The sequence below is a fragment of the Microbacterium yannicii PS01 genome, from assembly GCF_000304335.1.
GTDB lineage: Bacteria > Actinomycetota > Actinomycetes > Actinomycetales > Microbacteriaceae > Microbacterium > Microbacterium yannicii_A.
The window spans coordinates 56,408-113,239 of the sequence record NZ_CAJF01000002.1 but is presented as its reverse complement, the minus strand read 5'-3'; the positions used below and the strand labels follow the sequence as shown (position 1 = coordinate 113,239).

52 protein-coding genes and 4 tRNA genes (1 of these 56 running past the window's edge) are annotated in these 56,832 nt (G+C 69.1%); 35 read left to right on the top strand and 21 right to left on the bottom strand.

What is annotated here, in order from left to right; genetic code table 11:
- Window positions 1–9 precede the first annotated feature (9 nt).
- Window positions 10–2,337, top strand: a complete 2,328-nt coding sequence (gene ligA / locus WYM_RS01820; RefSeq protein ID WP_019179114.1) for an NAD-dependent DNA ligase LigA — start codon at window positions 10–12, stop codon at window positions 2,335–2,337.
- A gap of 10 nt (window positions 2,338–2,347) precedes the next feature.
- On the opposite strand, the gene WYM_RS01815 is transcribed toward ligA, so the two are convergent.
- Complete coding sequence (locus tag WYM_RS01815) at window positions 2,348–4,051, bottom strand: long-chain-fatty-acid--CoA ligase (RefSeq protein WP_019179113.1); 1,704 nt, start codon at window positions 4,049–4,051, stop codon at window positions 2,348–2,350.
- Window positions 4,052–4,118: 67 nt separating this feature from the next.
- Between WYM_RS01815 and gatC the strand changes: the two genes are divergently transcribed.
- From gatC to WYM_RS01785, 6 genes are all read left to right on the top strand, one after another.
- Window positions 4,119–4,418 (top strand): Asp-tRNA(Asn)/Glu-tRNA(Gln) amidotransferase subunit GatC, encoded by a 300-nt coding sequence (gene gatC, locus WYM_RS01810; protein WP_026059467.1) that lies wholly within the window; start codon window positions 4,119–4,121, stop codon window positions 4,416–4,418.
- Between the two features lie 9 nt (window positions 4,419–4,427).
- Window positions 4,428–5,948 (top strand): Asp-tRNA(Asn)/Glu-tRNA(Gln) amidotransferase subunit GatA, encoded by a 1,521-nt coding sequence (gene gatA, locus WYM_RS01805; protein WP_019179111.1) that lies wholly within the window; start codon window positions 4,428–4,430, stop codon window positions 5,946–5,948.
- Window positions 5,948–7,480, top strand: coding sequence for an Asp-tRNA(Asn)/Glu-tRNA(Gln) amidotransferase subunit GatB (gatB, locus tag WYM_RS01800; RefSeq protein WP_019179110.1), 1,533 nt, complete (start codon window positions 5,948–5,950; stop codon window positions 7,478–7,480). Before gatA ends, gatB begins: the two co-directional genes overlap by 1 nt.
- Window positions 7,481–7,557: 77 nt before the next feature.
- Entirely contained in the window at window positions 7,558–8,823 is a 1,266-nt protein-coding gene (dinB, locus tag WYM_RS01795; protein WP_019179109.1) for a DNA polymerase IV, read from the top strand.
- A 61-nt stretch (window positions 8,824–8,884) separates the two neighbouring features.
- Entirely contained in the window at window positions 8,885–9,205 is a 321-nt protein-coding gene (locus WYM_RS01790) for a hypothetical protein (RefSeq protein ID WP_019179108.1), read from the top strand.
- Window positions 9,206–9,248: 43 nt separating this feature from the next.
- Window positions 9,249–9,773 (top strand): hypothetical protein, encoded by a 525-nt coding sequence (locus tag WYM_RS01785; RefSeq protein ID WP_019179107.1) that lies wholly within the window; start codon window positions 9,249–9,251, stop codon window positions 9,771–9,773.
- Window positions 9,774–9,811: 38 nt separating this feature from the next.
- On the opposite strand, the gene WYM_RS01780 is transcribed toward WYM_RS01785, so the two are convergent.
- The 6 genes from WYM_RS01780 to WYM_RS01755 all read right to left on the bottom strand — a co-directional run bounded on the left by WYM_RS01780 (window position 9,812) and on the right by WYM_RS01755 (window position 11,876).
- Window positions 9,812–10,303, bottom strand: a complete 492-nt coding sequence (locus WYM_RS01780; RefSeq protein ID WP_026059465.1) for a DUF2017 family protein — start codon at window positions 10,301–10,303, stop codon at window positions 9,812–9,814.
- Entirely contained in the window at window positions 10,300–10,608 is a 309-nt protein-coding gene (gene clpS, locus WYM_RS01775; RefSeq protein ID WP_019179105.1) for an ATP-dependent Clp protease adapter ClpS, read from the bottom strand. The genes WYM_RS01780 and clpS overlap by 4 nt, the downstream gene beginning before the upstream one ends.
- On the bottom strand, window positions 10,599–10,946 hold the full coding sequence (locus tag WYM_RS18970; protein WP_019179104.1) for a metallopeptidase family protein: 348 nt from the start codon (window positions 10,944–10,946) through the stop codon (window positions 10,599–10,601). Before WYM_RS18970 ends, clpS begins: the two co-directional genes overlap by 10 nt.
- A gap of 58 nt (window positions 10,947–11,004) precedes the next feature.
- Window positions 11,005–11,080 (bottom strand) — tRNA-His (locus WYM_RS01765).
- A gap of 37 nt (window positions 11,081–11,117) precedes the next feature.
- Window positions 11,118–11,744, bottom strand: a complete 627-nt coding sequence (gene orn, locus WYM_RS01760) for an oligoribonuclease (RefSeq protein ID WP_019179103.1) — start codon at window positions 11,742–11,744, stop codon at window positions 11,118–11,120.
- Window positions 11,745–11,803: 59 nt separating this feature from the next.
- A tRNA-Arg gene (locus WYM_RS01755) sits at window positions 11,804–11,876 on the bottom strand.
- A 107-nt stretch (window positions 11,877–11,983) separates the two neighbouring features.
- Here WYM_RS01755 and WYM_RS01750 point away from each other — a divergent pair.
- Window positions 11,984–12,196 (top strand): hypothetical protein, encoded by a 213-nt coding sequence (locus WYM_RS01750; protein ID WP_019179102.1) that lies wholly within the window; start codon window positions 11,984–11,986, stop codon window positions 12,194–12,196.
- Between the two features lie 18 nt (window positions 12,197–12,214).
- Here WYM_RS01750 and WYM_RS01745 read toward each other — a convergent pair whose 3' ends face one another.
- Window positions 12,215–12,859, bottom strand: coding sequence for a YczE/YyaS/YitT family protein (locus WYM_RS01745; protein WP_019179101.1), 645 nt, complete (start codon window positions 12,857–12,859; stop codon window positions 12,215–12,217).
- A 61-nt stretch (window positions 12,860–12,920) separates the two neighbouring features.
- Here WYM_RS01745 and WYM_RS01740 point away from each other — a divergent pair, with 61 nt between their 5' ends.
- Window positions 12,921–14,345 carry a PLP-dependent aminotransferase family protein gene (locus WYM_RS01740; RefSeq protein ID WP_019179100.1) on the top strand — a complete coding sequence of 475 codons (1,425 nt, stop codon included), beginning with the start codon at window positions 12,921–12,923 and terminating at the stop codon, window positions 14,343–14,345.
- Between the two features lie 57 nt (window positions 14,346–14,402).
- On the opposite strand, the gene WYM_RS01735 is transcribed toward WYM_RS01740, so the two are convergent.
- Window positions 14,403–14,666, bottom strand: coding sequence for a hypothetical protein (locus tag WYM_RS01735; RefSeq protein ID WP_019179099.1), 264 nt, complete (start codon window positions 14,664–14,666; stop codon window positions 14,403–14,405).
- 223 nt (window positions 14,667–14,889) lie between these two features.
- Here WYM_RS01735 and WYM_RS01730 point away from each other — a divergent pair, with 223 nt between their 5' ends.
- From WYM_RS01730 to WYM_RS01715, 4 genes are all read left to right on the top strand, one after another.
- Window positions 14,890–15,477: a single-stranded DNA-binding protein gene (locus WYM_RS01730; RefSeq protein ID WP_019179098.1), complete on the top strand. Its 588-nt coding sequence runs from the start codon at window positions 14,890–14,892 to the stop codon at window positions 15,475–15,477.
- A gap of 41 nt (window positions 15,478–15,518) precedes the next feature.
- Window positions 15,519–16,049: a DUF6993 domain-containing protein gene (locus WYM_RS22125; RefSeq protein ID WP_019179097.1), complete on the top strand. Its 531-nt coding sequence runs from the start codon at window positions 15,519–15,521 to the stop codon at window positions 16,047–16,049.
- Between the two features lie 93 nt (window positions 16,050–16,142).
- On the top strand, window positions 16,143–17,822 hold the full coding sequence (gene ettA / locus WYM_RS01720; RefSeq protein ID WP_019179096.1) for an energy-dependent translational throttle protein EttA: 1,680 nt from the start codon (window positions 16,143–16,145) through the stop codon (window positions 17,820–17,822).
- Complete coding sequence (locus WYM_RS01715) at window positions 17,815–18,324, top strand: acyl-CoA thioesterase (RefSeq protein WP_019179095.1); 510 nt, start codon at window positions 17,815–17,817, stop codon at window positions 18,322–18,324. Before ettA ends, WYM_RS01715 begins: the two co-directional genes overlap by 8 nt.
- 9 nt (window positions 18,325–18,333) lie before the next feature.
- On the opposite strand, the gene WYM_RS01710 is transcribed toward WYM_RS01715, so the two are convergent.
- A complete protein-coding gene (locus WYM_RS01710; protein WP_040568970.1) occupies window positions 18,334–19,200 on the bottom strand; it encodes an acyl-CoA thioesterase in 867 nt (288 codons plus the stop codon).
- Between the two features lie 99 nt (window positions 19,201–19,299).
- Here WYM_RS01710 and WYM_RS01705 point away from each other — a divergent pair, with 99 nt between their 5' ends.
- On the top strand, window positions 19,300–19,977 hold the full coding sequence (locus tag WYM_RS01705; RefSeq protein ID WP_019179093.1) for a hypothetical protein: 678 nt from the start codon (window positions 19,300–19,302) through the stop codon (window positions 19,975–19,977).
- A gap of 9 nt (window positions 19,978–19,986) precedes the next feature.
- Here WYM_RS01705 and WYM_RS01700 read toward each other — a convergent pair whose 3' ends face one another.
- The 4 genes from WYM_RS01700 to pepN form a co-directional block, all read right to left on the bottom strand.
- On the bottom strand, window positions 19,987–21,651 hold the full coding sequence (locus WYM_RS01700; RefSeq protein WP_019179092.1) for an FAD-binding dehydrogenase: 1,665 nt from the start codon (window positions 21,649–21,651) through the stop codon (window positions 19,987–19,989).
- 29 nt (window positions 21,652–21,680) lie between these two features.
- Window positions 21,681–22,160, bottom strand: coding sequence for a globin (locus tag WYM_RS01695; RefSeq protein ID WP_019179091.1), 480 nt, complete (start codon window positions 22,158–22,160; stop codon window positions 21,681–21,683).
- Window positions 22,157–23,278, bottom strand: coding sequence for a mechanosensitive ion channel family protein (locus WYM_RS01690; RefSeq protein ID WP_019179090.1), 1,122 nt, complete (start codon window positions 23,276–23,278; stop codon window positions 22,157–22,159). Before WYM_RS01690 ends, WYM_RS01695 begins: the two co-directional genes overlap by 4 nt.
- 83 nt (window positions 23,279–23,361) lie before the next feature.
- Window positions 23,362–25,926: an aminopeptidase N gene (gene pepN / locus WYM_RS01685; RefSeq protein ID WP_026059463.1), complete on the bottom strand. Its 2,565-nt coding sequence runs from the start codon at window positions 25,924–25,926 to the stop codon at window positions 23,362–23,364.
- Window positions 25,927–26,097: 171 nt separating this feature from the next.
- On the opposite strand from pepN, the gene WYM_RS01680 reads away from it, so the two are divergent.
- From WYM_RS01680 to WYM_RS01650, 7 genes are all read left to right on the top strand, one after another.
- Complete coding sequence (locus WYM_RS01680; RefSeq protein ID WP_019179088.1) at window positions 26,098–27,327, top strand: ferrochelatase; 1,230 nt, start codon at window positions 26,098–26,100, stop codon at window positions 27,325–27,327.
- A gap of 30 nt (window positions 27,328–27,357) precedes the next feature.
- Entirely contained in the window at window positions 27,358–27,903 is a 546-nt protein-coding gene (locus tag WYM_RS01675; RefSeq protein ID WP_019179087.1) for a ribose-5-phosphate isomerase, read from the top strand.
- 6 nt (window positions 27,904–27,909) lie between these two features.
- Complete coding sequence (locus WYM_RS01670; RefSeq protein ID WP_019179086.1) at window positions 27,910–28,908, top strand: Fpg/Nei family DNA glycosylase; 999 nt, start codon at window positions 27,910–27,912, stop codon at window positions 28,906–28,908.
- Window positions 28,909–28,934: 26 nt separating this feature from the next.
- A complete protein-coding gene (locus tag WYM_RS01665) occupies window positions 28,935–29,576 on the top strand; it encodes an FMN-binding negative transcriptional regulator (RefSeq protein ID WP_019179085.1) in 642 nt (213 codons plus the stop codon).
- Entirely contained in the window at window positions 29,573–31,078 is a 1,506-nt protein-coding gene (locus WYM_RS01660) for an amidohydrolase (RefSeq protein ID WP_019179084.1), read from the top strand. The genes WYM_RS01665 and WYM_RS01660 overlap by 4 nt, the downstream gene beginning before the upstream one ends.
- A gap of 108 nt (window positions 31,079–31,186) precedes the next feature.
- Window positions 31,187–32,602 (top strand): sensor histidine kinase, encoded by a 1,416-nt coding sequence (locus WYM_RS01655; RefSeq protein WP_019179083.1) that lies wholly within the window; start codon window positions 31,187–31,189, stop codon window positions 32,600–32,602.
- Complete coding sequence (locus tag WYM_RS01650; protein ID WP_019179082.1) at window positions 32,599–33,294, top strand: response regulator; 696 nt, start codon at window positions 32,599–32,601, stop codon at window positions 33,292–33,294. The genes WYM_RS01655 and WYM_RS01650 overlap by 4 nt, the downstream gene beginning before the upstream one ends.
- A gap of 51 nt (window positions 33,295–33,345) precedes the next feature.
- Here the strand turns inward: WYM_RS01650 and WYM_RS01645 are convergent, their stop codons facing one another.
- Window positions 33,346–33,831, bottom strand: a complete 486-nt coding sequence (locus tag WYM_RS01645; protein ID WP_019179081.1) for a Dps family protein — start codon at window positions 33,829–33,831, stop codon at window positions 33,346–33,348.
- Between the two features lie 165 nt (window positions 33,832–33,996).
- Between WYM_RS01645 and WYM_RS01640 the strand changes: the two genes are divergently transcribed.
- From WYM_RS01640 to WYM_RS01630, 3 genes are read left to right on the top strand one after another with little or no spacing between them, the layout of a single operon-like run.
- Window positions 33,997–36,141: an acyltransferase family protein gene (locus WYM_RS01640; RefSeq protein ID WP_019179080.1), complete on the top strand. Its 2,145-nt coding sequence runs from the start codon at window positions 33,997–33,999 to the stop codon at window positions 36,139–36,141.
- Between the two features lie 25 nt (window positions 36,142–36,166).
- Window positions 36,167–36,709 carry a gamma carbonic anhydrase family protein gene (locus WYM_RS01635; protein ID WP_019179079.1) on the top strand — a complete coding sequence of 181 codons (543 nt, stop codon included), beginning with the start codon at window positions 36,167–36,169 and terminating at the stop codon, window positions 36,707–36,709.
- Window positions 36,710–36,720: 11 nt separating this feature from the next.
- Window positions 36,721–37,083 carry an A1S_2505 family phage non-structural protein gene (locus WYM_RS01630; protein ID WP_019179078.1) on the top strand — a complete coding sequence of 121 codons (363 nt, stop codon included), beginning with the start codon at window positions 36,721–36,723 and terminating at the stop codon, window positions 37,081–37,083.
- 6 nt (window positions 37,084–37,089) lie between these two features.
- Here the strand turns inward: WYM_RS01630 and WYM_RS01625 are convergent, their stop codons facing one another.
- Together WYM_RS01625 and WYM_RS01620 are read right to left on the bottom strand one after the other, a co-directional pair.
- On the bottom strand, window positions 37,090–37,992 hold the full coding sequence (locus WYM_RS01625) for an alpha/beta fold hydrolase (RefSeq protein ID WP_019179077.1): 903 nt from the start codon (window positions 37,990–37,992) through the stop codon (window positions 37,090–37,092).
- An 88-nt stretch (window positions 37,993–38,080) separates the two neighbouring features.
- A tRNA-Gly gene (locus tag WYM_RS01620) sits at window positions 38,081–38,154 on the bottom strand.
- A gap of 127 nt (window positions 38,155–38,281) precedes the next feature.
- On the opposite strand from WYM_RS01620, the gene WYM_RS01615 reads away from it, so the two are divergent.
- The 7 genes from WYM_RS01615 (at window position 38,282) to WYM_RS01585 (ending at window position 44,474) form a co-directional block, all read left to right on the top strand.
- A tRNA-Pro gene (locus WYM_RS01615) sits at window positions 38,282–38,355 on the top strand.
- A gap of 81 nt (window positions 38,356–38,436) precedes the next feature.
- On the top strand, window positions 38,437–39,912 hold the full coding sequence (tig, locus tag WYM_RS01610; protein WP_019179076.1) for a trigger factor: 1,476 nt from the start codon (window positions 38,437–38,439) through the stop codon (window positions 39,910–39,912).
- 70 nt (window positions 39,913–39,982) lie between these two features.
- Entirely contained in the window at window positions 39,983–40,471 is a 489-nt protein-coding gene (locus WYM_RS01605) for a tetratricopeptide repeat protein (protein WP_019179075.1), read from the top strand.
- Window positions 40,472–40,552: 81 nt separating this feature from the next.
- Complete coding sequence (locus WYM_RS01600; protein ID WP_019179074.1) at window positions 40,553–41,137, top strand: ATP-dependent Clp protease proteolytic subunit; 585 nt, start codon at window positions 40,553–40,555, stop codon at window positions 41,135–41,137.
- Between the two features lie 32 nt (window positions 41,138–41,169).
- A complete protein-coding gene (locus tag WYM_RS01595; protein ID WP_019179073.1) occupies window positions 41,170–41,841 on the top strand; it encodes an ATP-dependent Clp protease proteolytic subunit in 672 nt (223 codons plus the stop codon).
- 187 nt (window positions 41,842–42,028) lie between these two features.
- Window positions 42,029–43,297 (top strand): ATP-dependent Clp protease ATP-binding subunit ClpX, encoded by a 1,269-nt coding sequence (gene clpX / locus WYM_RS01590; protein ID WP_019179072.1) that lies wholly within the window; start codon window positions 42,029–42,031, stop codon window positions 43,295–43,297.
- A gap of 58 nt (window positions 43,298–43,355) precedes the next feature.
- A complete protein-coding gene (locus WYM_RS01585; RefSeq protein ID WP_026059460.1) occupies window positions 43,356–44,474 on the top strand; it encodes an epoxide hydrolase family protein in 1,119 nt (372 codons plus the stop codon).
- 21 nt (window positions 44,475–44,495) lie between these two features.
- Here WYM_RS01585 and WYM_RS01580 read toward each other — a convergent pair whose 3' ends face one another.
- Window positions 44,496–46,547, bottom strand: coding sequence for a M3 family metallopeptidase (locus WYM_RS01580; RefSeq protein ID WP_019179070.1), 2,052 nt, complete (start codon window positions 46,545–46,547; stop codon window positions 44,496–44,498).
- A 103-nt stretch (window positions 46,548–46,650) separates the two neighbouring features.
- On the opposite strand from WYM_RS01580, the gene WYM_RS01575 reads away from it, so the two are divergent.
- Genes WYM_RS01575 through WYM_RS01565 form a run of 3 tightly spaced genes read left to right on the top strand, consistent with a single transcriptional unit; the run spans window position 46,651 to window position 48,862 of the window.
- Window positions 46,651–47,277, top strand: coding sequence for an ArsR/SmtB family transcription factor (locus tag WYM_RS01575; RefSeq protein WP_019179069.1), 627 nt, complete (start codon window positions 46,651–46,653; stop codon window positions 47,275–47,277).
- Window positions 47,274–47,504, top strand: coding sequence for a hypothetical protein (locus tag WYM_RS01570; protein WP_019179068.1), 231 nt, complete (start codon window positions 47,274–47,276; stop codon window positions 47,502–47,504). The genes WYM_RS01575 and WYM_RS01570 overlap by 4 nt, the downstream gene beginning before the upstream one ends.
- Entirely contained in the window at window positions 47,501–48,862 is a 1,362-nt protein-coding gene (locus WYM_RS01565) for an MFS transporter (protein ID WP_019179067.1), read from the top strand. Before WYM_RS01570 ends, WYM_RS01565 begins: the two co-directional genes overlap by 4 nt.
- 17 nt (window positions 48,863–48,879) lie before the next feature.
- Here the strand turns inward: WYM_RS01565 and WYM_RS01560 are convergent, their stop codons facing one another.
- From WYM_RS01560 to WYM_RS01550, 3 genes are all read right to left on the bottom strand, one after another.
- Window positions 48,880–49,134 (bottom strand): hypothetical protein, encoded by a 255-nt coding sequence (locus tag WYM_RS01560; RefSeq protein WP_019179066.1) that lies wholly within the window; start codon window positions 49,132–49,134, stop codon window positions 48,880–48,882.
- A 1-nt stretch (window position 49,135) separates the two neighbouring features.
- Window positions 49,136–51,718 carry a valine--tRNA ligase gene (valS, locus tag WYM_RS01555; RefSeq protein WP_019179065.1) on the bottom strand — a complete coding sequence of 861 codons (2,583 nt, stop codon included), beginning with the start codon at window positions 51,716–51,718 and terminating at the stop codon, window positions 49,136–49,138.
- 135 nt (window positions 51,719–51,853) lie between these two features.
- Window positions 51,854–53,185, bottom strand: coding sequence for an MFS transporter (locus WYM_RS01550; protein ID WP_237739270.1), 1,332 nt, complete (start codon window positions 53,183–53,185; stop codon window positions 51,854–51,856).
- A gap of 293 nt (window positions 53,186–53,478) precedes the next feature.
- Here WYM_RS01550 and ileS point away from each other — a divergent pair, with 293 nt between their 5' ends.
- Window positions 53,479–56,832, top strand: the 5' portion of a protein-coding gene (gene ileS, locus WYM_RS01545; RefSeq protein ID WP_019179063.1) for an isoleucine--tRNA ligase. Its footprint extends 51 nt past the window's final position; 3,354 of the gene's 3,405 nt are visible here — the first part of the coding sequence; its start codon is at window positions 53,479–53,481; its stop codon lies beyond the right edge, outside the window.

The following is a 56,832-nucleotide window of genomic DNA, read 5'->3' as shown; positions in this document are numbered from 1 at the left end:
ACTGACGGGGTGACGGATGCCCCACTTCCCGATGACCCTGGTCTCGACGGCGCGCGCGCCGAGTCGCAGCAGCTGATCGAGCGCATCATCGCCGCGCGCGACGCGTACTACGGGCGCGACGCCGAGATCGTCGACGACGCGACCTATGACGCGTGGATGCACCGCTTGGAAGAGCTCGAACGACTGCATCCCGAGCTGCAGGGGCAGGACTCCCCGACCCAGACGGTGGGCGCGGCCGAGAGCTCGATGTTCGCGCCGGTCGAGCACGCCGAGCGCATGCTCAGCCTCGACAACGTCTTCAGCCCCGACGAGCTCCGGGACTGGTGCGTCAAGACTCGCGCGTCGGCAGGGCGGGAGGTGCGGTGGCTGACCGAGCTCAAGATCGACGGGCTGGCCATCAGCCTCCGCTACGAGCGCGGCGTGCTGACGTCCGCCGCCACGCGTGGTGACGGCCGGGTGGGCGAAGACGTCACCACGAACGCGGTCCGCGTCGCCGGCATCCCGCAGCGACTCGCGGGCACGGGCCACCCCGACCTCGTCGAGGTGCGCGGCGAGGTGTTCATCCCGATCGCCGCCTTCGAGCAGCTCAACGCCCTGCAGGCCGACATGCGCGACCGCGTCGTGGAGGATGCGCGCACACGGGCGCGCGGCTTCGACGAGGTGAAGGCACGCGTCAGCGCCGAGCGCCGCTTCCCGTCGTTCGCGAATCCACGCAATGCCGCGTCGGGCGGACTGCGTCAGCAGCTCGACAAGAAGGACGGGCTGGAGCGCGAGGCCGGTCAAGCGCGGCTGGACTCGCTCCGCCTGTTCGTGCATGGGATCGGCGCGTGGAGCCGGCCGCCGGTGTCGTCGCAGAGTGAGATCTATGCACTCCTGGCGGAGTGGGGCCTTCCGACGAGCCCGTACTTCCGCACGTTCGATGACATCGAGGGCGTTCTCGGCTTCGTCGAGTACTACGGCGAGCACCGCCACGCGGTCGAGCACGAGCTCGACGGCATCGTGGTGAAGGTCGACGAGCTCGAGCTGCACGACGAGCTCGGGGCGACCAGCCGCGCGCCGCGTTGGGCGATCGCGTACAAGTACCCGCCGGAGCAGGTCAACACCGAGCTCCTCGACATCGTGGTGTCGGTCGGCCGCACGGGACGCGCCACGCCGTTCGCAGTCATGGCTCCCGCACGTGTCGCCGGCTCGGTGGTGCGTCAGGCGACACTGCACAATCAAGACGTCGTGCGGGCCAAGGGCGTTCTCATCGGCGATACGGTCGTGCTGCGCAAGGCGGGAGATGTCATCCCCGAGATCCTCGGCCCCGTCGTCGAGCTGCGCGACGGCACGGAGCGGGAGTTCGTCATGCCGGACTCCTGCCCCGAGTGCGGATCCCCGCTCGCACCTGCCAAAGAGGGCGACATCGACCTGCGCTGCCCGAACACGCGGGCGTGCCCGGCACAGGTCCGAGGACGCGTCGAGCACATCGGCTCGCGGGGCGCTCTCGACATCGAGGCACTCGGCGAGGTCACCGCCGCCGCGTTGACCCAGCCCTCGGTACCCACCTCGCCCCCGCTCGAGACCGAAGCCGCGCTGTTCGACCTCACCCTCGAGCAGCTCGTGCCCATCGAGGTCGTCGTGCGCGATGCCGAGACCGGAGAGCCGCGCGTCGACGCGAAGAGCGGCGAGATCGTCCGTCGCGCTCCGTTCCGGCGCAATCCGAGTCCTTCCGAGAAGAAGACGGGCAGGACGGGGCCTCAGCCTTCGGCGCAGGCGCTCACCCTGCTCGACCAGCTCGAGCGTGCCAAGACCAAAGAGCTCTGGCGGTTCCTCGTCGCGCTGAACATCCGGCACGTCGGTCCCGTTGCGGCGCGTGCGCTGGCGCAGTGGTTCGGATCCGTCGACGCGATCCGCGCCGCCACACGCGACGAGCTCGCGGGCGTCGAGGGCGTGGGCGGGATCATCGCCGACTCGCTCACCGACTGGTTCGAGGTCGACTGGCATCGCGAGATCCTCGAGCGCTGGACTGCGGCAGGGGCTCAGCTCAGCACGCCCGGGCATCCCGGTCCCGGTGCCGCCCATGCGGCCGGCGGCGTGCTCGACGGCCTCACGATCGTCGCGACCGGCTCACTCGAGGGCTACACGCGCGAAGGGGCGCAGGAGGCGATCCTGAACGCCGGGGGCAAAGCCGCGTCGAGCGTGTCGAAGAAGACCGATTTCGTCGCAGCCGGACCTGGAGCGGGATCGAAGCTCGCCAAGGCAGAGGAGCTCGGCCTCCGAATCCTCGACGCGGCGCAGTTCCACATCCTCGTGACGCAGGGCCCGGCAGCACTGGACGGCGCCGAGGCTGGGTGACCTCCCGGGCTCACGCCCCGTTCGTCAGCGCCAGCAGGCGGTCACGAACCTGACGGCGCAGGACCTTGCCGATCAGCGACTTCGGCAGCTCGTCGACCACGAAGACGCGGCGCGGCACCTTGTACGGGGTCAGGATGCCGCGGGCGAACTCGCGGACAGCCTCGACGTCGACGTCCCCGGCGTCGGGAGTGCAGACGATCGCGGCGACGACCTCCTCGCCCGAATGATCACTGGGCAGCCCCACGACGGCGACGTCCTCGACGAGGGGGTGCTGCCGCAGCGCGCTCTCCACCTCGGTCGGCGCGACGTTGAAGCCCCCGGTGATGATGAGCTCCTTGATACGGTCCACGATCCTGACGAAGCCGGCTTCATCGATCGTGACGATGTCGCCGGTGCGGAACCAGCCGCCCGCGAACACCGCCTCGGTCTCTTCGGGCTTCCCGTAGTAGCCACTGAAGACCTGGGGACCGCGCACGACGAGCTCGCCGCGCTCTCCAGACGGCACATCCCTGCTCGGGTCGTCGGGGTCAACGACGCGGCACTCGGTGCCCGGCAGGGGCAGTCCGACCGTGCCGGGCACACGGTTGCCGGCGACCGGGTTGGCCATCAGAACGGGGGAGCACTCGCTCAGGCCGTAGCCCTCGACGAGATACCCGCCCGAGGCCTCCTCGAACGGCACGACGAGCTCGTGCGGCAGCGCCATCGCGCCCGAGATCGCCACCTGCGTACCTGCGAGCGACACGCCCCGCTCGCGCGCGGCCCTCAGGAGGCGATCCGCGATCGGCGGAACGAGGGGGAGGAAGGTCGCCGGATGCTTCTTCGTCACCTCCAGCACCATGTCCGGGTCGAAGCGGGGGAACAGCACCAGGCGTGCCCCCATCGACATCGCGAACGTCAGGCACAGCGTGAGCCCATAGGCATGGAACATCGGCAGCACCGCATAGACGACGCAGCCGTCGCCCCGCACGATCGACGGCACCCACGCGCGGGCCTGAGCCGCATTGGACAGCAGGTTCCGATGCGTGAGAGAGGCGCCCTTCGGGTTGCCGGTGGTGCCGCTGGTGTACTGGATCAGCGCGAGGTCATCCGTTGCGGGCTGGGGGTGCGACGCCGGCAGCGGCTCGGCGCTGACGATGTCCTCCCAGTCGACGGCTCCGTTCACCCGCTCGGTCAGAGCGCTGCGGGCTTCGCGCGCCTTGGAGATCGGCAGCCGCAGCGCCAGCCGGGTCTTCAGCGGCATGGCCCTCGTGATGTCGACCGAGACCATGCTCGCCACGGCCAGATCGGCGGGGAACTCCTGGATCGTGCGTACGACCTTGCTCCACACGATCGCATGCTTCGCGCCATGGTCCTCGAACTGCTTGCGCAGCTCTCTCGGCGTATAGAGAGGATTGTGCTCGATCACCACGGCGCCCAGTCGCAGAATGGCGTAGAAGGCCACGATGTGCTGCGGGCAGTTGGGCAGGACGATCGCCACCGGATCACCGGCGCGGACGCCCTGGGCGCGCAGGCCGGCGGCGGCTCGTTCGATCTGCTCCTGCAGGGCGCGGTACGACGTCGTGCGTCCGAAGAACTGGAGGGCGACAGCATCCGGATAGTCCCGGGCGGACGCCTCGACGATGTCGACCAGCGAACCGCTCACGGGGCCCAGATCCGCCGGAACTCCCTCCGCGTAGCTGGCGATCCAGGGGCGCGGCGGGTCGTAGGTCGTCACCTGCTCAGCCTATGCCCGGGGTCGCGCTGCCGCAGGGCGCGCGAGAGAGCGCCACTAGACTGTCCGGGTGTCTGAAATCACCCCCGATCTCGTGCGCCATCTCGGTGTGCTCGCCCGGATCCAGCTGAGCGACGAGGAGGTCGAGCGCCTCACCGGGCAGCTCGACGTGATCGTCGACAACATCGCGAAGGTGTCGGAGGTCGCGACCCCCGATGTACCCGCGACCAGCCATCCGATCGCCCTGCAGAACGTCTTCCGTCCCGACGCCGTCGGAGACCTGCTCACGCCCGCGCAGGTGCTTCAGAACGCACCGGATGCCGCGGACGGGCGCTTCCGCGTCACGGCGATCCTCGGCGAAGAGCAGTAAGGGGCTGTTGTGACCGATCTGACGAAGCTGAGCGCGGCTGCGCTCGCTGACAAGCTCGCTGCGGGAGAGGTGTCCAGCGTCGAAGCGACGCGTGCGCACCTCGAGCGCATCGCCGCGGTCGACGGCGAGATCCACGCGTTCCTCCACGTGAGCGAGCGTGCGCTCGACATCGCGGCAGGCATCGACTCCCGGCGCGCCGGCGGCGAGGAGCTCGGCCCTCTGGCGGGCGTGCCACTCGCGATCAAGGACGTCCTCGTGACGACCGACATGCCGTCGACCAGCGGCTCGAAGATCCTCGAGGGCTACATGTCGCCGTTCGACGCCACCGTGGTGGCGCGATCCCGGGTCGCCGGCCTCGTGCCTCTCGGCAAGACGAACATGGACGAGTTCGCGATGGGCTCGTCCACTGAGCACTCCGCGTACGGGCCGACCCGCAACCCCTGGGACCGCGACCGGATCCCGGGCGGCTCGGGCGGCGGCTCGGCCGCCGCGGTCGCCGCCTTCGAGGCCCCGCTCGCCCTCGGCTCCGATACCGGCGGGTCCATTCGACAGCCTGCGCACGTGACCGGGACCGTCGGCGTCAAGCCGACCTACGGCGGCGTCAGCCGTTACGGCGCGATCGCCCTGGCGTCGTCATTGGACCAGGTCGGCCCGGTCACGAGGACTGTGCTGGACTCGGGTCTGCTGCACGACATCATCGGCGGCCACGATCCCCACGACTCGACGTCCCTCGCCGAGGCCTGGCCCTCGTTCGCCGCCGCCGCTCGCGAGGGCGCCACCGGAGAGGTGCTGAAGGGGCTGAAGGTCGGCGTCATCAGAGAGCTGGCAGACAGCGGGTTCCAGACCGGTGTCTCGGAGTCCTTCCGCGCGGCCCTGGCGGCGATGGAGGCCCACGGCGCCGAGATCGTCGAGATCAGTGCACCCCACTTCGAGTACGGCGTCGCCGCGTACTACCTGATCCTTCCGGCCGAGGCATCCAGCAATCTGGCCAAGTTCGATTCCGTGCGCTTCGGCATGCGGGTGAACGTGCCCGGCGGCACCGTGGAGGACGTCATGGCGGCCACGCGCGACGCCGGTTTCGGCGACGAGGTGAAGCGACGGATCATCCTCGGCACCTACGCCCTTTCGGCCGGCTACTACGACGCGTACTACGGCTCGGCGCAGAAGGTGCGCACGCTCATCCAGCGCGACTTCGACGAGGCCTTCTCGCAGGTCGACGTCATCGCCACCCCGTCAGCGCCGACCACCGCTTTCCGGCTCGGCGAGAAGATCGACGACCCGCTGCAGATGTACCTCAACGACGTCACGACGATTCCCGCCAACCTGGCCGGCGTGCCGGGCATCTCCATCCCGTCGGGCCTGGCGGCCGAGGACGGCCTGCCCGTCGGCATCCAGTTCCTCGCCCCCGCTCGCGAGGACGTGAGGCTCTATCGCGTCGGCGCGGCGCTGGAGGCATTGCTGGTGGACTCGTGGGGAGGGCCCCTGCTCGACCGGGCTCCGGTCCTCGAGCCGAACGGAGGCGCCCGCTGATGGCCAAGGACAAGCTGATGGACTTCGACAAGGCGCTCGAACTCTTCGAGCCGGTGCTCGGATTCGAGGTGCACGTCGAGCTGAACACCGAGACGAAGATGTTCTCCGCTGCGGCGAACCCCGCCAACTCTGCCAACCACACGGCGGCGCCCAACACGCTCGTCGCGCCCGTGGACATGGGCCTTCCCGGCTCACTCCCGGTCGTGAACGAGACCGCAGTGCGCTCGTCGATCAGCCTGGGGCTGGCCCTCGGTTGCTCGATCGCCCCGTCGAGCCGGTTCGCGCGGAAGAACTACTTCTACCCGGATCTGGGCAAGAACTATCAGATCTCGCAGTACGACGAGCCGATCGCCTTCGAAGGACACGTCGAGGTCGAGCTCGCGGACGGCACGCTGGTTCCGGTTCCGATCGAGCGGGCGCACATGGAGGAGGACGCCGGCAAGCTGACGCATGTCGGCGGATCGACCGGCCGCATCCAGGGCGCGGAGTACTCGCTCGTGGACTACAACCGCGCCGGCGTCCCGCTCGTCGAGATCGTGACCAAGCCGATCTACGGCACGGATCACCGGGCGCCGGAGGTGGCCAAGGCCTACGTCCAGACGATCCGAGACATCGTGATCGGGCTCGGCATATCGGACGCCCGAATGGAGCGCGGCAACCTGCGCTGCGATGCGAACGTGTCGCTGCGGCCGCGCGTCGCACCCGGCGAGCCTGCGGAGCCCCTCGGCACGCGCACGGAGACCAAGAACGTCAACTCCATGCGCTCGGTGGAACGGGCCGTGCGCTACGAGATCCAGCGCCAGGCGGCGATCCTCGCTGCGGGCGGCTCGATCACCCAGGAGACGCGGCACTGGCACGAAGACACCGGCACGACCTCTCCGGGCCGTCCGAAGTCCGACGCCGACGACTACCGCTACTTCCCCGAGCCCGACCTGCTGCCCGTGGTCCCCGCGCCCGAGCTCATCGAGCAGCTTCGTGCGGCGCTGCCCGAGCCACCGGCGGCTCGTCGTCGCCGGCTGAAGGCTGAGTGGGGCTTCTCCGATCTTGAGTTCCAGGACGTCGCCAACGGCGGTCTGCTGGTCGAGGTGGAAGCCACGGTCGCGGCCGGCGCGGCGCCCGCCGCTGCGCGCAAATGGTGGACGGGCGAGCTGACGCGCATCGCGAATGCACAAGGACGAGAGGCCGCGGAGCTCGCGACTCCCGCCGATGTCGCGGCGCTGCAGGCCCTGGTCGATGCCGGGACCCTGACGGACAAGCTCGCACGACTGGTGCTCGAAGGTGTGGTCGCCGGCGAAGGATCGCCGCAGCAGGTCGTGGACGCGCGCGGACTGGCCGTGGTGTCGGACGACAGCGCACTCATCGCCGCGATCGACGAGGCGCTGGCTTCTCAGCCCGATGTCATGGCGAAGATCCGCGACGGCAAGGTCCAAGCCGCCGGGGCGGTCATCGGCGCCGTCATGAAGGCGATGAAGGGTCAGGCGGACGCCGCTCGTGTCCGTGAACTGATCCTCGAGCGCGCCGCTCAGCAGTAGAACCGCCGCGACGAGGGGCGGGGTCGCTCAGCGACCCGCCTCGCGCCGGCGTCGGAGGATCGGGGCAGAATCAGATCATGGGGCGTGGCGACGGGACAGGTCGGATCGTCTCACCCGAGAATGCCGACGACACGGGCACCGGCATCCTGCATGTCGACATGGACGCCTTCTACGCGTCCGTCGAGCAGCTGGACGACCCCTCGCTGCGCGGCAGGGCGATCATCATCGGCGCGCCCGACAGCCGCTCCGTCGTCTCCAGTGCGTCGTATGAGGCACGGAGGTTCGGCGTGCGGTCCGCCATGCCGGTCGGTCAGGCGCTGCGCCTCTGCCCGACCGCCGTGGTCGTGCCGCCCCACTTCGATCGGTATCTCGAGATGTCCGCCATGGTGATGCGGATCTTCCGCGACATCACGCCGCTGGTCGAGCCGCTCTCCATCGACGAGGCCTTCCTCGACGTGCGCGGCGCCCGCCGGCTGTGGGGGAGCCCGCTCGAGATCGCACGGATGCTTCGCCGCCGGGTTCTCGACGAGACGGGGCTGACCTGCAGCGTCGGCGTGGCGGCCACGAAGCACGTGGCGAAGATGGCATCGACCATCAGCAAGCCCGACGGACTCCTGGTCGTGGCGGAGCGGGATACGGCGGAATTCCTCGCCGCTCGCTCCGTGCGAGCCCTGTGGGGCGTCGGGCCCAAGGCGTCCGAGGCCCTCGAAGGGCGCGGCATCCGGACCGTCGCCGACGTGCGCGACACACCGCGCGACGTGCTGGACCGCGCTCTGGGACCGGCGATGGGCGACCGCGTCTGGCACCTCGCGCGGGGCATCGATCCGCGTCCCGTCGACACGAGCCGTGTCGAGAAGAGCGTGGGGCACGAAGAGACCTTCCACGACGACATCGCCGACACCCGGATCCTGCGCTCCGAGCTCCGCCGTCTCGCGGATCGGGTCGGTGCCAGGCTGCGCTCATCCGGCTGGGAGGCGACGACGATCGCGATCAAGGTTCGCTTCGCCGACTTCACCACGATCTCGCGATCGCAGACCCTGCCCGAGCCGACGGCGGTGAGCCAGCGGATCGGCGATGCGGCTCACGAGCTGTTCTCCTCCGTGGAGCGCCGACTCCCGGTCCGGCTCATCGGGGTGCGCGCCGAGCGGCTTCGACCCGCGGGCGACGGCGCCCCCACCCTCTGGGACGACGATGAGGGGTGGCGGCGCATCGAGGATGCCCTCGACGGGGCCGCGGCGAAGTTCGGACGGGGCTCGGTCACGCGGGCGACGCTCCTCGGCGGGCCGAGGGCGGGCGGCACCATCCCTTCCAGCCCGCCACCGCCGAAGCTCGACGAGGGCTGAGGCGCCTGCCGAGATCCTCGCGGCACTGGGCAGCCGGGCTCGGTGACGATAGCGTGGGACCATGCCCAACATCGCACTCGAACTCGGCAAGCAGTCGGCAACCTTCGGCGTCACGAGCGCGTACGGCGAACAGCAGGACATGGACGGCGTCCGTCTCATCCCCGTCGCGATCAGCTGGGCGGGCTTCGGCGGGGGTTCTGACGAGGCCGGCAACGGCGGCGGCGGGGGCGGCGGCTACGCGATTCCCGTGGGAGCTTATGTGCGCCGGGGCGATGACCTTCGCTTCGAGCCGAACATCGTGGCGCTGCTCGCGGTGGCGATCCCGTTCGTGTTCTTCGCCGGTCGCGCTCTCAGCCGTGTCATCCGCGCTCTCAAGAAGTAGCCTCGACCCTGTCGCGGTCGCGCTCGAGACCGCCGCCGCACGCGTGATCTCCGCCGTGACCCAGGTCGCGGCATCCAATCCGGTCGTCCTCATCGACGGCCGCAGCGGTGCCGGCAAGAGCTCCCTGGCGCGCATGCTCGTCGCTCGCTGGCCGCTCACCGGGCGCGTGCAGCTCATCGCGCTCGACTCCCTCTACCCGGGCTGGGATGGACTCGAAGCGGGAGTCGAGACCGCGCGCGAGCAGATCCTGGTCCCGCACGCACGCGGGCTCATCGGTGTCTGGCAGCGATGGGACTGGCAGCTCGACCAGCCCGCCGAGGCCCACGCGGTGGACCCCTCGCTTCCGCTCATCGTCGAGGGCGCCGGTCTGCTCACGCCCAGCACCGCACGTCTCGGCGACATCCGCCTGTGGCTCGAGTCGCCGGTCGTCTCGCGCAGGCACCGTGCCCTGACCCGAGACGGCGACACCTATCGTCCGCACTGGGAACGATGGGCGCGGCAGGAGCAGCGTCACGTCGAGGAGGACGACCCGATGGGGCTCGCGACGCACGTCTTTCGCGTCCCTTAGCCCGTTGAAGGACGACCCTGCGCTGCGGATGCCGCGTCTCAGTCGTCACCGTCGACGGCGGCGACCAGACCGTCCAGCCGATAGCCGAGCCACTCGTAGATGCCGAAGCGCGGGTCCTCCGCGTCGGCGCTCTCGGACTCGGTGACACCGAGCCTGGCGGCCAGAACGAGCCGGATCGCCGCCAACGTCCGCAGCCACGCCTGCGTCTGCACAGGATCGAGCCGCACGGCCACCGTCTCGAGAAGAGCGGGGTCGTCGGGATCGTCGGAGATGCGAGCCGCCTCCGCGAGGGACTCGAGGACGACAGCGGCATCACTGCTCCGTCGATCCAGGAGGTCGGCCTGGGTGAGGTCGCGGAACTCCTGTGCCGCGTCTCGGTCGTCGTAGGCGGGCGGCACCAGTCGCGCGATAGCGGGGTCGGCCAGCGTGGGAGCGGAATCACCCACGAGCTCGGCGAACTGCTGCACGAGTCCGACCAGGTGCGCAGCCTCGAGGCGCGCGAGCTCGAGGTGCACGACGCGGCCGGTCATCGCGGCGCCTGACGCACGGTCGCCCACAGCCCGTAATCGTGCATCGCCTGAGCGTGCATCTCCATCTGCTCGCGCGCGCCGACGGCCACGACCGCCTGACCTTCGTTGTGAACAGCGAGCATCAGCCGCTCGGCCTGAGCACGGGGAAGGCCGAAGTATTCGCGGAAGACGTGGGTGACGTAGCTCATGAGATTCACGGGATCGTCCCACACGACGGTCTGCCAGGGGCGATCCTCGCCGGGACTCTCACGGAACTGGACGGTCTCTTCGATGTCAGGATGCGCGAGTGCGACCATCATGCCCACCCCAGCTCGTGCAGACGCTCGTCGTCGATGCCGTAGAAGTGCGCGATCTCGTGCACGAGTGTGGTGTGCACCTCGTCCCGCAGGGCCCTCTCGTTCTCACAGGCCTTCAGATGCGGCTCGCGGTAGACGATGATCCTGTCGGGCAGCTCGCCGACACCATAGCGGTCCCGCTCGGTCAGAGCCCATCCGTCGTAGAGGCCGAACAGCTCGAGGCTGCCGTCCTCGGGTCGGTCTTCGACGACGAACACGATGTTGTCCAGCCCGTCGACCATGTCGTCGGGGAGGGCGTCGAGCTCGTCGATCACGAGCTGCTCGAAATCCGCAGCATCCATCTCCATCATGATGCCTCGGCCTACCCGGCTCCGGGCGAGATCGAGGCTTCGCGGAGCTCACATCTGGGGTGAGTAACGGGGCTCGAACCCGCGACATCGGCCACCACAAGGCCGCGCTCTACCAACTGAGCTATACCCACCATGTCTCCCGCCTGCGCGGGCAACCAGAAGATTCTCTCACATTTCTGGAGCGAACGACGACACGACGGCCGCCGCGGCCGCGCGTGCGCCGTCGCTGGTAGGACCGGGCTCGGGAACGAAGACCGCCTGCCGGTAATAGGCCAGTTCACGGATCGATTCCAGGATGTCGGCGAGAGCCCGGTGGCCGCCGTCCTTGGCCGGCGCGTGGATGTAGGCGCGCGGGTACCACCGCCGCGCGAGCTCCTTGATGCTCGAGACGTCCACGTTCCTGTAATGCAGCCACCGGTCGACCCGGGGCATGTACTTGGCGAGGAACATGCGGTCGGTCCCGATGGTGTTTCCTGCGAGGGGCGCCTTGCCTTCGAGAGGAACGAACCGCTGGATGTACTCGAGCACCTGGAACTCGGCATCGGCCACGGTGATGCCGTCGGGGATCTCGTCGAGAAGACCCGAAGAGCGGTGCATGTTCGTCACGAACTCGTTCATGTTCGCCATCGCCGACGCGTCGGGCTTGATGACCACATGGAAGCCCGGGTCGAGCTGCCGCAGCTCGAAGTCGGTCACGACGACCGCGATCTCGACGAGCTCGTCGGCGTCGAGATCGAGCCCCGTCATCTCGCAGTCGATCCACACCAGCCGATCGTTCTCGGATGTCCCCACCATGTGCTCCATCCTTCTGATAGGCCGGAAATCTAGACTCGACGGCGTCGCCGAGCACTGCGCCCCCCCGGGAGGATTCGAACCCCCGACCTTGCGGGTAGAAACCGCTCGCTCTGTCCCCTGAGCTACGGAGGGAAGGGTGAGAGACCAGGTTACCGGGTCGCGCCGACGCCGATGGATCTGGCGCACTGTGGGCTTGCGGCGTAGCGTCGGCGAGGGGAGGGCATCGAAAGGAGTCCACGATGAGCAGCACACAGACGCACCACTCGCTGTGGGTCGCCTACGGCGCTTCGGGTGTCGCGGGCAGCATCCGGAAGAACGACGACGGCTACACCGTGACGATGGCCGGTGCAGACACGGTCACAGGCACCTACCCGTCCATGGAGGTGGCGAAGAGCGCCCTCCACGCCCACATGCCGCCCGGGAGCGACTGGCCGCAGTTCCGCGAGCACTGATCCGCCCGCAGCTCGCGCTCACACGGGGCGTCGTTCGTTCACGCCCTGGGCGGCGGGCGATGACGCCGGCCCGGTCGAGCCGGTCGGCGAACGCCGGGTGTCGAGCAGGGGCAGCGCGATGTGCACGAGCGGCCCGATCAGCAGCGCGAAGAGCACGGTGCCGATACCCACGGTGCCGCCCAGCAGCCAGCCGATGAGCAGCACGGTGAGCTCGACGAGAGCGCGCGAGAGCCAGATCGGCCATCCGAGGCGCGCGTGCATGCCCGTCATCAGTCCATCGCGCGGACCAGGTCCGAACCGCGCCCCGATGTAGAGCCCCGACGCGATCGCGACGAGGACGATCCCAGCCAGGAGAACGGCGAGCTGGACGACGATTCCCGACATCGGGGGGATCAGCCACAGCGCCGCTTGCATGCTGGTGCCCACCAGCAGGATGTTCGCGATCGTGCCGACGCCGGGCTTCTGCCGCAGCGGGATCCACAGGAGTAGGACGAAGAACCCGAGGATGTTGGTGACCCAGCCCACGCCGATGCCGGTGTGGATGGAGAGTCCCTGAGCGAAGACGGTCCACGGATCGACTCCGAGTCCGGCCTCGATGGTGAGCGCGCAGCCGACTCCGTAGATGACGAGACCGACGAGCAGCTGGAGGATGCGGCGGGACATGAGACCATCCAATCGCACGATTGGATGGTGCGACGCAGTCCAATATGGATACTCTGGCCGCATGGACTCCCGTATCTCTGCCCGCGCGCTGGCTGCCGCGCTCGGCGGCTGGCGCAGCAGGGAGCCGGTTTACGAGGCACTGGCCGACGGTGTGCGTCTGCTCTGCCTCGACAATCGGCTGGCGCCGCGCACGACGCTTCCCGCGGAACGCGAACTGGCCGCGGCCCTCGCAGTGAGCCGAAGCACCGTCGCCGCGGCGTACCGCAGCCTGCGCGAGACCGGTCACATCGCGAGCCTCCGGGGGTCGGGCAGCGTGACGCTGGCGCTCGTGCGCAGGGATCCCGGTCGCGCCACCGCGGCCGAGGGCATGATCGACCTCCAGCAGGCCAGCCCACCGGCATGGCCCGGCCTGGCGGGAGTGATCGCGGAGGTCGCGGCATCCGCTCCATCCTTGGTGTCACGCGTCGGATACGACGTCCTCGGGCGGATCGAGCTTCGCGAAGCCATCGCCGATCGCTACACCCGGCGGGGAATCCTCACGCAGCCCGGCGAGGTGCTGGTGACGACGGGCGCGCAGAGTGCGATCCACCTCATCGCGTCGGTGCTTCTCGGACGAGGCGATCGGGTGCTGGTCGAGACGCCGACCTACCCCCACGCCGTCGACGCGCTGCGTCGGGTGGGCGCGCGGCCGATCGGGGTGCCCGTCACCACCGACTCCGGCTGGGACCTCGACCGCGCGGAGCAGGCCTTCGCCCGCGCGCTACCGGTCGCGGCATATCTGATGCCCGACTTCCACAATCCGACCGGGCGGACGATGTCGGATGCCGAGCGTGAGGCGATCCTGCGTGCGGGAGAGCGAGCGGGTTCGGTGCTGGTGCTCGATGAGACGACGGCCGACCTCGATATCGATCGGGGCGCCGTGGCGCCGGGGTTCGCCGGCTCGGAGCCGGGCACCGTGGTGCGGATCGGATCGCTCGGAAAGACCGTCTGGGGAGGTCTGCGCGTGGGCTGGGTCCGCGCGGAGGGCGACCTGATCCGGCGCCTCGTCGCCGCACGACCCGCCCAGGACCTGGGGACGCCCGAGATCGAGCAGGCCGTTGCCACGCGCGTCCTCGAGGACTTCGACGAGGTCGTGGCGCAGAGGTCGGTGCTGCTGCGATCCGGGCGCGACGCGCTGGTGGAGGCGCTCGCTGACCGCCTTCCACGCTGGCGCGTGCCTTCGACGCACGGCGGTGTGTCTCTGTGGATCGAATTGGATGCCGCGCTGAGCTCCGCGCTGGTGATGGACGTGCGGTCGCATGGCGTACTGCTTTCGGCGGGACCCCGATTCTCGATCGAAGGCGGACACGACCGCCATCTGCGGATGCCCTTCACGGCTTCACCGGACGAGCTGGTACGTGCGACGCACGCGCTCGCGAGGTCGTGGGAGGCCGTCACGGCCGCAGCGCCGACATCCATCGTCGATCAGGTCGGCGCGGTCGTCTGACGCCTGAGCGACCCGAGGTGTGACCGGTTCGGCGCCGACGGGACGTGGCCGGACTCGTCACCTCGCGAAGCGGAGGCAGTCGATCGCGTCGGCCGCGTTCCAGAATTCGCCCAGTTCGAGAAACGCTCGCGATGCGGCATGGAACCGTCGGGCGCGGAAGCGCACGCCATCGGGCTGCGCGATCGCCTGCAGATGCCCGATCACACGCCCGCTCCGGTCGATCACCCGCCACAGGGATGCCGCGGCGCGGGCGAGCCGCACGGGCACGCCCGCCGGCACGCTCGGGGCGTGCACCGCGTCGAGTTCAGTGATGTCGGACATGTTCCCTCCTTCCTTCGAAGATATGTGCGACCTCCGACATCGACAGCGCTTCTGACCTGCGGTTCCTCCCCAGCGCGACCGACTCGCGGGCTGTCCCCAGAAGCGCCGAGCCCTTTTCGGACGGCATACCCGTCGCGTGAGGCTGGGGTGTCGCCGGCGCTCACCGGGCACGGGGCGCCGGCGACACCGGGGAGGGTCCCCGGACACCACGAGAGGAAGCGACATGAGCGACTCGATCACGATCACCGGCAACATCGCCACAGCCCCCGAACTCAAGCGCACGCCGAACGGCGTGACGATCACGACATTCCGCGTGGCCAGTGCGCTGAGGCGCTACGACCGGGCTACCGGCACGTGGGTGGATGCGGGCACCAACTGGTACACGGTCTCGGCGTTCCGGGGGCTGGCCGAGCATGCCTACGACTCGCTGCACAGAGGGGACCGGGTGCTGCTGACCGGCCGGCTACGCCTGCGCGAATGGGAGAGCGGTGCCAAACGCGGTCTCTCGGTCGAGATCGACGCGGAGGCGATCGGCCACGACCTGCTGTGGGGTACGAGCAGGTTCGTCAAGAGCTCGCAGTCCTCCACCGCGGATCGCGAGAAGGACTGGGGCGGGCCTGGCGAATCCGACGCCTGGGCTGCGCCGGGCATCGGGATCGACCCCGCGAGCCCGCCGGCACTCAGTGCCCTGCCGTCACTCGATCGCCACGGCACCCGAGTCGTGAGCGGGGATGAGGCGAACGACCCGGACGCCGGTGCTGAAGCCGAGCCTGAGCCGCAGGACCGAGTCGGCGCCGAGGTGCCCTTCTGACCCTCCGCGGGTGTCGGGGCCGACGCACGTAGACTCTCCCCGTGCCCCGACACTCCGCCTTCTTCCCGCGTGGGCGCACCACGCCGGCCTCTCGGCGGCTGAGCACGCTCGTCATCGCCTGCGGCGTCGTCCTCCTGGCCGGCTGCAGCGTGCCCGATGCGGCGCCGTCGGGCGGAACGGCCACGGTGTCCCCGCAGCCCACCGCCGAGCCGTCACCCGCCGTCACCGCCCCTTCCGGACCGGTGCTCGTGCCGGACGGCAGCGCGGCCGACAACCTCGAGCTGTTCTCGACGGTCACCGCATCCGTGTGGAACTCGGACGCGCGCGAATCGGGCCGCGCCTACGTGGACGCCCTCGTCGCCGCCGGGTTCGACAAGGCGTCGATGCAGGTCACCGAGGATCTCTCGACCGTGGGCAACCGCGCGGAGAGCATCCAGTTCTCGGTCCTGTGGGGTCAGGAGTGCCTGATCGGGCAGGTGGGCCCGGCCACGGGGGAGCCCGTCGCCGTGGTGGTGCCGGTTCTGGGCGAGGGCATGTGCCTCGTCGGGCAGACGCGGCCCATCGACTGGTGACGTCGCGCACTGCTCACGACGCCGACGGGCAGCGACCACCGGCAGGTAGGCTGGGACGCTGACGTCCGGAAGTCCAAGGAGAGCAGAACCCGCATGGCTGAGTACATCTACTCGATGGTCCGCGCCCGCAAGGCGGTCGGCGACAAGCTGATCCTCGACGACGTCACCATGGCGTTCCTGCCCGGTGCCAAGATCGGCATGGTCGGCCCGAACGGCGCCGGCAAGTCCACGATCCTGAAGATCATGGCGGGACTGGACACGCCCTCGAACGGCGAGGCCAAGCTCAGCCCGGGCTTCAGCGTCGGCATCCTCATGCAGGAGCCGGAGCTCGACGAGAGCAAGACGGTGCTCGAGAACATCCAGGACGGCATCGCGATCAAGGCGAAGGTCGACCGCTTCAACGAGATCTCGGGGCTCATGTCGGACCCCGACGCCGACTTCGACGCCCTGCTCGCCGAGATGGGCACGCTCCAGGAGGAGATCGACGCGGCGGACGCGTGGGACCTGGACTCGCAGCTGGAGCAGGCGATGGACGCCCTGCGCACTCCGCCGGGGGATGCGGAGATCGGCCCGCTCTCCGGTGGCGAGAAGCGTCGGGTGGCGCTGACCAAGCTCTTGCTCCAGAAGCCCGACCTCCTGCTGCTGGACGAGCCCACGAACCACCTCGACGCCGAGAGCGTCCTGTGGCTCGAGCAGCACCTGCAGAAGTACCCCGGCGCAGTCATCGCCATCACGCACGACCGGTACTTCCTCGACAACGTCGCGGAATGGATCGCGGAGGTCGACCGCGGCCGCCTGATCGGCTACGAGGGCAACTACTCCACCTACCTCGAGAAGAAGGGCGAGCGCCTCGCCATCCAGGGCAAGAAGGATGCGAAGCTCGCCAAGCGCCTCGCAGAAGAGCTCGACTGGGTGCGCTCGAACGCCAAGGGGCGTCAGGCGAAGTCGAAGGCTCGTCTTGCTCGCTACGAAGAGATGGCGGCCGAGGCTGATCGGACCCGCAAGCTCGACTTCGAAGAGATCACGATCCCGCCGGGACCGCGCCTGGGAAGCATCGTCATCGAGGCCAAGAAGCTGCAGAAGGGTTTCGACGGCCGCTCGCTCATCGACGGGCTGAGCTTCAGCCTGCCGCCGAACGGCATCGTCGGCGTCATCGGACCCAACGGCGTGGGCAAGACCACCCTCTTCAAGACCATCGTCGGTCTCGAGCCGCTCGACGGCGGCGACCTGAAGATCGGCGAGACGGTCAAGATCAGCTACGTCGACCAGTCCCGCTCGAACATCGACCCGAACAAGACCCTCTGGGAGGTGGTCTCGGACGGGCTCGACATCATCACCGTCGGCAAGACCGAGATCCCCTCGCGTGCGTACGTGTCGAAGTTCGGCTTCAAGGGGCCCGACCAGCAGAAGAAGGCCGGCGTGCTGTCGGGCGGTGAGCGCAACCGTCTGAACCTCGCGCTCACGCTCAAGGAAGGCGGCAACCTGCTGCTTCTCGACGAGCCGACCAACGACCTGGACGTCGAGACGCTCCAGTCGCTCGAGAACGCGCTGCTGGAGTTCCCGGGCTGCGCGGTGGTGATCACGCACGACCGGTGGTTCCTCGACCGCATCGCGACCCACATCCTCGCCTACGAGGGCACCGACGAGGATCCCGACAAGTGGTACTGGTTCGAGGGCAACTTCGAGGCGTACGAAGAGAACAAGATCGAGCGGCTCGGCCCCGATGCCGCGAAGCCGAACCGCTCGGCCTACCGCAAGCTCACACGTGACTGACGACCGGTTCGGGGGCGCCGGCGGGCGCCTCCACATTCCCATCCACCTCCGATGGGGTGACCTCGACGCCTTCAACCACGTCAACAACACGGCGATGCTGAAGCTGCTCGAAGAGGCCCGTGTGCGCGCGTTCTGGCTTCCCGAAGAGGGAGAGATCGCGCCCACCACCGCAGTCCTCGACTCGAGCCTCTTCAGCGGTGTACTGACCCTCATCGCGCGACAGGAGATCGAGTACCTGGCGCCGGTTCCGTATCAGCGGCATCCGCTCGACGTGCAGATGTGGTTCGGCAAGCTGGGCGGTTCGAGCATCGAGGTCTGCTACGAGGTCTGCAGTCCCGTGGAGACCTCTCTCGACGGTGCGCAGACCGTGTACGCGCGGGCGACGACGGTCGTGGTGAAGGTGGATGCCGAGTCCGGCCGCCCGCTGAGGCTCACCGCCGAGGAGCGGCAGGCGTGGCAGCCGTACCAGGGCGAGCCGATCGTCTACGCCCACCGCCGCTGAACGGGTCGATCAGGGGCGGAGGCTCGGCGGCGCGGCATCCGGCACCCGCACCATGATCTCCTGTGCGACGCTCGCCAGCAGCACGCCGCCGGCCGAGTAGATGCGGCCGCTCGCGAGTCCGCGACCGCCGCGTGCGCTGGGGGACTCCTGCACGTAGAGCATCCACTCGTCCGCGCGGCCGAACCGATGCCACCACATGGCGTGGTCGAGACTGGCGACCTTCAGGCCGGGGGTGGCCCAGGCGACGCCATGTGCCCGCAGGATGGACTCCTGGATCGTGAGGTCGCTCAGGTACGCCAGAGCGGCCCGATGGACGGCAGGCGCCTCGGTGATCCGCCGCCGGACGCGCATCCACACCGCCTGACGGGGCACCCGCTCGCCCTCCACGGTCACGTAGATCGGAGAGGGGATGTGCCGCACATCCACCGGCCGGTCGGTGAAGAGCCGCTTCGACATGGGATGGAGCCCTTCGAGATGCGACTCCACGTCGGGAAGCTCGTCGGGTCCGGGAAGGCCCTCGGGCATCGGCGCCTGATGCTCGACGCCGGGGTCCTCATCCTGGAAGGAGGCGATCATCGAGAAGATCGGAACACCCTCCTGGAAGGCCTGGGTGCGGCGCGTGGAGAACGACCGGCCGTCATGGATCCGGTCGACGGCGAACGTGATGTCTTCGGCGGAATCGCCCGGGCGCAGGAAGTAGCCGTGCATCGAGTGCACCGTGCGGCCCTCGGGGATCGTGCGCTCGGCCGCCACGATGGACTGCGCGAGGACCTGGCCCCCGTACACGCGCCCGAGCGGCATGGACTGGGAGTGGCCGGTGAAGATGTCCTCGGTCGTGCGTGCGTCCGAGCCGTTCAGATCGAGGACCGCGAGCATCGAGGCGACCGGGTCGGACTCGGCGGCCGTCTCGGCATCGTTCACGGGTGCTCCTCTCGGGCGACCGACGCCCTTCGCTCTGCTTGGTAGCTTAGGGCGATGCCTCCCCGCCTGCTGCTCGCCGATCCGGCCTTCGTGGCTGACGCCCTCACTTTCGCGAGCCGCGCGGCCCGGTTCACCACCGAGGGCGTACGGCTTCAGGCATCGGGCGGCGTGCTCGCGATGACGGCCGCTCCGCTGGCGCCGAAGGGGATCGGTGACGCGACGCCGACGGTGTTGGCCATGCGCACGGTCGCGGCCGATCCGGAGCTCGTATGCGACCTCGTGGTGGAGGCATCCGCTCTCTCTGCCATGGACGGCGAGCCGGCCTCGCTCGCGCTGCCCGAGACCGCGCTGTCGCCGGCCTGGGCGGGCATCTCGCCGCCGCGCAGCGGTTGGGAGCAGCGTGCGCCGCTCGACTCGTCGCTGCTCGCATCGAAGGCGCAGGGCGGGATCGCGCACGTCGCGGATGCCGTTCCCACCGATGCCGGCGAGGACGCCGTGCGCGCCGTCCGCGCGTCGGTGTGGGGAGCGCCCGACGACGACTTGGGCGGGCTGCCTCTCGGCTCGGCTTTCGCAGCGCTCAGCATGGGATTCATCAGCGGTGCGGAATCCGCACGCGTGCTGGTGAGCGGTCCCTGGTCGCGCATCAGCCTCCAGCGCGGTCACGTTCTCGTGCGCGGCCCGCTGGCGCGCGGACTGGGGCCCGTGCGCAGCACCGGACCCGGCGGGCGCTGACCGGACGATTCAGACGGCGGCGGCTGCCGCGCGTCCCGCGACACGGCCCGAGAACAGACAGCCGCCGAGGAAGGTGCCCTCGAGGGCACGGTAGCCGTGCACGCCGCCCCCGCCGAAGCCGCTCGCCTCGCCGGCCGCGTACAGGCCGGGAACCGGCTGACCGCCGTCGCCGAGCGCCCGGGCCGACAGGTCGGTCTCGATGCCGCCGAGGGACTTTCGCGTGAGCACGTGGAGCTTCACCGCGATCAGCGGGCCGGCGTCACGGTCGAGGATCCGGTGCGGTGCGGCGGTGCGGATGATGCGGTCGCCGCGGAACGCGCGCGCCGAGCGGAGCATCGCGATCTGGGTGTCCTTGGTGAAGTCGTTCACGATCTCGCGGTCGCGCGCCTCGACCTCGAAGCGCACCCGCTCGGCGTCGAGGAGGTCGCCGCCGGGAAGGGCCTTCATGCCGTCGATCAGTCCGTCCAGCGTGTCGCGGACGACGAAGTCGGCGCCGCGGTCCATGAACGCCTGCACGGGCCCCGCCGCGCCCTTGCCCAGACGCGACGTGGCGAGGAGCCGTACGTCCTTGCCGGTCAGATCGGGATTCTGCTCGCTGCCGGAGAGGGTGAACTCCTTCTCGATGATCTTCTGCGACAGCACGAACCACGAGTGGTCGTGGCCTGTCGCGCGAAGATGCGCGAGCGTGCCGAGCGTGTCGAATCCGGGGAACAGCGGTACGGGCAGGCGAGTGCCGGTCGCATCGAGCCAGAGCGACGACGGTCCGGGAAGGATCCGGATGCCGTGACCCGGCCAGATCGGATCCCAGTTCTGGATTCCCTCGACGTAGTGCCACATGCGGTCGCCGTTGATGAGCCGGGCGCCGGAGGCTTCGCTGGCCACCTGCATCGAGCCGTCGACGTATGCCGGCACCCCGGTGAGCATGGCGGCCGGCGCCGTTCCCAGACGCTCCGGCCACCAGCGGCGGACGAGCTCGTGATTGCCGCCGATGCCGCCGGAGGCGACGATCGTGGCTCCCGCCGTGACGGCGAACGAGCCGACGATCTCGCGCGAGGTGGCGACGCCGCGGGGCGCGCTGCTGGGCGCGAGGATGTCGCCCTCGGCGCCGACGACCGCGCCGTCCGAGACGGTGAGGGAGCGGACCTTGTGCCGGGGAAGGATGGTGACCCGTCCTTCGGCTTCTCCGCTCTCGACGGCGCGTTGGAACGGCGCGACCACGCCGGGGCCCGTTCCCCACGTGACGTGGAAACGGGGCACCGAGTTGCCCGGACCCGTCGCCGTGTACCCGCCCCGCTCGGCCCACCCCACGATGGGGAAGAATCCCACACCTTTCTCACGGAGCCACGTGCGCTTCTCCTCGTGTGCGAAGTGCAGGTAGGCCTCCGCCCACCGGCGGGGCCAGAGATCCTCGTCGCGGTCGAATCCGGCGTTTCCGAACCAGTCCTGACGTGCGAGGTCGACGGAATCGCGCACGCCGAGCCGTCGCTGCTCGGGGGAGTCGATGAAGAACAGTCCTCCGAAAGACCACCATGCCTGGCCGCCGAGGTTCGCGCGCGGTTCCTGGTCGACGATGGTGACCCGCTTGCCGGCCGCGACGGCTTCGGTCGCGGCGACCAGCCCGGCCAGCCCCCACCCGATGATGAGGACGTCGGTGTGGTGCGGGGTGGGGGACATGCGACTCCTTCGTCGGCGTGCGGGGTGGTCTAGCGTGCGTCGGCAGCGCCGCCGGGCGGCGGAGAGGTGAGCGGGAGCGAGCCCGCGGTGCGCCCGTCGGCGGATGGGCCGATTCCCGAGGGCTCGAACGTGTTCACCATCGCGAAGGCGGCGCGCTGCAGGTAGTCCCACAGCGTCGCCTCGTGCAGCGGCGGCAGTTTCAGCTCGTCCACCGCAGAGCGCATGTGAGCGAGCCAGCGATCGCGGGCGTCGGGATTGACGTGGAACGGCGCGTGACGCATGCGCAGCCGTGGATGCCCGCGCTGGTCGCTGTATGTCGTGGGCCCTCCCCAATACTGCTCGAGGAACATCGTCAGGCGCACCTTGGCGGGGCCGAGGTCCTCTTCGGGGTACATCGGCTTCAGCACCTCGTCGTCGGCGACGCCCCGGTAGAACGCGTCGACGAGCCGCACGAAGGTCTCGTGCCCGCCGATCTCGTCGTAGAAGCTCAGCGGCGTGCTGTCGGTCATGGCGTGGCCTCGGGGGTGTCGGCGGGCGGGGTCTGCCCCGTGGTGCCCTCGCGCGGCTGGGTCGGGGACTTCTTGCTCATGCGCTTCGGCTTCCATATCGGCCGCTCGCCGACGGGGGAGGCCACCGGGTTCGGCTTGGTCTTCGGCGGATTGGCGCCGCGGACACGCTGAGCGCCCTCGATGCCGGTGGGCATGATCGTATTGAGCGCGGGAAGGGTGATTCCCATCTCGTCGATGGCGTGCTTCAGGCGCATCCGCAGCTCTCGCGCGACGTCGTCCTTGGCATTGGCGCGGGTCTTCATCACGAGCCGGATGACGAGCGCGTCGCCCGAGATCGACTCCAGGCCCCAGACCTCGGGCTGCTCGAGGATGCGTGTGCGCCACTTCGGATCCTTCGCGAGCGTCTTCGCGGTGTCGAGGAGCGTCTTCTCGACCTCTTCGATGTCGGAGTCGACCGCGACCGACAGATCGACGATCACGCGCGACCATCCCTGCGACAGGTTGCCGATGCGGGTGATTTCGCCGTTGCGCACATACCAGAGCGTGCCGTTGACATCGCGCACGTGCGTGACGCGCACGCTGACGAACTCGACGATGCCCGTCGCGAGCCCCAGATCGACGACGTCGCCGATCCCGATCTGATCCTCGGCGACGATGAAGATGCCGTTGAGCACGTCCTTGACGATGTTCTGGGCGCCGAAGCCGAGGCCGGCGCCGACGGCCGCGGTGAGGAGGGTGAGAGACCCGAGCGCTGTGGGGGCGAGGACGTTGATGATCAGCAGCACCGCGATGATCACGATCGTCACATTGACGATGTTGTGCAGGATCGAGCCGAGCGTGCGGGTGCGCTGCACGAGGCGGACCGACGCGAGCGGAGATCGCTCCAGCGCCTGCGTGTCGTCGACGTTCGCCTTCGACTTCGCCCCGCTCACGATCCGGTTGACGACTCGTCGGATGACGAGCGTCAGCACCCATGCCAGTATCACGGCGCCGACGATGATCCCGGCCACGGCCAGCAGATTCCAGCCGGCTGCGACGAAGAAGGCGCCGATCCCCTTCCACAGCTCGGGGTCGGTGATCTCGGGCTGGGGGACGGAGTCGAGTGGGGCGCTGATCATCGTGACGATCCTAACGAGGAGAGCCTCGGCCCCGGCTGAACCTGTTGCCAGGCTCGGCGCGGGGCCGAGGCATCCGATCACCCTCAGTCGGCGTCGCGATCCTGCACCGCCAGCGCTCGCTCGACGCCCGCGAGGTTCTCGGCGACCAGGCGACGCAGCGCGGGCGCGGCGTCGGCGTGGGCCTCGAGCCAGCGGCGCGTCGCGTCCCGCAGCTCGTAGCTCGCCAGCGGTGCGGGATACAGACCCGCGATGAGGTACTCGGCGATCTTGTACGTGCGCGACTCCCAGATCGGCAGGAGACTCGCGAAGTACGGCTCGACGAACGCGGGGAGCAGATCGCGCCCCGCGGGGTGGGTGAATCCCAGCGTTGCCGAGCGCACGATCGTATTGGGCAGATCGTCGCTGTCGACGAGCGACGACCAGGCCGCGGCCTTGGCCTCGGCCGTGGGCAGCGCCGCCTTCGCCTGCGCCGCGAACTCGCCGCCCTTGGCGGTGTTGTCCGCCGTGAGGGCCGCGTCGATGTCGGCGGCGGTCACGAGCCCGCCGGCGGCCAGCGAGACCAGGAGCTGCCAGGACAGGTCGGTGTCGATGGACAGTCCCTCCAGGCCGACCTCGCCGTCGCGCACCTGGCGGACTCTCTGCCACTGGGCCGGAGTCGACGCCGCACTCGCGAAGGCGGTGACGAACTGCAGCTGGCTGTCGCTGCCGGCCTGAGCGTTCTGAGCGAGCTCCCAGAGCGCGTCGGCGACCTTCGCGCGCGTCGCGTCACGCTTGTCCGGTGCGACGTACGAGTTCGCCGCCAGCTGGAGCTGGGCCAGCGTGGTGCGGACGGTGGTCGACTCGGTCTCGGCGCCGATGTTCCGCAGCACGAGATCCACGTAGTCCGACGCGGATGCCTCGGCATCACGGGTCTGGTCCCACGCGGCGCCCCACACCAGGGAGCGCGCAAGGGGGTCGGTGATCTTGCCCAGGTGTCCGATCGCCGTCTGGAGCGAGCGCTCGTCGAGACGGATCTTCGCATAAGCGAGGTCCTCGTCGTTGAGCAGCACCAGGTCCGGGCGCTTCCGGCCCTTCAGCTGCGGCACCTCGGTGAGGTCGCCGTCCACATCGAGCTCGACGTGATGCACCCGCACCAGAGCGTCACCCTGGATGTCGTAGAAGCCGACGCCGAGGCGGTGCGGCCGGATGGTCGGGTAGTCCGCCGGCGCCGTCTGAACGATCGCGAAACGCGTGATGGTGCCGTCGACGTCGGCGACAACCTCCGGCGAGAGGGTGTTGACACCGGCCGTCTCGAGCCACTTCTTCGACCAGGTCGACAGCTCGCGCCCGCTGGTCGTCTCGAGTTCGGTGAGCAGGTCCGAAAGCTCGGTGTTCGACCACTCGTGCTTCTTGAAGTAGGCGGCCACACCGGCGAAGAACTGCTCGATACCCACCCATGCGGCGAGCTGCTTGAGAACCGAGCCGCCCTTGGCGTACGTGATGCCGTCGAAGTTGACCTGCACGTCTTCGAGGTCGTTGATCTTCGCCACGACGGGGTGGGTCGACGGGAGCTGGTCCTGTCGGTATGCCCAGGTCTTCTCCATGGCGTTGAACGTCGTCCACGCCTCGGTCCACTCGGTGGCCTCGGCGGTCGCGATGGTGGATGCCCACTCGGCGAACGACTCGTTGAGCCAGAGGTCGTTCCACCACTTCATCGTGACGAGGTCGCCGAACCACATGTGGGCGAGCTCGTGCAGGATCGTGACGACGCGACGCTCCTTGACGGCGTCGGTCACCTTCGACCGGAACACATACGTCTCGGTGAAGGTGACCGCGCCGGCGTTCTCCATCGCACCCGCGTTGAACTCCGGCACGAAGAGCTGGTCGTACTTGGCGAACGGGTAGGGATAGTCGAACTTTGCCTCGTAGTAGGCGAAGCCCTCCCGCGTCTTGTCGAAGATGTAGTCCGCGTCGAGGAACTGCCAGAGGCTCTTGCGGCCGTAGACACCGAGCGGGATGACGCGGCCCGATGCGCTCGTGAGCTCCGAGAACGTCGCTTCATAGGGCCCGGCGATGAGCGCCGTGATGTACGACGAGATCCGAGGAGTCGGCTCGAAGCGCCAGGTGGCCGAGGCCACCTCTTCCGGCCCCTGCGCCTGTCGAGGGGTCGGCTCGGGGGTGGGCGAGTTCGACACGACCTTCCACCGCTCCGGAGCGGTCACGGTGAACTGGAACGTCGCCTTGAGATCGGGCTGCTCGAACACCGCGTACATGCGTCGCGAGTCGGGTACCTCGAACTGCGAGTAGAGGTAGACCTCGTCGTCGACGGGGTCGACGAACCGGTGGAGACCCTCACCGGTGTTCGTGTAGAGGCAGTCCGCGTCGACGACCAGCTCGTTGTCTGCGGCCAGGTCGTCGAGCGCGATGCGCGAATCGGCGAAGGCCGAGGCCGGATCGATCGAACGGCCGTTGAGCGTGATCTCGCGCACGTCCCGCGCGATCAGATCGATGAACGTCGAGGCGCCGGGCGTGGCGGTGAACCGGACGACGGTGCGCGAGGCGAAGACCTCGGGCCCTCTCGTCAGGTCGAGCGCGACTTCGTACGACTGCGTGTCGACGATCGCGCGGCGCTCCTGCGCCTCGATCCGGGTGAGGTTCTCTCCAGGCACGTGATTCTGCTCCCATTGGTGAGGGCTGACGAATGCGGCCGTCACCGGCGCTGCTGGCACCGGCGACAACCGTCCCAGCCTACGCGAGTGCGCGCCGCGGACGTCGGACCTGTGCATGAGCAGGAACCGTTCGACGCGCCGGCTGCGCCATGGCGGTGCGAGGATGGATCGGTGACTTCCCACGCGAACGGCAGGACCACCACCGACACCGGCTCGAACGACGTGGTGCCCTTCGCATCACCGGCGGCGGCGTCCGGAGGGGCGCACGTCGAGAAGGCGGTCGCGTACGACGCGATCCTGCTCGCGGGATTCGGCGGTCCGGAGGGCCAGGACGACGTCATCCCGTTCCTGCGAAACGTCACGCGAGGGCGCGGCATCCCCGATGAGCGCCTCGAGGAGGTCGCGCACCACTACCGCCACTTCGGCGGAGTGAGCCCGATCAACGCCCAGAACCGAGCACTCAAGGCGGCGCTCGAAGCCGAGCTGGCCCGCCGTGGCATCGATCTGCCGGTGTACTGGGGCAACCGCAACTGGGCTCCCTACCTGGAGGAGGCGGTGACGGATGCGGCGGCCGCCGGCGACGTGAACCTCCTGGGTCTTGCGACCAGCGCCTACTCATCGTTCTCGAGCTGCCGCCAGTATCGCGAGGACTTCGCCCGCGTCCTCATCGAGACGGAGCTGGCCGGAACCGTCACGATCGACAAGGTCCGCCAGTTCTTCGATCACCCGGGATTCGTGCAGCCCTTCATCGACGGCGTCCGGGATGCGGTCGCCGGCTTCATCGCCGAGGGAGTCGCGCCTGGAGCGGTGCGGGTGCTGTTCTCGACCCACAGCATCCCCACCGCCGACGCCGAGCGCTCCGGGCCGCGCGCGGGCGACGAGAGGCATCGGGAGTTCGGCGAGGAAGGGGCATACGCCGCCCAGCACCGCGCGGTCGCCGGCGTGGTGATGGCGGCCGTCGCGGCCGACGTGCCCGGCGCCGAGCAGATCGGCTGGGACCTGGTCTACCAGTCGCGGTCGGGGCCTCCCACGCAGCCGTGGCTCGAGCCCGACGTGAACGACGTGATCGCCGGTCTGCCGTCCACGGGTATCGAGGCCGTCGCCATCGTGCCGCTCGGTTTCATGAGCGACCACATGGAGGTGCTCTGGGATCTCGACACCGAAGCCATGGAGGCCGCCGCCGAGGCGGGGATCCGTGCGGTGCGCACGCCGACCCCGGGGGTCGATCCCGCGTTCGTGGCAGGGCTCGTCGACCTGGTCGAGGAGCGCCTCAACGGCACGCCTGCCGAGCAGCGCCCGCACGCCACCGAGCTCGGTCCCTGGTTCGACGTCTGCCGCCCCGCATGCTGCGAGAACGTGCGTGCAGGCTTCAAGCCCGCCGCCGCCGGTGTAGCGCCCTGACCACTCTCGTCGCTCTCTAGGATTGGCCCCATGCGCATCCATATCGCGACCGATCACGCCGGCCTCGAGTTCTCGACGCAGCTGCAGCACCATCTCGCAGCCGCCGGACACGACGTGATCGACCACGGTCCGCTCGACTACGACCCGCTCGACGACTACCCCGCGTTCTGCATCCGCGCGGCGCAGGCTGTGGCGCGGGACCAGGCCGACGGCATCGAGACGCTCGGCGTCGTCTTCGGCGGCTCGGGCAACGGCGAGCAGATCGCCGCGAACAAGGTGCTCGGGGTCCGCGCCGCGCTGGTGTGGAGCATCGCGACGGCCGAGCTGGCCCGCGAGCACAACGACGCCAACGTCATCGCCATCGGCGCGAGGCAGCACACCTTCGACGAGGCCGCCTCCTTCATCGACCGCTTCATCGAGACGCCGTTCTCCGGAGAGGAGCGGCACGCGCGGCGTATCGCGCAGCTGGCTGCGTACGAGCAGGATGGCACGCTGCAGGCCGACCCGCGGGGCGCCGCCGGGCAGCCGGACGTGCTCGACGCCGACGACAGCTCCTTCGATCCCGAGGCCGGCTGACGCACGATGCCGGAGGGTCATTCCGTCCACCGCATCGCCCGCCAGTTCGACCGGAACATCGTCGGCCGCACGGTGGGGGCATCGAGCCCGCAGCGGAGATTCGCCGAGGGGGCGTCGATCATCGACGGTCGATCGGCGACGGCGGTGCGGGCGGTCGGGAAGCAGATGTTCCTCGAGTTCGACGAGGATCTCTGGCTGCGGGTGCACCTGGGCATGTACGGTGCGTGGGACTTCGCCGGCGAGATCCTCGTCGATCCCACGATCGCATCGTCGAACGGCCGCATGGGTCAGACCAACCAGCGCGGCACCGAGCTCGAACAGCCGATCCTCGACGACGCCGGGGAGAACTCGCTGTCGTCGATCGGCGCACCCCGACGGGCCCGTGTCCACGTGCGCATGTCGGAGCAGACGACCGGCCTCGCCGACGAGGGCGATGTCTGGCCGCCACCGATCGTGGGGCAGGTGCGTCTGCGACTGCTCACGACCAGCACCTGCGCCGATCTCCGCGGTCCCACCGCCTGCGAGCTGCAGACTCCCGATGAGGTCGCGGCCACGATCGCGAAGCTCGGACCGGATCCCCTCGTCGACGACCTCGCCGAGGGGGAGGAGCGGTTCGCGGCGGTCGTGCGCCGCAAGCCCACCGCGATCGGGCTGCTGCTGATGGACCAGAGCGTGGTGAGCGGCATCGGGAACGTCTACCGCGCCGAGCTGCTGTTCCGCGCACAGCAGAACCCGCACACGCCGGGACGCGACGTGCCCGATGAGGTGGTGCGAGGGCTGTGGCGCGATTGGGTGCGTCTGCTGGCCGTGGGTGTCGAGACAGGCCAGATGATGACGATGGACGACCTCGACCCTGAGGCCTATCGCAAGGCCATGGCCAGCCGCGACGACCGTCACTGGGTGTACCACCGCGCCGGTCTGCCGTGCCGAGTGTGCGGCACGACGATCGTGGTGGAGGAGGCGGCCGCCCGCAAGCTCTACTGGTGCCCTCGATGCCAGGCGTGACGCGCCGCGATCAATAGGCTGAACCCATGCGACAGAACCCGAGCTTCGCGATGACCGACGTCGCCGAGCTGCGCCGGCTCATCGACCTCAATCCGTGGATGACGCTGGTGAGCTCCACAGCGGACGGCCTGGTGGCCTCGCACTACGCGGTGCTCCTCGACGAAGGTCGCGACGACCTCACCGTGGTCGGGCACGTCGGCAAGCCGGACGATCTCATCCACGGGCTCGGCGAGCGGGAGCTGCTGGTCGTGGTGCAGGGACCGCACGGGTACATCTCTCCGGGCTGGTACGGCGACGCGCCGAGCGTGCCCACGTGGAACTTCGTCTCGGCCCACCTCTCCGGCATCCCCGAGGTCCTCTCTCCGGAGGAGAACCTGGAAGTGCTCGACAGGCTGGTCGCCAGATTCGAGGGCGGGATGCCGCAGCCCCGCCTGCTGTGGGAGCGTCCGAACGATCCCGACTTCGTGCGCCGTCTGGAGAAGGGGACCGTCGGATTCCGGCTCACTCCGACCCGCGTGGTCGCGAAGCGCAAGCTGAGTCAGAACCGCCCCGACGAGGTGGTCGAGACGATCATCGCCGAACTCGAAGCCGGTGCAGGACCGTACGCCGACCCGCGGCTGCCCGGCGAGATGCGCCGAGACCTGGACGTGAGGAAGGGCGCACGGTGACGCTCGGCCGAGGCGACACTCCCGATGTCATTGCCAACGCGCGGCTGACAGGATCCGATCGCACCGATCCGTTCGGCTCGGACATCGTCGATGTTCACCTGGCGGATGGCCTGGTCGTCGACATCGCGCCGGCCGGTGGCCTTGCGCGGCGAGGTGCCGTCCTCGACGCGGCCGGCGGCTTCGTGATCCCCGGGCTGTGGGATCACCACGTGCATGTCGTGCAATGGGCGCTCGTGGCGCAGCGCGCCCCGCTCGGCCACGCGACCTCCGCCGCGCACGCCGCGTCGCTCATGGCGGCCGCTCCCGTCCTGCCGGACGGACGCCGCGTGGGGACCGGGTTCCGCGACGCGCTGTGGGCCGATCGGCCGAGTCTCCCGCTGATCGACGCGGCCACCGGAGAGATCCCGACGTACCTCATCAACGCCGACGTGCACAGTGTGTGGCTGAACTCGGCGGCGCTGCGGCGCGAGGGCTTCGCGCCCGACGGCGTCGGTCTGCTGCGCGAGGAGCCCGCGTTCGAGATCTCGCGCAGGCTCAACGACGTCGCCCCGGAGGTGGCCGACCCGCTGGTCGCCCACATGGCGCAGGAGGCGGCGGCACGGGGCGTCGTCGGCATCGTCGACCTCGACATGGCATGGAACGAGGAGGCCTGGGCTCGCCGCCTCAGCGCCGGGTTCGACGCCCTGCGCGTCTCGTTCGGCATCTACCCGGAGTTCCTCGATCGGGCGATCGCCGAGGGACTGCAGACCGGCGATGCAGCACGTGGCGCGGCATCCGATCTCGTGCGCGTCGGCCCGCTGAAGGTCATCACCGACGGCTCCCTGGGCACGCGTACAGCGGCGTGCTCGCACGCGTATCCGGGCGGTGCGGACGACCACGGCGTGATCACGGTGGACACGCCCACGCTCGTCGAGCTGATGACGCGCGCGACGGCGGCGGGGATCTCGTCCGCCATCCACGCCATCGGCGACGTCGCCAACACGCATGCACTCGACGCGTTCTCGGTGACGGGGGCGTGGGGCACCGTCGAGCACGCCCAGCTCGTCGCGCACGCCGACATCCCGCGCTTCGCGCGACTCGGCATCGGTGCCAGCGTGCAACCCGAGCACGCGCTCGACGACCGCGACATGACGGATGCGCTGTGGGCCGACCAGACCGCACAGCCCTACCCCCTCCGTGCTCTGGCCGACTCGGGCGCGACGCTGCTCTTCGGCTCGGACGCGCCGGTGTCGCCGCTGGACCCCTGGCGCGCGATCGCAGCCGCGGTCTTCCGGACGCGCGACGGCCGGGAACCGTGGCAGGGCCACCAGAGCATCGATGCGGCGACCGCGCTCGCGGCGTCGACTCGAAACGGCTCCACCGCGCCGGCGCGCATCGAACCGGGAGATGTGGCCGATCTCGCGATCTGCGAACGCGACCCGCTCACGGCGGACGAGGGCGGACTCCGGTCCATGGCCGTGGCGGCGACCGTGCTCGGCGGACGCCTGACGCACCTCGGCTGAGCGAACGCCGGTACGGGGGTCTGCCCCCGCTCGACTCGGGTGGCGGTCGGATGCCGCAGGCCGGGCGCGGCGGCCAGGCTGGACCCGTAGCATTCCGAAGGAGCAGCCATGACCGCCACGACCACCGCGTCCCCGCCCGCAGACGGGGGCGCCCCGCGCGCCGCGCCCGGGGGTGCGTGGCGGTCGTACGGGAGAGCGTGGAAGCGCACGCCGGGCAGCGCGGTGTACCTCCTCGCCGTCTTCGTGCTCGCGATGGTGTCGATCTCGCTCCTCGCGCCGCTGTTCTGGACGGGTGTGGGCCTGCTCGTCCTGGTCATCGGCCTTCCTCTGATCGTGCTGAGCCTCTATGTCGCACGGGGGTTCGGAGTGGCCGACCGCTTCATGCTGCGCCTGACGGGGCTCCCCACGATCCCCGAGCCGGAGTGGAACCGGGACGGGCCGGGAGCGGGCGGATTCTGGACGACTCTCACCCGTCCCATCCGCAACGCGCACTACTGGCTCTCGCTCCTCCACGGGATGATCGTGAACCCGATCGTGAGCACCGTCTCGTTCGCCCTCACCGTCGCGTGGCTGAGCATCGGGCTGGGCGGCTTGACCTACTGGTTCTGGGGACTGTTCCTGCCGCGCAACTGGCAGGACGACGGCTCGGGCGGCGAATGGGGCCACTACGTCGCGGATGCGGTCCCGTGGCTGTTCGGAGGATGGAGCAGCTGGTCGGTCGAGGTCGTGCTCTACCTCCTCGCAGGAATCCTCTTCACCGTCACGATGCCGTGGGTGCTGGGCGGCCTGGCGCGCATCCACCACGCGATCGCGGCGGGGATGCTGGGACGCTGGCAGTCCGACGACCTCGCGGCGGAGGTCAGGGCGGAGGCCGCCGCGCGCGGCGCTGCCGTCCACGCCGAGGACGTCGCGCTGCGACGGCTCGAACGCGACATCCACGACGGCCCGCAGCAGCGGCTGGTGCGGCTGCAGATGGACCTGGCCGCCCTCGAGCGCCGCGCCGATGCGGGAGAGAACGAGGACGCCGCCGCGCTGGCTCGGGACGCGCGACTCCACGCCAAGGCGGCGCTCGACGAGCTTCGCGCCCTCTCCAGCGGGGTGGCTCCGCCGCTGCTGCAGGACCGAGGGCTTGCGGCTGCGCTGGGCGCGGTGGCGGCAGGATCGTCGTTGCGCGTGCACATCGACATCGACCCCGAGGTCGACACCGTCGTGAGTCAGGAGGTCGCGCGCACGGTGTACTTCATCGTCGCGGAGCTGCTGACCAATGCCGCCAAGCACTCCGAGGCATCAGCGGCGACGCTCAAGGCGGCGCTGCGCCGCCACGCGCCGGGAGCGGTCGCGACCCATCTGGACGTCTGGGTCGTCGACAACGGGCAGGGCGGTGCCGTGGTGGCGTCCGGGCACGGACTGGACGGCCTCGAGCAGCGTGTCGCCGGCCTCCGCGGCGAGCTGACGATCTCGAGCCCTCCGGGCGGCCCCACGGCGGTCGGCGCCCACATCCCGTTGGGTGGGGCCGCGCGATGACCGCGCTCTATCCTGAGGACGTGCCGCGTATCGACGACTCCGCCGCGCCGGCCCGGGTGGTGCTCGTGGAGGATTCCGTCCTGCTCCGAGAGGGGCTCGTGCGCCTCTTCGACGAGGCCGGCTACGTCACGGCGGGCGCCTGGGGCGATGCCGACGACATCGTCGCCCGCGTCCGCGATGCGCGGGCCGATGTCGCGATCCTCGATGTGCGGCTTCCGCCGGCGTATCGCGACGAGGGCATCCGGGCCGCGCTGACCCTGCGCGCGGCCCTTCCGGGGGTCGGCATCCTCGTCCTCAGCCAGTACGTCGAGGGCGTCTACGCCCGGGAGCTGCTGGCGGGCGGCGAGGGGGGCGTCGGCTACCTGCTGAAAGACCGCGTCACATCGCTGGACGAGTTCACCGATGCCGTGCGGCGCGTCCGCGAGCGGGGCACCGTGCTGGATCCGCTGGTCGTGCAGGGGCTGCTGTCCGCACGCCCGGATCCGCTCTCGGCCCTCACGCCGCGGGAGCGGGATGTGCTCACGCTCATGGCGGAAGGGCGAAGCAATGCGAGCATCGCCGAGCGACTGTTCATCGGAGTCGGAGCCGTCGAGAAGAACATCAGCGCGATCTTCGCGAAGCTCGGACTCGAGGAATCGGGCACCGAGCATCGGCGGGTGCTCGCGGTCCTGGCATTCCTGCAGCATCCCTGAACGCGAAGAAGCCCTCCGGGGCAAACCGGAGGGCTTCTTCTCAGAGAGGTGTCACTCGGCGAGGTGCGCGAAGAGGAACCAGCGGTCCTTCTCCAGGCTCTCCTTGATGCCGATCGCGATGTCCTGGCTGGTCAGATCGAACTCGTCGAGTCCGTCGATCGCGGCCTGGACGTCGGCGATCACGATGTCCATGTCGGTGATGACGTTGCGGATGAGGGCGTCCCACTGGGTGAAGCCCGCCGGAACGGCGCTCGGCGTGGTCTTCGCGGCAACGGTCGACACGCGGGCGTCGATCGGCAGACCGAGGGCGACGATACGCTCCGCGGCCTGGTCGGCACCGGCCTGCGCGTTCGACACGACGGAGTCGAGCAGTTCGTGGATCGCGATGAAGTTGGCGCCGCGCACGTTCCAGTGCGCCTGCTTGCCGTTGACGGCCAGGGCCTGCAGGCCCAGGACCACGGGGGTGAGGAACTGTGCGCTGGCGGCCGCGACGTCGGGGTTCGCGGCGGTAGCGGGGGTGGTGTTGATCTTCGTCATGTCTCTCGCCTCCATCTTCCGGAGGGCCGCCCAGACGGCGGTCGTCCTCCTGTGAGAGCAACGCTACTCAGCCGCCGGCATTCCGCAAGCAAGCAAAGGCTGGGCTAAACAGGGCTTTCGCCTGTCGGTGCGGATGACCTCGACGACACCGGCTAACGTCGATGCGTGCCTTCCGCCGACCACGACCTCGGACCGCAGCATCTGAATGTGCCCGCGACCACGGTGACACGCGAGCCGCGTGACCGATCGCCCGAGCACGCCGAGCCGTCCGGCTTCCTCCCGCACGTGCAGGGCCTGCGCGCCATCGCCGTCCTCTGCGTCGTCCTCTATCACTTCTGGCCGGCCCGGTTCCCCGGCGGGTACATCGGCGTCGACATCTTCTTCGTCATCTCGGGCTTCCTCATCACCGCACACCTGATGCGGGAGCTCACGGCCACCGGCACCGTGCGCCTCGGTCAGTTCTGGGCCCGCCGCGCACGGCGACTGCTCCCGGCATCCTTCCTCGTCCTGCTCTTCTGCGCGCTCGTCGTGATGTCGCCCTACCTCATGCCGACCTCGGCCCTGCCGAACGAGGTGCGCGAGATCCTGGCATCGACGTTCTACGTCGAGAACTGGTATCTCGCGCTGAACTCCGCCGACTACCTCAACCACGCCGGCGACCCCACGACCGTGCAGCACTACTGGTCGCTGTCACTCGAGGAGCAGTTCTACGTCATGTGGCCGCTGCTCATGCTGCTCGCGGCGTGGATCGGCGTGAAGTGGTTCGGCGGCGCGCGCCGCCGCGCCGTACTCATCACACTCGCCGTGGTCTCGCTGGCGTCGTTCATCTTCTGCGTCGTCTTCACCATCACCGACCCGGCCCCGGCCTACTTCGTGACCTTCGGACGCATGTGGCAGTTCGGCGTCGGCGCCATGATCGCGCTGGTGCCGCTGCTGCGCGTGCGGAACGCGGCAACGAGCTTCGTGCTCGGGTGGGCGGGGATCCTGATCCTCGTCTACGTCACCTTCAGCTTCGACGGTCAGACGCCGTTCCCCGGATACATGGCTGCACTGCCGACGCTCGGCGCCGCCGCGGTGATCGCCGCCTCGAACACCCGGCGCTGGTGGTACCCGACGCGGATCCTGTCGCTGCGGCCCGCCCAGTTCGTGGGCGACATCTCGTACTCCCTCTATCTGTGGCACTGGCCGCTGATCGTCATCGCCCCTTCCGTGCCGTTCTGGGGCCTGACGATCTACCACCGCGTGGCGCTGCTTGGCATCTGCTTCGTGCTCGCCTGGCTCACCAAGCGCTTCGTCGAGGATCCGATGCGCGGGTTCCGGCCGCTCACGTCCCGCCGGCCGCGCGTGACCCTGTGGTCGTCCCTTGCCGCCATGGTGGTCGTCGCGCTGGTGGCCGCGACGGCGTGGTTCGTGAACGCTCCCGCGTACAGCGCCGGAACGCGGGCCATCCACGAGCTGCAGCAGGATCCGCCGGAGTGCTTCGGCGCGGCGTCCGTGCTCGATCCGTCCTGTGCGGGCACGGACTTCGGAGACACCGTTCTTCCGGCGCCGGGATTCGCCGGCATCGACCGGCCCGCCGACGAGCAGTGCTTCGTTCAGCTGACCGACGCCCGACCGGTCTCATGCACCTTCGGCTCGGACGACCCCGATGCTCCGCGTGTCGCACTGATCGGCGACAGTCACGCCTACCAGCTGCTCTCGACGTTCCAGCGCATGGCCGACGAGAACGGCTGGGAGCTCGTGACCTGGTTCAAGGGCGCGTGCCCCTGGAACACGACTCCTCTCGCGACGCCCGGGGCGTTCGGCGACGCCTGCACGCAGTGGCGCGAGCGCGTCGAGGCTGCGCTGTCCGACGCCGATCTCGACGCGGTCTTCACCGCCGCCATCGCGACGACTCCCTACGCGTCGGCGGGCTTCGACTCGTCGCACGACGCGGCCGTCGCGGGCTACCGCGAGGCGTGGGGCGAGGTGCTGGACCGGGGCATCCCGGTGATCACCGTCGTGGACAATCCCGTCTGGGAGACCGACCCCAACAAGTGCCTGCGCACGCGCGACGCCGCGGAATGCGATGCGCCCCGTGATGAGGTGCTCGTGACCGACGACCCGCTGCGGGACGCGGCATCCGGGCTCGACGACGTCACCCTGCTCGATTTCACCGACGTGTTCTGCGGCGCAGAGACATGCGGCCCGGTCGTCGGCGGCGCGAACATCTACCGCGATCAGGATCATCTCACCGTCACCTTCGCCGACACGCTCGCCCCCTGGTACACCGAGGCCATCGCAGCGCACCTCGCGGCACGGAGCGAGTGACGAGGGCCTCGCATAGGGTCGGATCATGACGATCGCCGACGACGCCACGATCCTGTCCGTCTCGGGCCGCGCGCCCGACATCGATCCGACCGCCTTCGTGGCGTCCGGTGCGCGCGTCATCGGCGCCGTGACGCTGGCCGAGGGAGCCAGCGTCTGGTACAACGCCGTCCTCCGCGGCGACAGTGATTCGATCTCGGTCGGCGAGGGCAGCAACCTGCAGGACAACGTGACGGTGCACGTCGACGCGGGTCATCCGGTGCGCATCGGCCGCGATGTGTCGGTCGGGCACAACGCTGTGGTCCACGGCTGCACCATCGGCGACGGATCGCTCATCGGGATGGGAAGCGTCGTGCTGTCGGGCGCCGTCATCGGCGACGGATGCCTCGTGGCCGGAGGAGCGGTCGTGCTCGAGGGAGCGGTGATCCCCGCCGGCTCACTGGTGGCAGGCGTACCGGCCAAGGTGCGACGCGAGCTCACCGACGACGAGCGCGCGGGCATTCAGCGCAACGCCGGCATCTACCGCGCCCACCTCGACGCGCACGCCGCCGCGAACCCCGTCGCCGACTGAGGGGCCTGCCCGTGCGCATCGAATCGCTGCAGCCGAACGAGGTCTTCGTCTTCGGCTCGAATGCCTCAGGCGCCCACGGCGCGGGGGCGGCCCGTTTCGCCTACGACCGTTTCGGTGCCGTCTGGGGCCAGTCCGAGGGGCTTCAAGGGCAGTCGTACGGCATCGATTCCATGTCGGGTCTGGACGTCTTCGAGGAGCAGGCCCGCCGCTTCGTCGGCTTCGCGACGGCGCATCCCGAGCTCCGCTTCCTGGTCACGGAGGTGGGCTGCGGCATCGCCGGCTACACGCCGGATCAGGTCGCCGGATTCTTTACGGACGCACCGGCGAACGTGGTGCTGCCCGAGACCTTCCGCGCGGTGCTCGACGAGCGGTGACGCGCCTCAGTTCGCGGGGGGCTTCGGCGATGGGTGATGCTTGCCGCGATGCACCTCGTACAGGCGCGCGTGCCCGGGCCACCGAGGATCGTTCTCGATGGCCTGATCGTCCATGAACATGCGGATCACGTGGGCGAGCTGATCGGGATGGCTGAAGTTGATGGCGTGTGCAGCGCCGTCGAGCAGGACCACGAGCACATGTGAGTCGGTCTGACTCGCGATCTCGTCGATGCGGTGCGCGTGGGGGAGCAGCGGGTCTCGCCCTCCCAAAACGACGAGAGTCGGGATGCGAAGCTCCAGAAGACGCTCCAGCGAGGGATATCGGGTCAGCGCCCTGAAGAGCCGCATGGTGCTCGGCACCCCGAACCGCACGTAATCGGGCACCGCCACGCGCGCCATCGTCCTCGGCTCTCGCGGCGCGTCGGCCGACAGCTGGGCGATCGCACGTCGCAGCGGCTGGTTGTACAGGCCGCCCGCGGGAGAGACGAGCACCGCACGGTCGATGCGCTCAGGAAAGCGGTGTGCGAACTCGATGATGACGGGGCATCCCATCGAGTTGCCGACGAGTGTCGCCTTCTCGACACCGCGGTCGTCCAGGAAGCCCAGGGCGGCGTGCGCCAGGTCGGGGATGTCGAGCATGTCTCGGCGGCGGCCGCTGCGTCCGAAGCCCGGCAGATCGGGCACAAGGGTATGGAAGTCGTCGGCCAGTCGCTCGGCGGTGGGAAGCAGATAGCGCCCCGAGAGCCCGAAACCGTGGATGTGCGCCATCACGCGTGCATCTGCGGGAGGCAGCGGCGACTCGCGGTAGAAGACGTCGACGCCGTCGATCCGCGTCCACTTCTCGGCCAGTGAAGACGCAGGGCGTCGGGGAAGCCTGCGCTGCTTCGGCGTCTGGGGCGAGGTGCTCATCACGGCTCCTGGAGGCGGGATCGGTGCCGTATCCAGTGTGGCCCTCGCCGCGTCGCTCGCGATAGTGCAGATCGCGTGAATCCGAATGTGGAGGGGATGACGGGAATCGAACCCGCACCATCAGTTTGGAAGACTGAGGCTCTACCATTGAGCTACATCCCCGCAGCGGCGAGCCGCGGCATCCGCCATTCTATGTCAGACGGCGGAGCTTCCCCGCATCGCAGCAAGCGCCGGGCTCGTCGGCTAGACTTCTCGGGGCCGAAAGCGCGTATCCGCGCGCAACCCCGCCCGGGGCGTAGCTCAGCTTGGTAGAGCGCCCGCTTTGGGAGCGGGAGGCCGCAGGTTCAAATCCTGTCGCCCCGACATCACGGCCCACAGAATTTCCGAACCCAGACCTTCAGCCGCCGCGCTCGCGCGCGGTCCGATAGAGGAGAACGAACAGGCATGGTGAACAGCACCGTCGAGAAGCTCAGCCCCACCCGGGTCAAGCTGCACATCACGGTCAGCCCCGACGAGCTCAAGCCGTCGATCGCGCACGCATACGAGCACATCGCTCAGGACGTGCAGATCCCCGGCTTCCGCAAGGGCAAGGTCCCGGCGCCGATCATCGATCAGCGCGTCGGCCGCGTCGCGGTGCTCGAGCACGCGGTGAGCGAGAGCCTCGACACGTTCTACCGCGAGGCCGTCGCGGCGAACGAGCTGCGCGTCCTCGGCCGCCCGAGCGCCGAGGTCACCGAATGGCCCAACGAGAAGGACTTCACCGGTGACCTCGAGGTGCAGGTCGAGGTGGACGTCCGTCCCGACTTCGAGCTGCCCGCCTTCGACGGCACGACCATCGAGGTCGACGCGGTCGAGGTCGACGAGGCTGCGATCGACGAGGAGCTCGACAAGCTGCGCACTCGCTTCGGCACGCTCGTCACGGTCGACCGTCCGGCAGCGACCGGCGACTTCGTCGAGCTGAACCTCGTCGCCACGATCGACGGCACCGAGATCGATCGCGCCGAGGGCGTGTCGTACGAGGTCGGCTCCGGCGAGCTGCTCGAGGGCATCGACGAGGCCATCGAGTCGCTGACCGCGGGCGAGGACACCACCTTCCGCTCGAAGCTCGTCGGCGGCGACCACGCCGGCGAAGAGGCCGAGGTCTCGGTGAACGTCACGGCCGTCAAGGAGCGCGAGCTGCCCGAGGCGGACGACGACTTCGCCCAGATCGCGAGCGAGTTCGACACGATCGCCGAGCTGCGCGACAGCCTGAAGGACCGCGTCGGCCAGCAGTCGGTGTTCACGCAGGGCTCTGCGGCCCGCGACAAGCTCATCGACGCGCTGCTCGAGCAGGTCGAGATCCCCGTCCCGCCGCAGCTCATCGAGGACGAGGTGCACAACCACCTCGAGGGTGAGGGCCGCCTCGAGGACGACGTCCACCGCGCCGAGGTCGCGGAGGCCAGCGAGAAGCAGTTCAAGACGCAGATGCTGCTCGACAAGATCGCCGAGCAGGTCAACGTGCAGGTGTCGCAGGACGAGCTCACGCAGTACCTGGTGCAGTCCGCCGCCCAGTACGGCATGGCGCCGCAGGAGTTCGTCAACGCGCTGCAGGAGGGCAACCAGCTTCCCGCCGTCATCGGGGAGGTCGCCCGCAACAAGGCTCTCGCCGTTGCGCTCGGCAAGGTCACCGTCGTCGACACGAACGGCAGCCCTGTCGACCTGACCGGCTTCGTCGCCGTCGAGGACGAGGCTGCCGCCGAGGCCGAGACGGTGGAGGAGGCGCAGGAGATCGCGGATTCCGCGGCCGACGCCGACGCCGTGATCGAGGCCGAGGAAGCCGCCGAGAAGCCCGCGAAGAAGGCACCCGCCAAGAAGGCGCCTGCGAAGAAGGCGCCTGCGAAGAAGGCACCGGCGAAGAAGGCCGCAGCCGAGAAGGAGTGATCGCTGCCCAGCAGTGATCGGGGGACGGATGCCGCGGCATCCGTCCCCTTCTGCATCGAGGAGGACCACCATGGACGACTGGGGCGACCGGGTCGAGGCGGTATGGGATGACGGGACGCTGTCGGACTCCGACCGGATAGAGATGATCGACGCGCTCGCGGCAGAGCGCCCGACGTCCGATGGGCGGGCGCTGCTCGAGCGCGCCGGCGCACGCGATGCCGCCGGAATCGAGTCCGAGGCCGCGCCGCTGTATCGGGCGGCGCTCGAGGCCGGACTGGACGACGAGCATCGTGCCCAGGCGGTGATCCAGCTCGCAAGCACTCTGCGCAACCTCGGACAGGCCGACGAAGCGACCAGGATGCTGCGGGCAGAGGTCGATCGCACGCCCGCGTCTCCGCTCCGCGACGAGGCGTGCGCCTTCCTCGCCCTCGCGCTGGTCTCGCAGGGCGCGCCTCGCGAGGCGGCATCGCTCGCGCTGCTCGCCCTCGCGCCGCACCTCACCAGATACCGCCGCTCCGTCGTCCACTATGCCGAGGCATTGGGCGAGGACCGGGGCTGATCTGCCCAGGGCGAACACGGGCGGGTCGCCTCGGCCGCGCCGGTAGATTCGATCTCACGACCACCGGAATCAGGAGTACACATGGCCGAACCACTTGTCGCCACGAGCGTCTTCGACAGGCTGCTGAAGGACCGCATCATCTGGCTCGGGTCGGAGGTGCGCGATGAGAACGCCAACGAGATCTGCGCGAAGATCCTGCTGCTCGCCGCCGAGGACTCGCAGAAGGACATCTACCTTTACATCAACTCGCCCGGCGGATCGATCACGGCCGGCATGGCGATCTACGACACCATGCAGTTCGTGCCCAACGACATCGTCACCGTCGGCATCGGCATGGCGGCCTCGATGGGGCAGCTGCTCCTGACGGCCGGCACCAAGGGCAAGCGCTACATCACCCCGAACGCGCGCGTGCTGCTTCACCAGCCGCACGGCGGATTCGGCGGAACCGCGAGCGACATCCAGACGCAGGCTCAGCTGATCCTCGACATGAAGAAGCGCCTTGCCGAGATCACCGCCGCTCAGACCGGCAAGACGGTCGAGCAGATCAACGCCGACGGCGACCGCGACCGCTGGTTCGGCGCCGATGAGGCCCTCGAGTACGGCTTCGTCGACCACATCCGCGAGTCGGCGACAGACGTCATCGGCGGCGGCGGAACCGCCAACTGAGCGCACCGAAGGCGAAAGAGAGAGAACCCGGAATGCAGACCCCCACCTTCGGCACCAGCGCCCCGCAGGCGCTCCAGATGCCCGGCAGCCGCTACATCCTGCCGCAGTTCGAGGAGCGCACCGCCTACGGCTACAAGCGCCAGGACCCGTACAACAAGCTGTTCGAGGATCGCGTGATCTTCCTCGGCGTGCAGGTCGACGACGCCTCGGCGGACGACGTCATGGCCCAGCTCCTCGTGCTCGAGAGCCAGGACCCCGACCGCGACATCATCATGTACATCAACTCGCCCGGCGGCTCGTTCACGGCCATGACGGCGATCTACGACACGATGCAGTACGTCTCGCCGCAGATCCAGACGGTCGTGCTCGGTCAGGCCGCGTCGGCTGCCGCCGTGCTCCTGGCCGCCGGTGCACCGGGGAAGCGGCTCGCGCTGCCCAACGCCCGCATCCTCATCCATCAGCCTGCGATGGGAGAGGCCGGACACGGTCAGGCGTCCGACATCGAGATCCAGGCGGCCGAGATCATGCGGATGCGCACCTGGCTGGAGAAGACGCTGGCCAAGCACTCGAACAAGACGCCCGAAGAGGTCAACAAGGACATCGACCGCGACAAGATCCTCTCCGGCGAAGAGGCGGTTGCCTACGGCCTGGTCGACCAGGTGCTGACGACCCGCAAGCGCGGGCAGCAGGCGCTGACCAAGTAGGACGGACGCCCCGACGCCCCGTCGCCCGGACTCCCGGGCGGCGGGGCGTCGGCGTTCGCGCGAGGACGCTCTGCTCTGAGCGGACCCGCCCTCCACAACGTGCGTCGCAATCCCACCGGTTGTCGCCGCCACCGGTTAGGCTCGAAGGAAGTCCGGGGTGCGCCCCGAGGTCACGAGGAGGAGCCGCATGGCACGCATCGGTGAGAGCGCCGACCTGTTCAAGTGCTCCTTCTGCGGCAAGAGCCAGAAGCAGGTGCAGCAGCTGATCGCCGGCCCTGGCGTCTACATCTGCGACGAGTGCGTCGAGCTGTGCAACGAGATCATCGAAGAGCGCATGGCCGAGTCCGCCTCCGGTGTGGTCGCCGACTTCGATCTGCCGAAGCCCCGCGAGATCTTCGCCTTCCTCGAGGAGTACGTCGTCGGCCAGGAGGACGCCAAGCGAGCCCTCTCGGTCGCCGTGTACAACCACTACAAGCGCGTCCGCGCGCACGGCACGATCCAGTCGGCCGAGCAGCGCGCCGACGAGATCGAGATCGCCAAGAGCAACATCCTGCTGCTCGGTCCCACCGGATGCGGCAAGACCTACCTCGCTCAGACGCTGGCCAAGCGACTCAACGTCCCTTTCGCCGTCGCAGACGCGACAGCGCTCACCGAGGCCGGGTACGTCGGCGAGGACGTCGAGAACATCCTGCTGAAGCTGCTCCAGGCGGCGGACTTCGACACGAAGCGCGCCGAGACCGGGATCATCTACATCGATGAGGTCGACAAGATCGCCCGCAAGGCCGAGAACCCGTCGATCACCCGCGATGTCTCGGGCGAGGGCGTCCAGCAGGCGCTCCTCAAGATCCTCGAGGGCACCGTCGCGTCCGTGCCGCCGCAGGGTGGTCGCAAGCACCCGCACCAGGAGTTCATCCAGATCGACACGACGAACGTCCTGTTCATCGTGGCGGGTGCATTCGCCGGGCTCGAAGACATCATCTCGTCGAGAGTCGGCAAGCACGGGGTCGGCTTCGGCGCGCCGCTCCACGACAAGGACGACGACCTGAGCCTGTTCAGCGAGGTCCGACCCGAAGACCTCCACAAGTTCGGCCTGATCCCCGAGTTCATCGGCCGCCTCCCGGTCGTGGCCTCGGTCTCTCCGCTGGATCGCGAGGCCCTCATGGAGATCCTCACCGCGCCGAAGAACGCCCTGGTCAAGCAGTACCAGCGCATGTTCGAGCTCGACGGAGTCTCGCTCGAGTTCGATCGTGAGGCGCTCGAGGCGATCGCCGATCTGGCAGTCGCCCGCAAGACCGGCGCGCGCGGGCTGCGCGCGATCCTCGAGGACGTGCTCGGCCCGATCATGTTCGAGATCCCCTCGACCGACGACGTCGACAAGGTGATCGTGAACCGGGCAGCCGTCGAGGAGCGTGCGCTCCCGACTCTGGTCCTGCGAGAGAAGCGCAAGAGCGCCTGACCGGTCGGTCCGGACCCCGCCCCGCTCCGCTGTCGGGACCCCGCCGTAGCGTGAGGATGTGAGCGCACCGCGGCCTTTCTCCGTCCACGTCAGCGAGGACGCCCTCGTCGACCTTCGGGATCGACTGGATCGGTTCCGTCCGCTTCCCGATTCGCCTCGGCGTCCGGCTTCAGGGATGAACGCCGACTACCTGGCGGATCTCGTGGCGTCATGGCGCGCCTGGGACTGGCGGGCTCGCGAGGACTGGCTCAACCGGCACCCGCAGTTCCTCGTCGACCTGGCCGGCACGACGGTGCACTTCGCGCACCTGCGGTCTGCCCGGGCCGAAGCACCGGCGCTGCTCGTGATGCACGGCTGGCCCCATACGTTCGCGCTGCAACTCGACTTCGCCGAGCTGCTTCCCGACTTCCACGTGGTCGTCCCCAGCTTTCCGGGATTCGGATTCTCATCGCCGTACGCCGACGGTCCGATGACGGAGCACCGTCTGGCGTCGACCATGCACGCGCTGATGACCGACGTCCTGGGCTATGAGCGCTATCTGACCTACGGCGAGGACGTCTCGGCGAACGTGAACGACCTGCTCGCCGGGACGTACGGTGATGCCGTCGCGGGCGTCATCGTGACCCATGCGCACTTTCCGTCACGCTCCGAGCGCCGCGACCTCACCGACCCCGCGGAGGTGGCATTCTTCGCCCGCCTCGACGAATGGGGGAGCGCCAACGGCGCGTACGGCCACGTTCAGGCCACCCGACCCGACGCGATCGCCACCGCACTCAACGACTCTCCGGCCGCCCTGATCGCCTGGCTCGCCGAGAAGCTCGTGGAGTGGAGCGACACCGCTCCGGGTGACCCGCGAGCGGTCGAGGCTCGCATCTCGCGCGAGCGCATCCTCACCGAAGCGATGATCTACTGGGTGACCGAGAGCATCGGCACGTCGTTCCGGCCCTACTACGAGGGCGCCGATCAGCCGGATCCGATGCCGCCGGTCGAGGTGCCGGCGTCCGTGCACGTTCAGCGTCACGAAGGCGACTATCCCGAATCGGTGGCTCGCCGCTTCTACCACGACATCCGCGCTTTCGAGCGACTCGAAGAGGGCGGGCACTTCACGGTCGCCGAGATCCCGGCCGTCATGTCGGACCGCGTGCGGACGTTCGCCGCCGGACTCGGCCTCCTCTGACGCTGCAGCGGTGAGCGGAGCTCAGCTCGCGAGGCCCCGCCGCTTCAGAAGCGGCTCGATGGCGGCATCCCTCCCGCGGAAGTCGCGGTAGGCCTCGAGCGGATCCTTCGATCCGCCGACGCCGAGCAGGCGCGCACGGAACCGATCGCCGTTCTCGCGGGTCAAGCCACCGCTCTCACGGAACCACTCCACCGTGTCGGCGTCGAGCACCTCGCTCCAGATGTAGGAGTAGTACCCGGCGCTGTACCCACCCGAGAACACGTGTGCGAAGTACGTCGACGAGTACCGTGTTGGAACCGCCGGGTTGTTCAGGCCGATCTCGGCGAGGGCGTCCGCCTCGAACGCCGCCACCTCCAGATCATGCGCAGCCTGCTCGGTCGACAGCGAGTGCCACGCCTGATCGAGCCACGACGCCGCCAGGTACTCGCTGGTCGCGAATCCCTGGTTGAAGGCCTCGGACGCATGGAGCTTCTCGACGACCTCCTGCGGAAGCGGCGCGTCGGTCTCGAGGTGGCGCGCGTACGCGGCGAGGATCTCCGGCCAGTAGATCCACATCTCGTTCACCTGGCTGGGGAACTCGACGAAGTCGCGGAAGACATTCGTGCCGGCGAAGTGCGGATAGGTCACGGTCGCGAACAGACCGTGCAGCGCGTGGCCGAATTCGTGGAAGAGCGTCGTCACCTCGTCGAGGGTGAGCAGCGTCGGGCTGCCCGCCGAGGGCTTGGGGACGTTGAGGTTGTTGACGACGACCGGTGCGGTTCCGCGCAGACGCGACTGCAGCACCACCGAGTTCATCCAGGCCCCGCCGCGCTTGGTGTCACGCGTGTAGAGATCGAGGATGTAGAGGCCCAGTGCCGACCCGTCCGCGTTGTGCACCTCGAAGATGCGGTTGTCGGGGTGGTAGCCGTTCAGATCATGCCGCTCGCTGAACGTGATGCCGTACAGCTCGGTCGCGGCGCGGAATACGCCGTCCTGGAGGACGCGTTCGGCCTCGAACCAGGGGCGCAGAGCTGCGCGGTCGAGGTCGTACTCGGCTTCCCGGACCTTCTCGGTGTAGTACGCCCAGTCGTGCGCCTCGAGCGGGAAGGGCGCCGGCTCTGCGTCGATGATCGCCTGCAGCTGTGCCTGCTCGGCACGGGCATTGCGCGCCGCGGGGACGGCGAGCCGGCGGAGCAGATCGTGCACGGCCGCAGGGGAGCCGGCCGTCTCGTCCGAGGTCACGTACGCCGCGTGGGAGTCGTAGCCCAGCAGCGCGGCGCGCTCAGCGCGCAGGCGCACGATCTCCAGGAGAGTCGACCGATTGTCATGGTCGTTCCCACGCGAGCCGCGTGACCGCGATGCCTCGAGGACCCTGCGCCGCGAGGAGCGATTCGTCAGCGCGGCCAGGTACGGATGACCCGTGTACAGGGTCAGCGTGACGACCCATGCGCCCTCGAGGCCCCGATCCGCCGCGGCCTGGGCGGCGGCGGACAGCTCGCCCTCGGTCAGACCGTCGAGCTCGGAGATGTCGTCGAACACGACGGCGAGATCGTTGGTGTCTGCCAGCAGGTTCTTCTCGAACTGGGTGGTAAGTGTGGACAGTCGCTGATTGAGATCGGTGAGGCGCGCCTTGGCGTCGTCGTCGAGCCCGGCACCCGCGTGCGACATCTCGGTGAAGTGGCGCTGCACGAGGTAGCGCTGCTCGGCGTCGAGCTCGAGGTCATCGAGCTGCTCGTGCAGCGTCTTCACACGCCAGTACAGCTCCGCGTCGAGCTGGATCGAATCCTGGTGGGCTGACATCAGAGGGGCGAGCTCTTCCTCGATCGCCTGGATCGCCGGCGTCGCGTCAGCAGACGACACGGTGTAGAACGCTCGGGCGACCTCGCCCAGGAGCCGCCCGCTCTCCTCCAGCGCCACCATCGTGTTCTCGAAGGTCGGCATCGAACGGGCGCGGGTGATGGCGGAGATCTCACGGGTGTGCTCGGCGAAAGCCTGTTCGAAGGCCGGCAGATAGTGCTCCGGGGAGATCGCAGCGTAGTCAGGCAGTCCGTACGGGAGGGTTCGGGGGGACAGGAGCGGATTGTCGTTCGCCATTGCGACAGCCTAACTGGGCGTCTCCTCTCGATCGAAGTTCATGCAAAGAAAGCGTTGCAAAGAAACACTTGCAAAGGTGTCTTTGCAAGAGTACGGTGATGCCATGTCCGAGAAAGAACCCGTCGAGAACACCGAGTCGGACCGCGCGGACCGCATCCTGGACGCGGGAGCGCTTCGGGCTCTCGCTCACCCGTTGCGCGTAAGGATCTACGACATCCTGAGCCAGTACGGTCCGCAGACCGCGAGCTCGCTCGCTGAGCGGCTGGGGGAGTCGTCCGGGTCGACGAGCTACCACCTGCGCGCTCTGGCGAAGCACGATCTCATCCACGAGCGCGCGGAGCAGGGTTCGGGACGTGAGCGCTGGTGGGAGCGACCCGTGGGGGGCGTGTCGTTCGCGAACGCCGAGGCGATCAAGACGCCGTCGGGCCGCGCCGCCACGCAGATCGTCATGAACGAGTTCTTCAAGATCCGCCACGACCAGCTCATGGCCTTCATCGAGAGGGGCCTGGCCGAGCATGAGCCGGACTGGCAGGAGGCAAGCATGATCTCCACGGCCACAGCCCGTCTCACCCCCGGGCAGAGCAAAGAGCTTTCGGTCAAGATCATGGCGCTGATCGATGACGCGGTGGAAACCCACCGCACCCAGACCGGCCCCGACGTGCGACCCGTGACCATCCGGGCCGATGTGTTCCCCCTTCCCGAACTAGGAGAGCAAGGAGCTCAGCCATGACCGCCATCCCCGCGCCCCGAGCTGTCGCCCGAGAGCTCGCCGCGTCCATCACGCCGCTCGACCGCGCGCTGCTGCTCACCGCGACCGCGCTGGACGCGCTGGTCTCGGCGCGCCTGCTGCGCCGCGCCAGCGTCGAGCACCGCCGCGCTGTGGCCGTACAGACGGCGAGATCAGATGCCCGCCGCATCGCCGAGGCGCTCGGCGCCGCCGGCATGCTCCCGCGATGAGCAGCACACCCGACGTCATGCGGGCTCCCGGCCGCTCCGCCCGCCCTCGCCGGGAGCCGCTCGGCCGCGACTTCGGGAAGCTCTGGACGGCTGCGGCTTTCAGCAACCTCGCTGACGGGCTCGGACGCACAGCCGTCCCGCTCATCGCCACCACTCTGACTCGCGATCCGCTTGCGATCTCGGTGATCGGAGCGCTCGCGTTCCTCCCCTGGCTGATCTTCGGCCTTCCGGCGGGCATGATCGTCGACCGCTTCGATCGGCGAGTGATCATGGCGGTGGCGAACACCCTGCGCGGCGGCGTCGCGCTGTGGCTCGCGATCCTCACCGCGACCGGGTCGCTCGAACTGTGGGCGCTCTTCGTCGGCACGCTGGTCTTCGGGCTCGGTGAGACGCTCTTCGACAACGCGACGAATGCCGTCATCCCCGGTGTCGTCACGCGACCACAGCTCGACCGCGCGAACGGCCGGATGCAGGCCGCGCAGATCACGATCGACATGTTCGTGGCGCAGCCGATCGCCGGCGTGCTCTTCGCGGCATCGCTCGCGCTCCCGCTCTGGATCGGATCCGCAGGCTATCTCGTCCCCATCGTCCTTGCGCTGCTTCTGCCGCTGTCCGCGGCGCGTCCCCTGCGGAACGAGCCGGTGAGCACGGCGCAACCGGAGGCGCCGGATGTCGCGACGAGCGGCCTGGCCGCCGTGCCCGTTCCGGAGACGCCGGCGCTGGCGCCGTCGCCGAGCTCCGTCTCCGCGCGCGAGGCGATCTCGTACCTGTGGCACAACCGGTATCTCCGGGCCATGGTGGTCTTCACCTCGCTCGTCGGCAGCGCGCTCTCGTTCGCTCAGGCGGCGACGATCCTGTACTTCCTCGACGACCTGCACGTCCCGCCGGCGGCCATCGGCTTCGTCACGGCCGGGGTGGGAGTGGGAGCCCTGCTCGGGTCCCTGATCGCGCCCCGTCTCGTCGAGCGATTCGGCCGCGGCCGCGTCATGCTCGGTGCGAACGTCGGCGCGGCCGTCGGACTCGGATTGACCGGTCTCGCCCCCGAGGTGTTCTCAGCGAGCGCCGCTTACGCACTCGGGGCCTTCTCCATCTCGGTCTGGAACGTGCCCTGGGGGGCGCTCCGCCAGCAGATCGTCCCGGCAGCCCTGTTCGGAAGGGTGCTGGGGATCATCCGTATGCTCACGTGGGGCGTGTTCCCCCTCGCAACGCTGCTCGGCGGTTGGGTGGCGCGCGCCGATCTGCGTCTGCCGTTCGTCATCGCCGGCGTCGTCATCCTGATCGCCACAGCGCTCGGCGCACGGCTCCTCGTGGTGGGCACTCGCAGAGCCGGCGCGGAGGCCGGAGTCGATCAGGACTGATCTCGGGTACAGCCCGGTCAGTTGCCGCCGAAGCCGCTCTCGTCGTCATGCCGGACGACCGCTCGGCCATCGGGACCGAGGGTCACGACGACACCCGTATCGAGTTCCGCGATGGGTCGTCCCTCGAGCCACGTGAGCGTCCAGCGGGGGCGCGGCTGACCGAGCTCGTCGCCCGGAGTCGCCTCGTCGACGCTCAGGATGCCGGGGCGAAGCGCCTCGGGGACGGCGCGGGGCGGCTCCTCGCCCGATGTCCAACGCGTTCCCAGCTGCATGTCAAACCTCCTGTGGTGCGAATCGGACGTCCTCGATCGTGAAATCGTTCCATCCATCGCGGAGCTGGAGTTCTGCGATCCGTCCGACGGCCTTCAGATCGCCCTCGGCGAGACGCAGCCGCTCGACGGTCCCGTCGTCCGCACGAATGGTCAGCGATGACACCGGGGTCTTCTGCGAAGCCTTCGCCTCCGTCTTGGCACGGCGGATTCCGATCAGCGCCTGGCTGGCTGCCTCCAGCACGGCGGGGTCGCCCTCGATCTCCAGCGCCTGGGGCCACGGTGCCGTGTGGACGGAGCCGTCGTTGAACCACGACCAGGACTCCTCCGCGGCGAAGACGAGCACAGGCGCGAACAGCCGCAGCAGAGTCGACAGGGCGATGCGCAGGGCGAGAGCGGCCGAGGCCTGGCCCACGTCGGCCTGGTTGTACGCACGCTCCTTCACCAGCTCGAGATAGTCGTCGCAGAAGGTCCAGAAGAACGACTCGGTGATCTCGAGAGCGCGCGCGTGATCGTAGGCGTCCAGGGCCTTCGTGGCCTCGCGCACCACGCCGTCGAGCCTGGCCAGCATCGAGGCGTCCAGCGCGTGCGTCACCTGAGCCCCCTCGGGGACCGGGAACGACAGGACGAACTTCGCCGCGTTGAGCACCTTGATCGCGAGGCGCCGGCCGATCTTGATCTGCGTGGGGTTCTGCGGGTCGAAAGCCGCGTCGGTGCCCAGCCGGCTCGAGGCCGCCCAGTAGCGGACGGCGTCGGAGCCGTGCTGGACGAGGATGTCTGACGGGGTGACGACGTTGCCCTTGGACTTTGACATCTTCTTGCGATCCGGGTCGACGATGAATCCGGAGATCGCGGCATCCGTCCACGGCGCGCGATCGTCTTCCAGCGCGCTGCGCAGCAGCGTCGAGAAGAGCCACGTGCGGATGATGTCCTGGCCCTGGGGCCGCACGTCGAACGGCGCGACGAGGTTCCACAGCTCAGGGTCGCGCTCCCAGCCGCCGGCGAGCTGCGGGGTCAGCGAGGAGGTCGCCCACGTGTCGAAGATGTCGTTCTCGCCTTCGAAACCGCCCGCGACGCCCCGCTGATCCTCGCGGTAGCCCGGTGGAACGTCGGTCGAGGGGTCGACGGGCAGCGCCGCCGCATCCGGTATGAGCACGCGGCTGTAGTCGCGCTCACCGTTCTCGTCGAGTCCGTACCAGACCGGGATCGGCACGCCGAAGAACCGCTGACGGGAGACGAGCCAGTCGCCGGTGAGGCCGTTCGTCCAATTCTCGTAGCGCACGCGCATGAAGTCGGGATGCCACGACATCTGCTGCCCGAGCGCGATGAGCTTGTCGCGCAGGGCCTCGTCGCGGGCGCCGTTGCGCAGATACCACTGCCGCGTCGACACGATCTCGAGCGGGCGGTCGCCCTTCTCGTAGAACTTGACCGCGTGCGTGAACGGCTTGGGGTCGCCGTCCATGTCTCCGGACTCCTGCAGGAGCTCGGCGATGCGCTTTTTGGCGCTGAACACCGTCTTGCCGGCGAGCTCTGCGTACGCCGCCCGCCCGGCGTCGGTCACGATCACGTCGGGGGCGTCGCCGATGATGCGGCCGTCCTGCCCGAGGATCGTGCGATTGGGCAGATCGAGCTCTCGCCACCACACGATGTCGGTGACGTCGCCGAAGGTGCAGATCATGGCGATGCCCGAGCCCTTGTCCTTCTGCGCGAGCGGGTGTGCCAGCACCGGCACCTCGACGTCGAACAGCGGGGTGCGCACGGTCGTGCCGAAGAGCGGCTGGTAGCGCTCGTCGTCGGGATGCGCGACCAGCGCCACGCACGCAGGGAGGAGCTCCGGGCGGGTCGTCTCGATGACGACGTCGCCGGTGCCGTCGGTCTTCTGGAAGGCGACGCGGTGGTACGCCGCGGGCTGGTCCCGGTCCTCGAGCTCGGCCTGCGCCACCGCCGTGCGGAAGTCGATGTCCCACAGGGTGGGGGCGAGGTCCTGGAACGCCTCGCCGCGCTCGAGATTCCGGAGGAACGCGAGCTGGCTGATCCTCATCGTGTCGTCCGAGATCGTCCGGTACGTCTGGGTCCAGTCGACGCTCAGGCCCAGCGAGCGCCACAGCGCCTCGAAGTGCTTCTCATCCTCGACGGTGAGCTTCTCGCACAGCTCGATGAAATTGCGGCGACTCACCGGGATCTGGTCGGCGGCCCGGCTCGACTTGTTGTCGCCGCCCTCGTATGGGGGAGTGAAGTCCGCGTCGTACGGCAGCGAAGGGTCGCAGCGCACGCCGTAGTAGTTCTGCACGCGGCGCTCGGTGGGCAGGCCGTTGTCGTCCCATCCCATCGGGTAGAACACCGTCTTGCCCCGCATGCGCTCGAAGCGCACCTTGACGTCGGTGTGGGTGTAGCTGAACACGTGCCCGATGTGCAGGCTGCCCGAAGCGGTCGGGGGAGGTGTGTCGACCGAGAAGATGCCCGCGCGGCCGACCTCGGCGGCGCGGATGCGGTCGAACAGGTAGGTGCCCTGTTCGGTCCATTCCGCATCCCACTTCGTCTCGAGACCCTCGAGGGCGGGCTTGTCGGGAATCTGCGCGTCGGCCATGGGTCTCCTCGATATGTGCGGCACCGTGTGAGCGTGCCTGAGTGTGGGATGCCGCTCGATTCTACCCGGGTGCCGGCCACCGAAGAGGAGCGGATGCCGGTGCCCCCGGCATCCGCTCCCGATCGGTGAGTGCGGTCAGACCGCGGCCGACGCGCTCTCGGGTGCCGTCGCGAGCTCCGGTTCGGGTCGCCGGCGCGCGGCGAGCCAGGCCGACACGAGCGTGACGGCCGACATGACGGCGAGGATCACTCCCGGATGCCACCACGCGAAGTCCGTCGCGATGCCCAGCTCGAATGTGACGTACGGCACGAAACCGCTGATCGTCGCGGCCAGCGCATACGCGAACGAGAGAGCCGAGTAGCGGAAGTGATCGGGGAACAGATCGTTCATGAGCCCGCCCAGCGCCGCCCACGCCATGGTCGGAAGGATGCCGCCCACGATCATCGTGCCGACGAGGATCGGGAAGGTCGCGAACTGGAGCAGGAAGTACATCGGGAACGTGATGAGGAGCGTGCCGACCGCGCCCCACAGCACGACCTTCGCGGAGCCGATCCGGCTCGCCCATGCACCGAAGAGGGGAATCGTGACCAACTGCAGCAAGCCGCCGACGGTCGTCGCGATGAGAAGGTCCTGGAAGCTGAACCCCAGCTGCTCGACACCGTAGTTGACCGTGTAGGTGTTCATGAGCGAGTACGAGCCGATGCCCAGCAGCGCCGCGCCGATCGCGATCGCCATCGCGGCGGGGCGCTGCGCGAACATCGTGAGGAACGGCAGGCGGTCGCGGCGTCCCTCGGCGACCACGCCGGTGAAGACCGGCGTCTCGGAGATCGTCAAGCGCAGATAGAGCGAGACCGCCAGGAGCGGCAGCGCCAGCAGGAACGGGATGCGCCATCCCCAGTCGGCGAGCTGCTCAGCGGGCAGCACCGCGGTCAGGACGATGAACACGGTCGCCGAGAGGATGGACCCCACCGGCGAGCCGAGCTGCGGGATCGCAGCATAGAAGGCGCGCTTGACCGGCCCGGAGTGCTCGGTGGCGATGAGGATCGACCCGCCCCATTCGCCGCCCAGCGACAGGCCCTGCACGATGCGCAGGAGGACGAGCAGGACGGCGCCGACCCAGCCGGCCTGCGCGTAGGTGGGCAGCAGGCCGATAAGGCCGGTGGCGACGCCCATGATTCCGACCGTCCACAGCAGAGTCGCGCGACGGCCGAGGCGATCGCCCATGTACCCGAAGAGGATCGCGCCGATCGGCCGGACCACGAACGCGATCGCGATCGTCAGGAACGCGACACTGGTCGCTCCCAGTTCGCCCAGCGGATCGAAGAACAGCGGCCCGACGAAGAACGCCGAGAAGTAGGCGAACAGGTAGAAGTCGAACGATTCGAGCGACGTTCCCACCATCGACGCCCACGCGACACGGCGGGCAGGAGTCGAAGAAGGCGAGAGCTGAGAAGAGGGCGCGGTCACGGAGGTCAATCTTGGCACGGGTCCAACAACCTCGCGCCCGCCCCAGGGATTCCCACTTGCGTGCGGCCGGTAGACTTGAGGAACCAGCGCTGATCCGGCCATCACCGGGGAGCTCTCGGAAGAACCGGTTCCGTCTCACCGCGGAGCCCCAGTAGAACCGAGCGGGGCAGGCCCGTCACAGCCGCAGGAGAGAGGCCGATGTCTCCCGGCAGATCGGGAGGACGGCAAGCGGGGTGGTACCGCGGCTCGGGTGAGTCGTCCTCGCAGGAGGCATCGCAACCTGCTGGAGTGACATGAGCTACCCGAAGTCCTCGTTCGGACCCGCCGCCGACCCCGCTGCGCCCGCGTCCGTCGTGCCCAGCCCGCGCTTCCCCGAGATCGAGCGCGAGACGCTCGCGTTCTGGGCCGCCGACCAGACGTTCCGCGCCTCGATCGATCAGCGGGACGGCGCCGAGGAATGGGTCTTCTACGACGGCCCGCCGTTCGCCAACGGCCTGCCGCACTACGGCCACCTCTTGACCGGATACGCCAAGGATCTCTTCCCGAGGTTCCAGACGATGCGCGGCAAGAAGGTGGAGCGCGTCTTCGGGTGGGACACCCACGGACTTCCGGCCGAACTCGAGGCGATGAAGCAGCTGGGCATCACCGAGAAGAGCGAGATCGAGGCGATGGGGGTGGCGGCGTTCAACGCCAAGGCACGGGAGTCCGTGCTCACCTACACGCGGGAGTGGGAGGACTATGTCACCCGCCAGGCCCGCTGGGTCGACTTCGAGCACGGCTACAAGACCCTGAACGTGACGTACATGGAGTCCGTCCTGTGGGCGTTCAAGACCCTTCACGACAAGGGCCTCGCCTACGAGGGTCACCGCGTGCTGCCGTACTGCTGGCGCGACGAGACGCCGCTGTCGGCGCACGAGCTGCGCATGGACGACGACGTCTACAAGATGCGCCAGGACCCGTCGGTGACGGTGACCTTCCCGCTCGTCGGGGCCAAGGCGGAGTCGCTCGGTCTGACCGGCGTGCGTGCGCTGGCATGGACGACAACCCCGTGGACGCTGCCGACCAACTTCGCCCTCGCGGTCGGTCCCGACATCCGCTATGTCGTCGTGCCGGGCGGACCCGATGGAGCCGCCGACGTCCACCACGACGCCGACGGCCGTGCCGACGAGCCCGAGGAGGCGTATGCCCACCGCTACCTGCTGGCCGAGGAGCTCCTGGGCAACTACGCCAAGGATCTCGGCTATGAATCGCCCGACGCCGCGCGCGCGGCCGTCGTGCAGACGGTGTCGGGCGAGGACCTGCGGGACGTCTCGTACGACCGGCTGTTCGACTACTACGCGGATGCGGCGACGTGGGGCACCGAGAACGCCTGGCGCATACTCGTCGACGACTACGTCACCACTGCCGACGGCACCGGCATCGTCCATCAGGCCCCGGCCTACGGCGAGGACGACCAGCGGGTGACCGAGGCGGCCGGCATCCCGCTCATCATGAGCCTGGACGACGGCGGGCGGTTCCTCCCGCAGGTCGCCGATGTCGCCGGCGAGCTCTGGATGGACGCGAACCGTCCTCTCATCCGCGCGCTGCGCCAGACGGGGCGCCTGCTCCGTGAGGCGAGCTACGAGCACTCGTATCCGCACTGCTGGCGCTGCCGCAATCCGCTCATCTATCGCGCCGTCTCCAGCTGGTTCGTGCGCGTGACCGAGATCAAGGACCGGCTGCTCGCCAACAACGAGCAGATCACGTGGGTGCCCGAGAACGTGAAGCACGGTCAGTTCGGCAAGTGGCTCGAGGGTGCCCGCGACTGGTCCATCAGCCGGAACCGCTACTGGGGGTCGCCCATCCCGGTGTGGAAGAGCGACGACCCCGAGTACCCGAGGATCGACGTCTACGGCTCTCTCGAGGACATCGAGCGGGACTTCGGCACGCTCCCGCGCAACGTGGAGGGCGAGGTCGACCTGCACCGTCCCTTCATCGACGATCTCACCCGTCCGAACCCCGACGACCCGACGGGGCGGAGCACCATGCGCCGCATCGAGGACGTCTTCGATGTGTGGTTCGACTCCGGGTCGATGCCGTACGCGCAGGTGCACTATCCGTTCGAGAACCAGCAGTGGTTCGATGAGCACGCGCCGGCCGACTTCATCGTCGAGTACATCGGGCAGACCCGCGGCTGGTTCTACGTCATGCACGTGCTGTCGACGGCGCTGTTCGACCGCCCGGCGTTCACGGGCGTCTCGTGCCACGGCATCGTGCTGGGCAGCGACGGCCAGAAGATGTCGAAGTCGCTGCAGAACTACCCCGACGTCAGCGAGGTGTTCGACCGCGACGGCTCCGACGCGATGCGCTGGTTCCTGATGTCGAGCTCGGTGCTGCGCGGCGGCAACCTCGTGGTCACCGAAGAGGGCATCCGCGCCGGCGTCCGCGAGTTCCTGCTCCCACTGTGGAACGCGTGGTACTTCTTCGCGACGTACGCCAACGCCTCGGGACCCGACGGATACGAGGCCACGTGGCGGACGGATTCGACCGACGTGCTCGACCGGTACATCCTCGCCCTGACCGGCGACCTCGTGCGCGAAGTCGCCGTCGACCTCGACGGCCTGGACTCGACGATGGCCGCGGCGAAGCTCCGCGACTTCGCCGAGGCCCTGACCAACTGGTACATCCGCCGCTCGCGCGACCGCTTCTGGGTCGGCGTGACAGAAGACGCGCGAAGCCGTGAGGCCTTCGACACGCTGTACACCGTCCTCGAGACCGTGACGCGCGTCGCAGCCCCGCTGATTCCGCTGGTGTCCGAGAAGGTGTGGCAGGGCCTCACCGGCGGTCGCAGCGTGCACCTTCAGGACTGGCCCGACGCCACGGTCTTCCCCGCCGCCGACGACATCCGCTCGGCGATGGACGCCGTCCGCCAGGCTTCCAGCGTCGCCAACGCGCTGCGCAAGAAGGAGGGCAAGCGCGTGCGGCTTCCGCTTCCGAAGCTGACGGTGGCGCTGACGGATGCCGCATCCCTGGCGCAGTTCGAAGGCATCCTGCGCGACGAGCTGAACGTCAAGGCCGTCGAGCTGGTCGAACTGGGCGACGATGTAGCAGAGCGCTACGGGATCACCAGCCGCCTGTCGGTCAACGCGCGCGCTGCGGGCCCGCGCCTCGGCAAGCAGGTCCAGCATGTGATCGCCGGCGCCAAAGCGGGCGTCTGGGAGGAGCGCGACGGCGGTGTCGTCGTCGACGGCATCGCTCTCGAGGAGGGCGAGTACGAGCTGTCGCTGGAGGCGGGCGGCGTCGCGGAGGGCACGGCGATCGCGCTGCTCGGCGACGGCGGCTTCCTCCTGCTCGACACGACCACCACCCCCGACCTGGAGGCCGAGGGTCTGGCGCGCGACGTGATCCGGGCCGTGCAGGACACCCGCAAGGCAGCCGGATTCGATGTGAGCGACCGCATCCGTCTGGAACTCGCCTTCGACGAGGCCGACGACCGCGTCGCCGTGGAGTCCGCCTTCGCGGCCGCGGACATCGCGGGGGAGACCCTGGCGGTCGACCACTCGCTGTACGGGCCCCGCGGAAGCCGGCCGGCCAAGCCCGCGCCCGACCACGTCGCCGCCTTCGATGCCGGCGCTTTCGCCAACTCGGGAGCCTTCGAGGTGGCCGTC

Excerpts from the sequence above, each read along its gene's own strand:
- gatB (WP_019179110.1), top strand. The coding sequence starts at position 5,948 with ATGGCCAAGGACAAGCTGATGGACTTCGACAAGGCGCTCGAACTCTTC.
- dinB (WP_019179109.1), top strand. The coding sequence starts at position 7,558 with ATGGGGCGTGGCGACGGGACAGGTCGGATCGTCTCACCCGAGAATGCC.
- WYM_RS01790 (WP_019179108.1), top strand. The coding sequence starts at position 8,885 with ATGCCCAACATCGCACTCGAACTCGGCAAGCAGTCGGCAACCTTCGGC.
- WYM_RS01780 (WP_026059465.1), bottom strand. The coding sequence starts at position 10,303 with ATGACCGGCCGCGTCGTGCACCTCGAGCTCGCGCGCCTCGAGGCTGCG.
- WYM_RS18970 (WP_019179104.1), bottom strand. The coding sequence starts at position 10,946 with ATGGAGATGGATGCTGCGGATTTCGAGCAGCTCGTGATCGACGAGCTC.
- orn (WP_019179103.1), bottom strand. The coding sequence starts at position 11,744 with ATGGTGGGGACATCCGAGAACGATCGGCTGGTGTGGATCGACTGCGAG.
- WYM_RS01750 (WP_019179102.1), top strand. The coding sequence starts at position 11,984 with ATGAGCAGCACACAGACGCACCACTCGCTGTGGGTCGCCTACGGCGCT.
- WYM_RS01745 (WP_019179101.1), bottom strand. The coding sequence starts at position 12,859 with ATGTCCCGCCGCATCCTCCAGCTGCTCGTCGGTCTCGTCATCTACGGA.
- WYM_RS01740 (WP_019179100.1), top strand. The coding sequence starts at position 12,921 with ATGGACTCCCGTATCTCTGCCCGCGCGCTGGCTGCCGCGCTCGGCGGC.
- WYM_RS01735 (WP_019179099.1), bottom strand. The coding sequence starts at position 14,666 with ATGTCCGACATCACTGAACTCGACGCGGTGCACGCCCCGAGCGTGCCG.
- WYM_RS01730 (WP_019179098.1), top strand. The coding sequence starts at position 14,890 with ATGAGCGACTCGATCACGATCACCGGCAACATCGCCACAGCCCCCGAA.
- ettA (WP_019179096.1), top strand. The coding sequence starts at position 16,143 with ATGGCTGAGTACATCTACTCGATGGTCCGCGCCCGCAAGGCGGTCGGC.
- WYM_RS01710 (WP_040568970.1), bottom strand. The coding sequence starts at position 19,200 with ATGCTCGCGGTCCTCGATCTGAACGGCTCGGACGCACGCACGACCGAG.
- WYM_RS01705 (WP_019179093.1), top strand. The coding sequence starts at position 19,300 with ATGCCTCCCCGCCTGCTGCTCGCCGATCCGGCCTTCGTGGCTGACGCC.
- WYM_RS01700 (WP_019179092.1), bottom strand. The coding sequence starts at position 21,651 with ATGTCCCCCACCCCGCACCACACCGACGTCCTCATCATCGGGTGGGGG.
- WYM_RS01695 (WP_019179091.1), bottom strand. The coding sequence starts at position 22,160 with ATGACCGACAGCACGCCGCTGAGCTTCTACGACGAGATCGGCGGGCAC.
- WYM_RS01690 (WP_019179090.1), bottom strand. The coding sequence starts at position 23,278 with ATGATCAGCGCCCCACTCGACTCCGTCCCCCAGCCCGAGATCACCGAC.
- WYM_RS01675 (WP_019179087.1), top strand. The coding sequence starts at position 27,358 with ATGCGCATCCATATCGCGACCGATCACGCCGGCCTCGAGTTCTCGACG.
- WYM_RS01670 (WP_019179086.1), top strand. The coding sequence starts at position 27,910 with ATGCCGGAGGGTCATTCCGTCCACCGCATCGCCCGCCAGTTCGACCGG.
- WYM_RS01665 (WP_019179085.1), top strand. The coding sequence starts at position 28,935 with ATGCGACAGAACCCGAGCTTCGCGATGACCGACGTCGCCGAGCTGCGC.
- WYM_RS01655 (WP_019179083.1), top strand. The coding sequence starts at position 31,187 with ATGACCGCCACGACCACCGCGTCCCCGCCCGCAGACGGGGGCGCCCCG.
- WYM_RS01650 (WP_019179082.1), top strand. The coding sequence starts at position 32,599 with ATGACCGCGCTCTATCCTGAGGACGTGCCGCGTATCGACGACTCCGCC.
- WYM_RS01645 (WP_019179081.1), bottom strand. The coding sequence starts at position 33,831 with ATGACGAAGATCAACACCACCCCCGCTACCGCCGCGAACCCCGACGTC.
- WYM_RS01635 (WP_019179079.1), top strand. The coding sequence starts at position 36,167 with ATGACGATCGCCGACGACGCCACGATCCTGTCCGTCTCGGGCCGCGCG.
- WYM_RS01625 (WP_019179077.1), bottom strand. The coding sequence starts at position 37,992 with ATGAGCACCTCGCCCCAGACGCCGAAGCAGCGCAGGCTTCCCCGACGC.
- tig (WP_019179076.1), top strand. The coding sequence starts at position 38,437 with ATGGTGAACAGCACCGTCGAGAAGCTCAGCCCCACCCGGGTCAAGCTG.
- WYM_RS01605 (WP_019179075.1), top strand. The coding sequence starts at position 39,983 with ATGGACGACTGGGGCGACCGGGTCGAGGCGGTATGGGATGACGGGACG.
- WYM_RS01600 (WP_019179074.1), top strand. The coding sequence starts at position 40,553 with ATGGCCGAACCACTTGTCGCCACGAGCGTCTTCGACAGGCTGCTGAAG.
- WYM_RS01595 (WP_019179073.1), top strand. The coding sequence starts at position 41,170 with ATGCAGACCCCCACCTTCGGCACCAGCGCCCCGCAGGCGCTCCAGATG.
- clpX (WP_019179072.1), top strand. The coding sequence starts at position 42,029 with ATGGCACGCATCGGTGAGAGCGCCGACCTGTTCAAGTGCTCCTTCTGC.
- WYM_RS01580 (WP_019179070.1), bottom strand. The coding sequence starts at position 46,547 with ATGGCGAACGACAATCCGCTCCTGTCCCCCCGAACCCTCCCGTACGGA.
- WYM_RS01575 (WP_019179069.1), top strand. The coding sequence starts at position 46,651 with ATGTCCGAGAAAGAACCCGTCGAGAACACCGAGTCGGACCGCGCGGAC.
- WYM_RS01570 (WP_019179068.1), top strand. The coding sequence starts at position 47,274 with ATGACCGCCATCCCCGCGCCCCGAGCTGTCGCCCGAGAGCTCGCCGCG.
- WYM_RS01565 (WP_019179067.1), top strand. The coding sequence starts at position 47,501 with ATGAGCAGCACACCCGACGTCATGCGGGCTCCCGGCCGCTCCGCCCGC.
- WYM_RS01560 (WP_019179066.1), bottom strand. The coding sequence starts at position 49,134 with ATGCAGCTGGGAACGCGTTGGACATCGGGCGAGGAGCCGCCCCGCGCC.
- valS (WP_019179065.1), bottom strand. The coding sequence starts at position 51,718 with ATGGCCGACGCGCAGATTCCCGACAAGCCCGCCCTCGAGGGTCTCGAG.